Annotated in this window: 43 protein-coding genes (1 of these 43 running past the window's edge); 18 read left to right on the top strand and 25 right to left on the bottom strand. The window is 47.7% G+C overall.

Annotation, left to right across the window (positions count from 1 at the left end; genetic code table 11):
- Nucleotides 1-194: 194 nt before the first annotated feature.
- Nucleotides 195-656, top strand: a complete 462-nt coding sequence (locus KW844_RS18650) for a helix-turn-helix domain-containing protein (RefSeq protein WP_218378288.1) — start codon at nt 195-197, stop codon at nt 654-656.
- Complete coding sequence (locus KW844_RS29440) at nt 656-931, top strand: nucleotidyl transferase AbiEii/AbiGii toxin family protein (RefSeq protein ID WP_218378287.1); 276 nt, start codon at nt 656-658, stop codon at nt 929-931. Before KW844_RS18650 ends, KW844_RS29440 begins: the two co-directional genes overlap by 1 nt.
- Before the next feature lie 145 nt (nt 932-1,076).
- Here KW844_RS29440 and KW844_RS18640 read toward each other — a convergent pair whose 3' ends face one another.
- The 3 genes from KW844_RS18640 to KW844_RS18630 all read right to left on the bottom strand — a co-directional run bounded on the left by KW844_RS18640 (nt 1,077) and on the right by KW844_RS18630 (nt 4,325).
- Entirely contained in the window at nt 1,077-1,997 is a 921-nt protein-coding gene (locus KW844_RS18640; RefSeq protein WP_218378286.1) for a hypothetical protein, read from the bottom strand.
- A gap of 163 nt (nt 1,998-2,160) precedes the next feature.
- A complete protein-coding gene (locus KW844_RS18635) occupies nt 2,161-2,748 on the bottom strand; it encodes a TetR/AcrR family transcriptional regulator (RefSeq protein WP_218378285.1) in 588 nt (195 codons plus the stop codon).
- A complete protein-coding gene (locus KW844_RS18630) occupies nt 2,739-4,325 on the bottom strand; it encodes an ABC-F family ATP-binding cassette domain-containing protein (RefSeq protein WP_218378284.1) in 1,587 nt (528 codons plus the stop codon). Before KW844_RS18630 ends, KW844_RS18635 begins: the two co-directional genes overlap by 10 nt.
- Nucleotides 4,326-4,604: 279 nt before the next feature.
- On the opposite strand from KW844_RS18630, the gene KW844_RS18625 reads away from it, so the two are divergent.
- Nucleotides 4,605-5,300, top strand: a complete 696-nt coding sequence (locus KW844_RS18625) for a hypothetical protein (RefSeq protein ID WP_218378283.1) — start codon at nt 4,605-4,607, stop codon at nt 5,298-5,300.
- A 143-nt stretch (nt 5,301-5,443) separates the two neighbouring features.
- A complete protein-coding gene (locus KW844_RS18620; protein WP_218378282.1) occupies nt 5,444-6,244 on the top strand; it encodes a hypothetical protein in 801 nt (266 codons plus the stop codon).
- Between the two features lie 322 nt (nt 6,245-6,566).
- Here KW844_RS18620 and KW844_RS18615 read toward each other — a convergent pair whose 3' ends face one another.
- Nucleotides 6,567-7,190, bottom strand: a complete 624-nt coding sequence (locus tag KW844_RS18615) for a hypothetical protein (protein WP_218378281.1) — start codon at nt 7,188-7,190, stop codon at nt 6,567-6,569.
- Nucleotides 7,191-7,515: 325 nt separating this feature from the next.
- Between KW844_RS18615 and KW844_RS18610 the strand changes: the two genes are divergently transcribed.
- Nucleotides 7,516-8,319 carry an SDR family NAD(P)-dependent oxidoreductase gene (locus tag KW844_RS18610; RefSeq protein WP_218378280.1) on the top strand — a complete coding sequence of 268 codons (804 nt, stop codon included), beginning with the start codon at nt 7,516-7,518 and terminating at the stop codon, nt 8,317-8,319.
- A 48-nt stretch (nt 8,320-8,367) separates the two neighbouring features.
- Nucleotides 8,368-9,225, top strand: coding sequence for an RNA polymerase sigma factor (locus KW844_RS18605; RefSeq protein WP_218378279.1), 858 nt, complete (start codon nt 8,368-8,370; stop codon nt 9,223-9,225).
- A gap of 84 nt (nt 9,226-9,309) precedes the next feature.
- Here KW844_RS18605 and KW844_RS18600 read toward each other — a convergent pair whose 3' ends face one another.
- Nucleotides 9,310-10,170, bottom strand: coding sequence for an SDR family NAD(P)-dependent oxidoreductase (locus KW844_RS18600; protein WP_218378278.1), 861 nt, complete (start codon nt 10,168-10,170; stop codon nt 9,310-9,312).
- A 95-nt stretch (nt 10,171-10,265) separates the two neighbouring features.
- On the opposite strand from KW844_RS18600, the gene KW844_RS18595 reads away from it, so the two are divergent.
- From KW844_RS18595 to KW844_RS18580, 4 genes are all read left to right on the top strand, one after another.
- On the top strand, nt 10,266-10,616 hold the full coding sequence (locus tag KW844_RS18595; protein WP_218378277.1) for a helix-turn-helix domain-containing protein: 351 nt from the start codon (nt 10,266-10,268) through the stop codon (nt 10,614-10,616).
- 136 nt (nt 10,617-10,752) lie between these two features.
- Nucleotides 10,753-11,229 (top strand): VOC family protein, encoded by a 477-nt coding sequence (locus tag KW844_RS18590; protein WP_255578521.1) that lies wholly within the window; start codon nt 10,753-10,755, stop codon nt 11,227-11,229.
- Nucleotides 11,230-11,400: 171 nt separating this feature from the next.
- On the top strand, nt 11,401-12,126 hold the full coding sequence (locus tag KW844_RS18585; protein ID WP_218378276.1) for an alpha/beta hydrolase: 726 nt from the start codon (nt 11,401-11,403) through the stop codon (nt 12,124-12,126).
- Nucleotides 12,127-12,262: 136 nt separating this feature from the next.
- Nucleotides 12,263-13,186, top strand: coding sequence for an alpha/beta hydrolase (locus KW844_RS18580; RefSeq protein WP_218378275.1), 924 nt, complete (start codon nt 12,263-12,265; stop codon nt 13,184-13,186).
- Nucleotides 13,187-13,246: 60 nt separating this feature from the next.
- Here the strand turns inward: KW844_RS18580 and KW844_RS18575 are convergent, their stop codons facing one another.
- The 4 genes from KW844_RS18575 to KW844_RS18560 form a co-directional block, all read right to left on the bottom strand.
- Nucleotides 13,247-14,989 (bottom strand): RagB/SusD family nutrient uptake outer membrane protein, encoded by a 1,743-nt coding sequence (locus tag KW844_RS18575; RefSeq protein ID WP_218378274.1) that lies wholly within the window; start codon nt 14,987-14,989, stop codon nt 13,247-13,249.
- Between the two features lie 18 nt (nt 14,990-15,007).
- Nucleotides 15,008-18,514 (bottom strand): TonB-dependent receptor, encoded by a 3,507-nt coding sequence (locus KW844_RS18570; RefSeq protein ID WP_218378273.1) that lies wholly within the window; start codon nt 18,512-18,514, stop codon nt 15,008-15,010.
- 127 nt (nt 18,515-18,641) lie between these two features.
- Entirely contained in the window at nt 18,642-19,643 is a 1,002-nt protein-coding gene (locus KW844_RS18565) for a FecR family protein (RefSeq protein ID WP_218378272.1), read from the bottom strand.
- Nucleotides 19,644-19,703: 60 nt separating this feature from the next.
- Nucleotides 19,704-20,297 carry an RNA polymerase sigma factor gene (locus tag KW844_RS18560; protein ID WP_218378271.1) on the bottom strand — a complete coding sequence of 198 codons (594 nt, stop codon included), beginning with the start codon at nt 20,295-20,297 and terminating at the stop codon, nt 19,704-19,706.
- A gap of 210 nt (nt 20,298-20,507) precedes the next feature.
- Here KW844_RS18560 and KW844_RS18555 point away from each other — a divergent pair, with 210 nt between their 5' ends.
- Nucleotides 20,508-21,125: a hypothetical protein gene (locus KW844_RS18555; RefSeq protein ID WP_218378270.1), complete on the top strand. Its 618-nt coding sequence runs from the start codon at nt 20,508-20,510 to the stop codon at nt 21,123-21,125.
- A 621-nt stretch (nt 21,126-21,746) separates the two neighbouring features.
- Nucleotides 21,747-23,861, top strand: a complete 2,115-nt coding sequence (locus tag KW844_RS18550; protein ID WP_218378269.1) for a cellulase family glycosylhydrolase — start codon at nt 21,747-21,749, stop codon at nt 23,859-23,861.
- A 95-nt stretch (nt 23,862-23,956) separates the two neighbouring features.
- On the opposite strand, the gene KW844_RS18545 is transcribed toward KW844_RS18550, so the two are convergent.
- Nucleotides 23,957-24,796, bottom strand: coding sequence for an AraC family transcriptional regulator (locus KW844_RS18545; RefSeq protein WP_218378268.1), 840 nt, complete (start codon nt 24,794-24,796; stop codon nt 23,957-23,959).
- A gap of 77 nt (nt 24,797-24,873) precedes the next feature.
- Between KW844_RS18545 and KW844_RS18540 the strand changes: the two genes are divergently transcribed.
- Together KW844_RS18540 and KW844_RS18535 are read left to right on the top strand one after the other, a co-directional pair.
- A complete protein-coding gene (locus KW844_RS18540) occupies nt 24,874-26,070 on the top strand; it encodes an MFS transporter (protein WP_218378267.1) in 1,197 nt (398 codons plus the stop codon).
- 34 nt (nt 26,071-26,104) lie between these two features.
- Nucleotides 26,105-26,575 (top strand): DUF4126 family protein, encoded by a 471-nt coding sequence (locus KW844_RS18535; protein WP_218378266.1) that lies wholly within the window; start codon nt 26,105-26,107, stop codon nt 26,573-26,575.
- Between the two features lies 1 nt (nt 26,576).
- On the opposite strand, the gene KW844_RS18530 is transcribed toward KW844_RS18535, so the two are convergent.
- The 6 genes from KW844_RS18530 to KW844_RS18505 form a co-directional block, all read right to left on the bottom strand.
- Nucleotides 26,577-27,383 carry an AraC family transcriptional regulator gene (locus KW844_RS18530; protein WP_218378265.1) on the bottom strand — a complete coding sequence of 269 codons (807 nt, stop codon included), beginning with the start codon at nt 27,381-27,383 and terminating at the stop codon, nt 26,577-26,579.
- Nucleotides 27,384-27,458: 75 nt separating this feature from the next.
- Nucleotides 27,459-28,874: an aldehyde dehydrogenase family protein gene (locus KW844_RS18525; protein ID WP_218378264.1), complete on the bottom strand. Its 1,416-nt coding sequence runs from the start codon at nt 28,872-28,874 to the stop codon at nt 27,459-27,461.
- A 68-nt stretch (nt 28,875-28,942) separates the two neighbouring features.
- Nucleotides 28,943-29,320, bottom strand: a complete 378-nt coding sequence (locus tag KW844_RS18520) for a cupin domain-containing protein (protein WP_218378263.1) — start codon at nt 29,318-29,320, stop codon at nt 28,943-28,945.
- A gap of 9 nt (nt 29,321-29,329) precedes the next feature.
- Entirely contained in the window at nt 29,330-29,749 is a 420-nt protein-coding gene (locus KW844_RS18515) for a DoxX protein (RefSeq protein ID WP_218378262.1), read from the bottom strand.
- 83 nt (nt 29,750-29,832) lie between these two features.
- Complete coding sequence (locus tag KW844_RS18510; protein WP_218378261.1) at nt 29,833-30,621, bottom strand: AraC family transcriptional regulator; 789 nt, start codon at nt 30,619-30,621, stop codon at nt 29,833-29,835.
- Between the two features lie 23 nt (nt 30,622-30,644).
- Nucleotides 30,645-31,667, bottom strand: coding sequence for a metallophosphoesterase (locus KW844_RS18505; protein WP_218378260.1), 1,023 nt, complete (start codon nt 31,665-31,667; stop codon nt 30,645-30,647).
- Nucleotides 31,668-31,908: 241 nt separating this feature from the next.
- On the opposite strand from KW844_RS18505, the gene KW844_RS18500 reads away from it, so the two are divergent.
- Together KW844_RS18500 and KW844_RS18495 are read left to right on the top strand one after the other, a co-directional pair.
- Complete coding sequence (locus KW844_RS18500; protein ID WP_218378259.1) at nt 31,909-35,229, top strand: M60 family metallopeptidase; 3,321 nt, start codon at nt 31,909-31,911, stop codon at nt 35,227-35,229.
- A 148-nt stretch (nt 35,230-35,377) separates the two neighbouring features.
- The gene (locus KW844_RS18495) at nt 35,378-36,286 is read left to right on the top strand and encodes a hypothetical protein (RefSeq protein WP_218378258.1); all 909 of its coding nucleotides are present in this window, start codon (nt 35,378-35,380) and stop codon (nt 36,284-36,286) included.
- A gap of 34 nt (nt 36,287-36,320) precedes the next feature.
- Here the strand turns inward: KW844_RS18495 and KW844_RS18490 are convergent, their stop codons facing one another.
- A complete protein-coding gene (locus KW844_RS18490) occupies nt 36,321-36,836 on the bottom strand; it encodes a trans-aconitate 2-methyltransferase (RefSeq protein ID WP_218378257.1) in 516 nt (171 codons plus the stop codon).
- Nucleotides 36,837-37,050: 214 nt separating this feature from the next.
- On the opposite strand from KW844_RS18490, the gene KW844_RS18485 reads away from it, so the two are divergent.
- A complete protein-coding gene (locus tag KW844_RS18485) occupies nt 37,051-38,349 on the top strand; it encodes a hypothetical protein (protein ID WP_218378256.1) in 1,299 nt (432 codons plus the stop codon).
- A gap of 35 nt (nt 38,350-38,384) precedes the next feature.
- Here the strand turns inward: KW844_RS18485 and KW844_RS18480 are convergent, their stop codons facing one another.
- Together KW844_RS18480 and KW844_RS18475 are read right to left on the bottom strand one after the other, a co-directional pair.
- Nucleotides 38,385-39,125 carry a type 1 glutamine amidotransferase domain-containing protein gene (locus tag KW844_RS18480; protein WP_255578520.1) on the bottom strand — a complete coding sequence of 247 codons (741 nt, stop codon included), beginning with the start codon at nt 39,123-39,125 and terminating at the stop codon, nt 38,385-38,387.
- A gap of 118 nt (nt 39,126-39,243) precedes the next feature.
- The gene (locus KW844_RS18475; RefSeq protein WP_218378255.1) at nt 39,244-39,813 is read right to left on the bottom strand and encodes a Crp/Fnr family transcriptional regulator; all 570 of its coding nucleotides are present in this window, start codon (nt 39,811-39,813) and stop codon (nt 39,244-39,246) included.
- 73 nt (nt 39,814-39,886) lie between these two features.
- Between KW844_RS18475 and KW844_RS18470 the strand changes: the two genes are divergently transcribed.
- On the top strand, nt 39,887-40,846 hold the full coding sequence (locus KW844_RS18470; protein WP_218378254.1) for a DUF5996 family protein: 960 nt from the start codon (nt 39,887-39,889) through the stop codon (nt 40,844-40,846).
- A 91-nt stretch (nt 40,847-40,937) separates the two neighbouring features.
- On the opposite strand, the gene KW844_RS18465 is transcribed toward KW844_RS18470, so the two are convergent.
- The 6 genes in view from KW844_RS18465 to KW844_RS18440 are tightly spaced (at most 13 nt apart) and all read right to left on the bottom strand, a layout consistent with a single transcriptional unit that may run on beyond the window.
- The gene (locus tag KW844_RS18465; RefSeq protein WP_218378253.1) at nt 40,938-42,071 is read right to left on the bottom strand and encodes a TlpA disulfide reductase family protein; all 1,134 of its coding nucleotides are present in this window, start codon (nt 42,069-42,071) and stop codon (nt 40,938-40,940) included.
- 3 nt (nt 42,072-42,074) lie between these two features.
- Entirely contained in the window at nt 42,075-43,004 is a 930-nt protein-coding gene (locus KW844_RS18460) for a hypothetical protein (protein ID WP_218378252.1), read from the bottom strand.
- A gap of 13 nt (nt 43,005-43,017) precedes the next feature.
- Nucleotides 43,018-43,950 (bottom strand): hypothetical protein, encoded by a 933-nt coding sequence (locus KW844_RS18455; protein ID WP_218378251.1) that lies wholly within the window; start codon nt 43,948-43,950, stop codon nt 43,018-43,020.
- Nucleotides 43,951-43,961: 11 nt separating this feature from the next.
- A complete protein-coding gene (locus tag KW844_RS18450) occupies nt 43,962-45,374 on the bottom strand; it encodes a PKD-like family lipoprotein (RefSeq protein WP_218378250.1) in 1,413 nt (470 codons plus the stop codon).
- A gap of 10 nt (nt 45,375-45,384) precedes the next feature.
- Nucleotides 45,385-46,218 (bottom strand): DUF4843 domain-containing protein, encoded by an 834-nt coding sequence (locus tag KW844_RS18445; protein WP_218378249.1) that lies wholly within the window; start codon nt 46,216-46,218, stop codon nt 45,385-45,387.
- Between the two features lie 9 nt (nt 46,219-46,227).
- Nucleotides 46,228-46,398, bottom strand: partial view of a RagB/SusD family nutrient uptake outer membrane protein gene (locus tag KW844_RS18440; protein WP_218378248.1) — the 3' end only. Its footprint extends 1,302 nt past the window's final position; only the last 171 of its 1,473 coding nucleotides appear in the window; its start codon lies beyond the right edge, outside the window — the gene reads right to left on this strand; its stop codon occupies nt 46,228-46,230.

Here is a 46,398-nt window from a genome sequence, read left to right as displayed (position 1 = left end):
ACTACTACTATTGGAAAACAACCCACCAAATGAACTTATTCTAACAAACCGCCGTATGCGGAACCGCATGTACGGTGGTGTGAGAGGACAGTGAGGGAAATAATCCCTCACTTCCTACTCGATTTTTGGTGATTTTTCGTTATTTGATATTGTATCAGCAAATTTGTTTCAACAAAATTGTTTATATTCGTTTAATGAAAACTACCCTTGACCTAATAAAAGGAATTCACCCGGGATTAATTCTCGAAAGAGAACTTCAAAAGAGGCATGTGTCTAAGGGGCAATTTGCACTTTCAATTCACGAATATCCTCAGACCCTAAGTGCTATAATTAATGGCAAAAGAAGTATGAATACCGCTCTTGCAATACGTATTGAGGAAGCGCTGGGTATAGAGGAAGGTTTTTTCATGACGTTGCAGGTATTTTTCGATATAAGAGAAGAGAAGAAGAAATTGTCCAGGGAAAAACATCCGGATTTTTCCAAATTCAGGCCTGCTTTATTTTGGGATACCAAAATGGAAATCATTGATTGGAATAAGCAAAAAAGATCCGTTATTGAAAGAGTTTTCGACAGGGGTAATTTTACAGAAAAGAAAGAAATACTCAATTTTTACGGTCATGATGCTGTGAAGGAAATCTTAAACATTAAAAATTAATGTCGGCAAAATTACATTGGAACACAGTTACGCCATTGTTGCAATCCGGGCTGAGACAATTGATGACAGTACCTTTATTTGCCCCTTTCAGATTGGTTGGCGGGACCTCCTTAAGTTTGCAGATTGGACATCGGATGTCAATCGATATAGATCTATTTACAGACGCTGAATATGGCTCAATAGACTTTCTACCCATAGACGAATATCTAAGAGAAACCTATAATTACGTGTCTCCAATAAAGCTGCCGGATAGCGGGAGAGCAGCCAGCGGCTAACATTTCCAGAATTTTTACAGCGCGTCAATAATTTCCATAAGAATATTTTGAAAGAAACAAACAATTTAAATATACAAAAAAAGAAAAAGTTGGCATTAGGAGTTTAGGTATAAACCTGCCTTCCTGGACAACTCAGGCTTCGATTCTATTTCCCCGCCACATACCCCGCCATCTTCGGAATCATATTCCCCAAACATACCCCTATATTAAACGCAGCCGTAAAATTTTGCGCTTCTGTTTTCACATTGCCATTAACATCTTTCCCATTTACATCAGCATCAAAATAACCTTCCCGGTCGGTGATGCCCGACATGAAAACGAATGGTGCGTTACATAGCAAACGAATCACACCATGTGTGGTTTCCACCGAGCCAACCGGTAGTTTATTCCCTGTACCGGCTAGTTTATCCAGGCCGCTTTGGTCGGAGGTTGCGTAATCCTGGTAGTTAGTGATGTTTACAACGCTGACGCCTATATAGTCTTTATCGGCCATCACCTGGATGTTGTCAGCCGGATTATTAAAAGGTTTGAGCAGATGTGCATTTATGGCGTTTGTGGTGGTAGTGTCCAGCAGTTTAAAGAAGTCCGGAGAAATAGTGGAGGTTAATACTTTCTCAAAATCTTTAGGGTCATCCCATTTGCTCTCTGGGTTTTCACCTTTAGGGTGGAAGTTATGGATGAAGATATTACTGCCCATTACTACGCAGCCGTTATTGTTGCTGTTGTTCAGGCCGAGTGCTGCGGTGCCAAGGGCTACCACCAGACTCGGTTGTTCCTGCCTGTAATGCAATATTTTAGGCAAGCAAACATGTTTGCCCTGTGAACTGGAAGGGTTCCATTGTGTGTCCATAATATCCTGTATGCACCACAGTTCAATGGTCACATCCTGAAAAGTATCCCAGATGGCACGTGGCTGCGGGGAGCCCTGAAGGAAGGTCCAGGGATAGTTCAGGTGTGTAGGGTTGGGGAGCTGGGCCGGGCGCATTCTTACATTCAACAAGGCATTCAGAATAGGTTCTACTTCCCAGGATTTGTTGCCAATTAACAAGATTCTTTTAAGACTCATGGTTTGGAGATTTTTTTAAATGGTTTAATGAGAGTGATATGTGCTAATGGAGGGGTTAGCCTTTTATGCACTATTAAAATTTTGCAGACGTTATAACAGAGGTGGCGGGGAAAAAGTTTTTACGGGAGTAACCTATTTTGCATACGAAGTAGGAGTGGGGATTTTATTCAAACAACATTCGCATAATCACCTCCTTTCTCTCCTCCATCAACTTTCGCCAACCTTTCTCCTCTACATGGAACAACTGCTGATATACCGGCGCCATCATCAATGGATATGACAACAGTGAAAATAAATTCATCAAAAAATGGACAGGATTCATTTTCGCAATCGTTCCTTTCTCCATCTCAGCCGCTGCCTCCTTTAGGTATGCCTTTACGGGCTTGGATTGCATGTCGGTGATGAGTTGTTTGCCAATGGTGTTGATCTCTGTTACAAGGAAAGTTTCCTGGTAAGGAAAGGCCATCATATGCTGGAAAAAAAACGCGATCATGTTGGATGTTTTGATTTTAAAGGGTTGTTGGGCCAACATACAGTCGTTTATACGCTGACTCAAATCCTGCATGGCGTCCTGAAATATTGCAGCAATTAACAGGTCCCGGGAGCGGAAGTAATAATGTAAGGCAGTCCTGTTTACACCTGCAGCATCCGCAATTTCCTGGGTAGTGGCGTGGAGCTTCCCTTCCGCAAAAAGCAATCGCTTGGCGGTGTCTTTAATGTGCTGCTCCGTACCGGTGTTTTTTAACGGCATATATTTATTTTATAGTCAATCCCTATTTCGTCAATAAAGTAATTATCATGCGAGATAACCAGTAGTGTGCCCTGGTAGTTTTTAACCGCCAGCGTAACCACTTCCAGACTCTTAATATCCAGGTTGTTGGTTGGCTCATCCAGAATCAGTAAATCCGGCGCCTGGTTACTTGCTAATAAACAACAAAGCGATAATTTCATTCTCTCTCCGCCACTGAGGACCGTCGTCTTCTTATCAAAGTGTTCCGGCTTAAACTGCGCATGAATTAATAGTTCCTGGAGTTCCTGCTCCTCTAACCCGCGCTTATTATAAGCTTGTATCTGTTCATAAACATTTAGTTTCGGGTCCAGCATCGAGTAGTGCTGATCAAGATAAAAGTGGCTAAATGGCATCCTGTTATAGCTGCCAGCAGCCGGTAACAGTTCGCCGGTAATGATTTTAAGCAAAGTAGTTTTGCCACTGCCGTTTTCTCCCTGGATCTGTACACGCTCACCGGATCTCAGCTGAAAGCTAATATTATTCCATAAAAATCTGTCATCATACTTGAAATTAATTCCTTCCATGTCTATCAACAATTGTCCGGGACTAATTTCCGGTGATCTGATATCCAACTTAAGAATTTCATATTCCTGTATCTGCGACTTGATCTCCTCCATATTAAGCAGTAGCGAGGCTATCTTTTCTTCATGCGTATGCAGCATCCGGGCAGTGCTTCGCTCGGCCTTGTTCTTTAAGCCTCCGGCAATGATTCGTGGTATGGAACCACTCATTCCTGCGGATCTGGACTCTTGCTGTGCCCTATGTCCAGCCATATCCGTGGCTTTTTTCTCAGACTCTTTCAGTGCTTTCGCTTGCACATGCAGACGCGCCCTTAAGACATTTACCTGATCCATTTTCTTTTGCTGGTAGAAGTCAAAGTTCCCACCAAATACCTCCACACCTTTTTCACTCAGCTCCAGCGTTTTGTTCATCAGATTCAACAACGCTTTATCATGACTTACAATCAACATGGTTGATTTGCTTTGTTGGATCAGCGTGTATAGTTTCTTTCTGGTCCTGTCATCCATGTGATTGGAAGGCTCATCCAATAAGATGAGTCCCGGGCTGTTCAGTTCCATTGCTGCAAGGAAAGCTTTTGTTTGCTGACCACCACTTAAACTCCCCATCAACCGATTTTCGTTGATATCGCCGAGTTCCCATTTTTCCAGTACCGTCTTCACCCTATTCTCAATATCCCAGTCATCATCCAGGTCGGTAAACTGCTGGGCGTCTGTATCTCCAGCTAAGATGGCCTGTAGCGCTGCCAGCTTTTTATCTGCCCCCAATACTTTAGCAACAGACCATGCGTCATATTCCCCCAGATGCTGCGGTACATACCAGGGTAGCTCCGAATGAATAATGTCTCCGGAGGTCAATTCCAATTTTCCTGACAATATGCGAAGCAAGGTCGACTTACCCACACCATTAATACCCACCAGGGCAGCCTTTTCCCCATCATTTAATATGAAACTCAGGTCATGAAACAACTCCTCGTTATCCGGATGAACATAATGCAATGATCTAATAATTAAACCCACAGGATTGCTGATTTTATGATCCAAAAGACAAAAATGGCATAAAAATTCATTTTTGTTAGACAAAAATGTTAAAAATAAAAAATTGCCGGGACTGAAGTACATGTATTTTATTGAAAATAAAAGGAATGTGCTTTTTTTAAGTAAGGAATCAGGAAGGGGCAGCCGCACCCACTCAATTCCATAAATTCTACGTAAATTTATTACCCAGCGGTTCGGCTGGTCTCCACTGGCCGAATCCCCCCAAAGGAATTCGTTTACTTCACCCCAAATGCTTCGATTATGAAATACGTACTGTTCGTCCTCATCGCGCTATGCGGCAGCACATCCGCCATCGCACAAAATTGTACCGGCTATTACTACCTGCTGAAAAATGCTTCCATTGAAATGACGATCCTCGATGCCAATGGAAAACCTGCCGGCAAAACGATTTACAATATTACCGATGTCCGCAACACAGGAAATACAACCGAATCGGATTTCACCAATACCTTTTATGATAAAAATAATAAAGCCATGAGCGCCAGCACCGGGCACTTCCAATGCGGTAGCAATGGCGTAGCTATTGATATGAAAGTGACCATGCCGGCCATGCCACAAATGAAAGATATGAAAATGACAGGCACCTCCAATGCCGCATTACTCGATTACCCCGCCACCATGCACGTTGGTCAGGAACTGCAGGGGGGCTCCTTTGAGTTAACCGGCAACATGAGCGGAATGGATGTCGGAATTAGTTATACCATCAGTAACCGGAAAGTAGCAGGGCAGGAGAGTGTTACCACCGCCGCCGGTACCTGGAAATGTTTCAAAATTACCTATGATCTTAATTTCCAGATGAAAATGATGGGAAAGGGAGTGCCTATGAAATTTAACGCCATTGAATGGTTCGCTCCGGATTTTGGTGCTGTAAAAACCGCTTCCATGAAAGATGGAAAGAATATGGGAGGGACATTGATTACAGCGGTGAATAAGTAAGCTCAATATGTAGGGAAGGACAGCATATTTAAGTTATGCAGTTGTTAAAGTAGTAGTAATTCAGTTGTGTCTTTTCGTCTTAAGGAAGCATATGTGTGGAACTAAAGAGACTAAGAATCTCTCAGACATCTAAACGTTAGAAGTTGGCACAATTAACTGAAAATGCTATGACCAAGGAAACATTCTATGATTTGGAGTATATAATAAAAATTAATGAAAAGAGAATTGAGGAGTATATTTCTGCCTATCAAAAGGTGCTGGAAAGATTTACTAATATCATCATTATATATTCAGCAATTGCAATTTTTTTAGTCCCAATTTGTCAGGATATATGTTTCGCTGAAGTTAAGCATTGGCTACTACTGAGTTGCTTTATAGTGTTTTGCGGATTATTTTTGATCTCTCTTTATAATACGATTCGTCTGATTATGCCAGTTGAAGTTTCCTATTTAAAATCTCCCAGGTCGTATTATGATACCATGCGTTTGCAATATGAGCAAACCTTAGATATTCAAGATCATGGCAGAGATGGGAAAATAGCCAAGCTATTACAGGCATCCTATATTGATGAATTGGAAGAAGCACTTGAGATGAACATTAGAGTTTTTACCAGAAAGAGTTCTTTTTATTATAATGCGTTAATGTTTGCATTGTTGTCAGCGGTTCCCTTTTTAATTTGTTTATGCTTTCATATAACGAAAAAAGGAGATAAGGTCCAGCAAGTGGAAATCGTAAATTCGGATAAATTTATTAATTTACAACTCAATCAAACCGACAGTAAAATGTCCAGAAATACCAACACAACAACTAACACCACAACAAATCCCAAACCAGCATTGCCTACCGGTACCAGTACAAAGTTGCCGGGAATCGATAATGCGCAAGTCATTAGGTCTTCTCCGAACATTATCAAAGAAAATTCTCAACATATAAAGAAAAAATAATTCTTTCACAAGAATAATGAAACTCCGGCTATAGCAATACAGCCGAGGTTTTTATTATAACCTAAACCCTTTCAAACCCTCTTATACGGCTTCTTCCCATCATTCAATACCTCAATCATATACCTAACCTGCTTATTATCAAGTAGATATATCAGCTACACCCCGATCTTCAAAAGCCGCTGTTCATCGATTTCGGTATCTTTAAAATAAACGCCTCATTATTAACCCCGCTTCAACTGACTGATTACTCAATAGGTCAGGGAGGGAATGGTTTTAAGGTAGATTCCATGGTTACATTTTTGGGGTCAGGTTGAAATTAATACTAAACATGCACATCAAAAATTATAACAGTATACACCATATCCGCGTTATCTATCGCCACCACCTTTTGCCTGAACTGTAGGATCTGCAGCGACCACCGCGAAACGCTGGTATGAACCGCATACGGGGTCTCGGCAGGCATTATCTTATTGGAGTGAATAATGAGTTCATCTATTATTGGTCTGCCGGATAATGGGGTCACCTGCATCTCCTGTAACCAGCGCTCCGCCTCCAATGCCTGTATCCTGTAGAGCGACAAGCCGGGCATACAAGGATAGTTTTCAAAATGTTCCAGGCAATGTTGCAACTCAAAAAGTGAAATGACAGACAAATAATGATACGGATCTGCGAAATCAATCCTCGCCAGCTGTGGAAGTGCGTCCGGACCGACGTTGCCAGCCGTCGTCTCATTCCTGAGCGATGAAAATTTCCGCCTGAACTCCCCCTCACTCCACATAAAATAATCGAATACCAGTTTGTAGACCAAGTCCCCTTTATCGCTCAGGACATTAACGATGCTCTTACGTTTGCGCTTCCGCACCACAATGCTTTCTATTACCGCCTTATATTGCGTAGTCGCTTCAAAAGCTCCGACCCGAAAGGCCTTAAACTTTTCGCCAAGCATATACTGATCCTATTACCAGGTAATTCTTGCCCGAATTTATTCGGACAACTGATGGAAGTTTTGATTCACACAATTCTCAGGTCCTTCAGCTTACTTTTGGGACATCCTTTTTTAATATAGGCGTTTATAGGGCAAACACCGCGTATAGGCGCCACCGTTAATTAGCCGGTAACCCGCCGCGCCACTGTCCTACGGACTGGCAACTACTGTATTGAAGTATTATATCTCTCTCTAAACCAACTAATTAAAATATATCCCAAAAAAACTTTTCCCTATCCCGACCGTTTTGCAACGCTCATTCGTCAAAAACTGAAAGTAAAGCAAAATGGAAATCTTAAAGCACAAAGTGGCTGTGGTATTTGCAGCATCAGGTCAGGTAGCGGGCGCAGTGGCACGCAGTTTTGCACAGCATGGTGCAAGGGTATATGTGACTGCACTGAACCTGGAGGCAGCGGCTGCCCTGGCAGCCGAAATTACAGCTAACGGAGGCTGGGCCCAGGCCGACAGGGTAGACGCCCTCAATGAGGCAGAAATCGATGCTTTCCTGGCATCAGTGGTGGCGGACAATGACCGGCTGGATATGGTGTTTAACGGAATAGGCAGCTACTATAAGGACGCTGGCAGCGGCACACCTACTACCATAGCCACTTTTGAACAGTTTCTACACCCGCTTCAAAGAATTGTGGGTTCCCAGTTTCTTACCTCCAGGGTAGCCGCCAAATATATGATCCAAACTAAATCCCAGGGCACACTCTTGCTGTTTACAGCGTCTATGTCGAGGTCTAAAACCCCCAATATGGCCGGATTTGCATCCGCCTGCGCTGCAATTGAAGGCCTTAACAGGGTAATGGCCGCTGAATTTGGACAGCATGGTATTAAGTCGGTTTGCATCTGTTCCGGAGCACTACTGGAAACGAAAAAGATACAAGGGATGATTACTGATTTTTCCGCCGCTCTGGGTGTACCCAGGGAACAGGTGGCCGCCAACTACACCCGGTTCGATATCCTGAAAACCACGCCTACCTTAATGCAGCTGGGAGAAACGGCTGCCTTCCTGGTGTCAGATAACGGGGTGGTGTTTAACAGCCACATTGTTGATGTTGATTGCGGAAAACTGAATATATTATAATAAGTTTAGGGGGTGGCACTCCTGTTTATTAGCCATAACATACAAATAATGGAAAGAGAAATAACTTTGCAGCAGGCCATGGCCGGGGATATCAACGCATTTCAATCGCTGTTTGCCGAATTTCAGCAACCGCTGAAATCCTACCTGTACCGCCTGCTCACCGACCGTAATGATGTGGACGACCTCACACATGATACTTTCATTCGGGCGTTCGATAAAATCTACTCCTTCAATGCTGAAGCATCGCTTAAAACCTGGGTTTTTCGTATAGCCACTAACCTGGCCTACGATCACCTCAGAAAGCTGCAGCGATGGCCGGTGGACGCTCAGGATAAGGGCGCCGGCCTGGCCATTGGGAATGCTGAAATCGCTTGTAGCTTCCGGACTGTACACCAGCACTGTACCTCCGGCGCCTATGAAATGCGTGAACATATCGATTTCTGCTTTACCTGCATCTCCAAAACCCTGCCGATCGAAAACCAGGTGGCCCTGATCCTGAAAGATATCTACGATTTCCCTGTGAAAGAAATATCTCTGATCCTGGACAAGTCCGAAGGCGTAGTGAAACATCTGCTGAGCGATGCACGCGATACGATGACGCATGTTTTCGATCACCGCTGTGCACTGATCAATAAGAACGGCATATGCGATCAGTGCAGTCAGCTCAACGGGATCTTCAATCCTAAACAGGACCAGCAGGAGCAACGCATGAAACTGGAGCTGGTGAAAGAGTCAAAGCGCTTTAACCGGGCGGAATTGTTTGAACTCAGAACCCAGCTGGTAAAGGCCATTGATCCGTTGCAGAGTAGCGGCACCGACTTACAGGATATTATCATGCGCTGTACCCGTACGGCCATCGGCGATGTAAAAGATTTTTTTAGCCCTCCGCCGGGAAAAGCGCTATAACAGTGGCTATTGCATCTTCATAAAAATTGTATAGTAGGTTCATACTATGGCGGTAGTCACTTGCAGGTGCTACCGCTGCTTTTATTACATCCATTGCTTCACTTTTTGTATACAATAATCCCATAGCAATTGCTCATTGCGCTTGCTGTAATACTTCTCTGCAGGAGCTACGGGTTTGTTTTTTTCAAAATAATTTCCGGTGAGATGTATATCTGCCGTGGCCAGGTAGGTAAGCGTTTGAGCCCCCTGTTCCGGCGTTTTGAAAAATGGCCTGAGCAACTTTACGAATAAATTGAGGAAGCCTCCCAGGTTACTGGTAACGCCGAAGTTAGTGGCTATAGCACCCGGGTGTACGGAGTTGACCGTCACGTTGTGTAATCCTTGTGTTGTCAACAGGCCCGCCAGGTGCCGGGTATTCCAGATCAGAAATAATTTTGCATTGCCATACGCCACCAGCGGATTATATTTTTTGCTCCCCTCCATATCATTAAAATCCGGTTTGGCATTCAACCTATGCGAGTTGGAAGCTACATTGATAATCCTGCCATCCTCACTTTGGCTAAGCAGCGGCAACAGCAGCTCACTGAGTAAAAACGGCGCGAGCACATTTACGGCGAAAGTCGTTTCCACACCTTCGGCAGTAACGGCCCTGTCTTTGTTCATGAGTCCACCTGCGTTATTGATAAGTATATCCAGCCGCTTATATTTACTAAGAAAACTCTCTGCTGCCTTTTTTACATCGCTCATCAAAAAGAAGTCGCCAAGTATATAGCTTACCTTGTTATTACCGGTCATTATCCTGATCTCTTCCGCTGCCAGCGCTGTTCTTCCTTTGTTTCTTCCATGGATCACAACGGTGTATTGCTGTTTCGCTAAGGCTAGCGCTGCTGCCTTGCCTATTCCGCCCGTAGCACCCGTGATTAAAACTACTTTCTCCTGATTCATTTTTTTTGACACAAACTTAGTTATATTTACTAACCATCGGTTAGTACTAACTGTTCGGTTAGCGCTAACTGAGTGGTTAGTATAAATACCCGATAATGGCAAAAAAACATCCTCCCATCACCTGCGATGCCGGCACACTCCGCGCCATCCGCGACGCCATGGAAACGCTGAATGGCAGCTGGAAGCTGCAGATTTTATTATCGCTCAAAGGCGGTCCGAAACGGTTTAGGCAGCTAGCGAAGGAAATAGAAGGCATCAGCGATAAAATGTTGTCAAAGGAGTTGAAAGACCTGGAAACTAATTTATTGGTAAAGCGTACCGTATATGATACTTTTCCGCCGGCAGTGGAGTACGAAATTACACCGTATGCGGATACCTTGCAGGAGGTGATGCTGGCACTGAAAGATTGGGGAATGATGCACCGGAAAGTAATAATGGGGTCGTAAAAGGCGTGAATAGTTATATATGGAACCCGAAGGGTAAATGAGATTTTTTTAGAGGAAATTCAAAGGGAGGGTTTCTCTATTTGTGAGGTACGACATAAATTAGTATTCAAATTTGTTTTCTCCTAAACATTGGCAAATGAGTAAAAAAATCGTAATTTGTTTGGCGCTCCTGATCGCCTTCAGCGCTGGATTTGCATTCGATACAATTTTCCAAATAACTTTCAAAAAAGAACACATGGCCCGCGTAACAGGCATCGGCGGTATTTTCTTTAAATGCAAAGATCCCGAAAAAATAAAAGACTGGTACAAAACACACCTGGGTATTAACACCACACCTTATGGTGCCACTTTTGAATGGAGGGAGGATAATGATTCCACTGCCAAAGGTTCTACCTCCTGGAGCCCTTTTAAAGAAGATACTAAATACTTTGCACCTTCCACAAAGGAATTTATGATTAACTACCGGGTGGATAACCTGGAGGAGATGGTGGCTGCTTTAAAGAAAGAAGGGGTAACCATGCTGGATGAAATAGCTGTTTACGACTACGGTAAGTTTGTACATCTGCTGGACATAGAAGGTAATAAAATAGAGCTGTGGGAGCCAAAGGAATAAAAACAGCAACAGACCATTGGCGCTATAGGTCGATGCGTGCCAGCTGTTAGCAGGATTAATCTGCGTTTGTACGTTCGCGTGATACACTCCTGATAGCAGACCAGCTATCAGTGATGCGGTAAGAATTGTATTTAATTTGAAATCCATATTTAACCCATCATACACAAAAATATGACTGCTATCAAAAACATTGTCCTGGTCCATGGCGCTTTCAGCGATGGCTCCGGATACCGTGGCATTTATGATATCCTAACCAGCCAGGGTTTTAACGTTACCATCGTCCAAAATCCGCTCACCTCCCTGCAAAACGATGCCACCGCTACCACGGTAGTATTGGATAACCAGGACGGCCCTACGATTCTTGCCGGCCACTCCTGGGGAGGCGCCGTGATCACGGAAGCTGGTAACCATCCTAACGTAGCCGGATTGGTATACATCGCGGCTTTTCAGCCGGACACGGCTGAATCCGCCCTGCAGTGGTTCCGTTCCGCTCCTCCGGCGCCTGAAAACGGCATCCAGCCACCCAATGAAAAAGGGATTGTGTACTACGCCAAAGAAACATTTCATGCCGGCTTCTGTGCGGACATCCCAAAGGCTGATGCCGACTTCCTTTATGCTTCCCAGGGCGCCTTCTATGCACAGTGCTTTGTAACGCCCATCACCGCCGCGGCATGGCGACATAAGCCCACCTATGGCATCATCGCTACGGAGGATAAAAGCATACTGCCGGATATTCAGCGAAACATGTATACCCGCTCCAATACTAAAACGATTGAACTCAAAGCCAGTCACGCATTACATATTTCCCAGCCACAGGCAGTGGCGGATTATATCTCCACCGTTGCAGGGGAGCTTGCGGGCAAAAATATCTGGGGAGATGTAAATGCATTGTGTTGAAAGTCGCGCGTGGCCTGCCATGCGCGGCTTTTTACTATGTTCCCTTTCCAGGCAGCAAGGAGACGCGGATTTTAATATCTCTCCTATATAAAAATTAAAATCCAAACACTAGCTTTGTTAGACAAAGCTACACGTTATGATCACGCGAAAAATTATCTTGCCATTAATGGCTACCAGCCTTAGTTTAACAGCTTACGCCCAGCAGGAACATCCTCTGTACCCGGATACGGTTGTCAACAGCCGCAAGGCGCCGAACCACGAAGTAAAGGTCGACAGGCCCGATGGCGGTATCGGCTACTCCCGGGTATCAGTACCCACCGTACAAATATTCAAAGCCCCTGCTGATAAGGCAAACGGCGCCGCCATGGTTGTATGCCCAGGTGGTGGCTACTCCGGTCTTGCCTATACGAAAGAAGGTATCAACTTTGCCAAACGCCTTAATGAAATGGGTGTGACCGCTATCGTTCTCAAATACCGCATGCCTAATGATACCACCATGTGGGATCGCTCTGTTGGCCCACTGCAGGATGCCCAACAAGCCATCCGCCTGGTAAGGCAGCATGCTGCTGAATGGAACGTGGATGTAAACAGGGTAGGACTCATGGGCTCTTCCGCAGGTGGGCACCTGGCATCCACCGCAGGCACGCACTTTAAAAAATCGTATATCCCTAACCGTGATCAGGTGAATCTGCGCCCCGATTTCCTCGTGCTCGTATACCCGGTGATCACCATGGCCGACAGCATCACCCACCGCGGCTCCCGCAATAACCTCATCGGCAATAATCCTACGGCCGCACAAGTACAGGAATTCAGCAACGAATTGCAGGTAACCACGGAAACGCCGCCTACCTTCCTCGTGCACGCCTCGGACGATAAAGCAGTACCGGTAGCCAACAGCATCAATTTCTACTCCGCCCTTATCCGCAACAGCGTGAAGGCTGAGCTGCATGTATACCAGCGCGGCGGCCATGGCTTCGGCATGAACACCAGTAACCCGGATGAACACTGGATGGACCGCCTGGAAAACTGGCTCCGCGATAACGGCTGGCTGAAGAAATAACTTTTGTAGTGAGGCGCTGCGCCCATTCCCCTCGTACAAGGAGGCGGGCGCAGCTCGCCTCTACAGCCCGTCTTTCCAGTTAGGATTCTGCGTCAGGTTCTTGTTCAGATTACGCTCCTGTGTTGGAATAGGATAGAGATAATCACGTGTTTCATCAAACTGTTTGGCGATATTCGGATTCACCACAATAGGACCTCCGGAACTGCCTTTCTCCAGGCTGATCTCCGTGCCAAGTTTCAGATAGGCCGGCCCTTTAGGACCACTCGGTTTGGTACCTTCGTAGATCACCACATCAATAGTGCCGTCGTTGTCCAGATCGTACTGGCCTGCTCCCGGAAAATACATGCCTTTGAATTGTTTTGATAACAACGCACCTTCTTTCCAGCGGGTAAGATCATGCCAGCGGAAATTTTCCATCACCAGCTCAATCCTGCGCTCACGGCGGACTTCCAGGATAGCCCCGCTTAAATTTTTAGTGGTATAACGGGCGGCCTCATAGGCGTCCGGGTTGGCATTGGCTGCTGCCACATCCAACGTAGGCATGCCTACACGATCCCGCAGCAGCTTGATGGATTTATCAATATCTCCCTGGTTAAGCTGCCCCAGCTCAGCCTTCGCCTCTGCATAGTTTAGCAACACCTCCGCATAGCGGAATATGGGCATATCGTTATCGTTTTTCGTATAAGAGTCGTGCGTTTCATCGGTCACATATTTAATCAGCTGATAGCCGGTAACCGATGCTCCAAAATCCGGCACCAGCTTATTGGTATTGCCAATCCTGGTATAGCCCGGTGTGCGTATGGTTTGCGCCAAACGTGGATCGCGGTTCTGACACTCCTGGAAAAACTGCATTTTATCGTAATTCGGCTGGTCGGTAAAGCGGCTGCCATCTTTCATCAGGTAGCTGTTGACAAAACTTTTTTCCAGTCCCGGCTGACCATATGACGCCGTAATCGTATAGTAGTTCGCGTTATGATAGAGTTGTAAAATACTGCTGAATCGTCTCGTTAAAATGATCTCATCTCCGTTCGCATCCTTGCTGGTGAACAGCTCCCGGTAAGCGTTTGCGGGGGTGCTGGTAAAAATCCGGTAAGGCCCGCGGGTGATGAGTGTGTCGGCTGCATCCGCCGCCAGTTGCAGAAATTTACTGGCATCCGGCAAATTGAATTCGGGGTGGTACTTTCTGAAGGTACCTTCAAACAGGCAAATCCGTGATTTCAATGCCAGTGCTGTCCACTTGTTTACCTGCTCAGGATTTTTAGTGCCATCGAGGTTTGCAATGGCTGTATCAATATCTGCGAGTATGGAGTCCATGATCAGCGTACGTGGATCGCGGGCCTTCTGCAATTCCGGATCATTGGTTTCCATCGGCTTATTGTACCAGGGTACATCACCAAATTTTTTCACCATCTCATAATAGAACCAGGCGCGGAAAAATCTGGCTGCGCCTACATATTTACGGGTCACATTATAAGGCAGTACGCGGTTATAATTCACCATAAAGTAGTTGATCTTACGGAGTTCGGTCCAGGTCCAGCCACCACCGGTTACAGGTATCTGCCGGCGGCCGGTAAGAAACTCTGATGTACTTGATTTTACCACATTATCCAGGTCTTCATTATACACGCCCTCGGCATCAGGTACCATCGTGTACATGGAGTTGACATACAATTGCAGGTCTTTTTCTGTTTTAAAATAACTATCGGGAGATATTTTTGCGAGAGGGTCGCGGTCCATGAATTTTTTACATGCACCCAGCGACAAGGCCAGCAGCGCGATTATCACTATTTTGAATGTTTTCATTTTCTGTGCTTTGACTGATTAGAAAGAAATATCCACACCTACTGCATATGTTTTACTGAACGGATATACGCGACCGTTAGCATCGGTTCTTACCAGGTTAGGATCGCTGGAAAGCTGCTCCGGATCGAGGTATTTGCTTTTCAGTTTGGTAAGGGTGAGCAAATTTTCACCACTGAAGTAGATCCTGCAACGGGTCAGCTTCAGGTGCTGCAATAGCGATGCCGGCAGGGAATATCCCAGGATAAGGCTTTTCAGGCGGATGTAAGCCAGGTCTTGCAGGTAGCGGTCGTTATTTTCTTTCAGGGAGCCGTTATCATTGAGGGCAATGTACCCTCTGAGTCTTGGGAAGTACGCGTTCGGGTTTTCTTCGCTCCAGAGTTTTTCCGGGAAGTCCTGCGGTATAAACGACATATAAGGGCGGGAGAAAGGTCCCCAGAATTTATCGGCGTTATTGCCCGGATACCAGTGCTGGCGGCCTATGCCCTGGAAAAACAGGCTGAAGTCGAAGCCATTCCAGTCCGCACCACCTCTGATACCAAATGTATATCGTGGTAGGGAATTACCTATCACGCGCTGGTCACCAGGTTTGTCCACCGTGTTCTGTCCTTTGTTGATGGCGCCATTATTATCCAGGTCAGCGAATTTCAGGTCACCGGCGCGTAGCTTACCCCATTCGCCCGGTGCGGAAAAGATGTTGTTGCCTACCTGCGTCTGGTCTACTTTCCAGTCGGCGGCCTCTTTATCATCCGCAAAATATCCCAGAATGCTATAGCCCCAGATTTCCCCCAGCTGCTTGCCTACGTAGTAGTCGCTCAGGATTCTGTTAGGGTTATCAAATTTGGTGATTTCGGCTTTGAAATCACCCACGTTAACGCCTATATTATAATTCAGTGCCTTGCGACCTACGGTCACGCTGTTTCTCCAGTCGAGATTGATTTCCCAGCCAGTGGAGCGTAAATCCGCCGCGTTCATTTTAGGCTCGGTAGCGCCATATGCCGCAGGCAGGGTCATGCCTTTGGTAAGCATGTCTTTAGTGTTGCGGATGTACCAGTCGAAGGTTACATTCAGTTTATTGCGCAGGAAAGCGAGGTCCACACCAAAGTTGGTGGAATTCACCTTTTCCCAGGTGAGGTCCGCGGTGATAGGTGTGGGCAAACTCACATACTGCGTACGTTTACCGCTGGTAACATAGGTATTGGTGCCAATGCTCATCAGCGGGATGTAAGGGTAGTAGTTGTTTTTTACATCCTGGTTACCGAGTGCACCATAGGAAGCGCGCCATTTGATATCGCTGATTACATTTTTTACCGGTGCGAAAAATGCTTCTTCCGACATACGCCAGCCGGTGGATACTGAAGGGAAGAATCCAAAGCGGCTACTGGAAGGGAACCTGGAGGAGCCATCATATCTCCCGTTAAATTCTACCAGGTATTTATCAGCATAGCTATAGGCGGCGCGGCCAAAAGCCCCCAGCAGCGCCAGTTCTTCGTTGTTACTGTTTACGGTAGCATCGCCGGAACCGAGGGCTACCTCGTTCAGGTCTTCCGACAAAATATCATTACGTTGGGAGTACAGCATTCTTAATTGCTGCAGCTCCTGGTTTACACCGGCTGTGAAAGAGAGATTATGTTTGCCCACCCGCTTGTTATAGTTGCCGTATATGTTTACCACGTTGGTGGTTTTGTTGTTGTTTTGCTGCCAGAGGTTATCGTTATATACGTAGCTGATCACGCCCGGGTATATACTCCATGGCGCAGCGGTTTGGCGATGGAAGCTGCTGCCATTGGCCACTGTAAGGGTGTAATTACCGATGATATTGATATCAGGAGTAATTTTGAAAGTGGCAGCAATACTGTTCACCAGCTCCAGTTGCTTCATCCCCCCTTTGCTTTTTCCATGCAGCAGGTCCGCATAAATACCATCGCCAATAGTGTAGTTATTCAGTTCTGTGCGATAAGTAGCGGTACCATCAGGGTTTACCGGCACATAAGAAGGTAGGGCATGTACGCTCACGGATACGAAGTTATCGTTTACACCGAGGCCGGGATACGTATATTCGTACGCGTTAAGCTGGGTGTTGCTGCTCAGTACCAGCCAGGGTTTTACTTCCGCCTCTACCTTGGCGCGGAAGTTATAGGAGTTGTATTTATCCTGTTGAATACGCATCATACCTTTTTTCTGGTAGGCGCGACCGGACACCATATAGTTAATTTTATCGTTGCCGCCGCTGATATTGAGGCTATGCTCCATGGATGGCATCACGTCACGGAACATGGTTTTCCACCAGTCGGTGTTACCATAGTATACGTACATGTCTTTACCCTTGCGGTTCTGGATGACTACTGACGGCAGGGTAGGGTCAGTTTTTCTCTTGAGCAGTTCTTCATAGTCTTCATCGGTATAACCGGTATAGGTTTTACCCAGGGAGATTTTAAAGGCCTCGTCGTTCAGCATGGCGGCGTCGTATCCGCTGGTGATGAAGTCGGTGCGGGTGGTTTGTTTGCTCCAACTATAGTTGCTGCCGTAGCTGATCTGCATTTTTCCTGCCTTACCTTTTTTGGTGGTGAGCAGTACTACGCCAAAGGCGCCGCGTGCCCCGTAGATGGCGGCGGAGGCGGCATCTTTGAGTACGGTAATCGATTCAATATCGCGTGGGTTCACGGTGTTGATATCACCTGGAATGCCATCGATGAGGATGAGCGGGCCACCGCCGGAGATGGAAGTGAAGCCGCGGATATTCAGGGTGGCAGTGCTTCCCGGGCGGCCGTCACCGAAGTTGACGTTGAGGTTGGGCACCGCTCCCTGCAGGGCCTGGCCTACGTTGGCCACCGGGCGACTCTCAATGACGCTCGCGTCCACCTGTGCCACGGCGCCGGTGAGATTGACTTTCTTCTGCACGCCATAACCAACCACCACCACATCTTTAATTTTTGAGCGGCTGCTCCCGAGGGGGATGGTGAGAAAGCTGTTGCCGGAGATCACTACCTCTTTGTTTTCGTAGCCGATGTAGGATACCACGAGGATATCGCCGGGCTTAACGGAGGCAATGGAAAAGCCGCCGTCTGGCGCGGTGACTACTCCCTTGCGGGTCCCCTTGATGGCGATGGTCACGCCAAGCAGTGGCTCTTTTGTGTCCCCGTCTATTACCTTTCCTTTCAGTCCAAATTCCTGTTCGTCTTTCTTATATACAATCAGCAAGTCATTTTTTTCGCGGTAGCCAAGGGTGGTGTTGGCAAGAAGGGAATCGAGCAGGTTTTCTGCCGTGCCGTAGGATTCCAGTGACGTGTATTGGTACCTGTTAGTGGCCGACTCGTCAAACACTAACCGGTAGTGCGTTTGCCGGGCCAGCTGTTTAAGTACTGTGGTGAGCGTGGAGCTGCCCGTCTTAACAGCCACCGTTTTTTGCAGCGATTGTCCTTCCAGGTTTTTTGCCCAGACCGACAAGCTGATAACTGCCATGCATGATGTCAGGAAACTAAGACGCATAAGGTAACGGATTGTAGAATTACTTACTACATTTTTCATACATTTGAAAGGTTTTTATGAAATATTAAAAACTGGCTGCCATATCCGGTAAGTCGAATTACGGATGGATGTGTCAGCATCAAGAGAACCGGTTAAGTTGGCGCTTGACCGGTTTTATTTTTTTATGTTAATAGATGAAATAAGTGTTGTTACTTTTTTTATATGTTAACTGATGAACCAGGCATATTGCCTGAAGGATGCTTTCGGCATTGTGGTGACTGTTGAAATCTCCCGAAATCCTGTACTGTTGTGCTGTTGCAGTCATAAGGCGAATCTGAATATTATAGCGGTTTTCCAGCGTTGCAGCTACGTGCTCCATCGAGCTTTGGCGAAACACCAGTTCCTCTGCACACCATGCCGTGGAAATGGTTGCAGGCTGCCGGAATTGTTGCTGTGCGTTGGTGATGGTATTGATTTCCAAACCTTCATTTGGCGACAGCAGGGTAGCTGTATTCATTTTTGTGGAATCAGCGGAGACTTTTACTTTCCCGGTTTTTACTACAATGCTCACTGTGTTTTTATCATTATCAATTTTCAGGTTAAAAGAGGTGCCAAGTACAGTTGTGATCGTGTTGCCGGCAACCACTTTAAAAGGTTTTTCAGGTTGTTGTTTTACATCAATAAATATTTCTCCCTTTTCCAGGATCAGCTCGCGGCTATGGCTATTAAAGGTGTTTTCAAATTTGAAACTTGCGCCACTATTCATTACTACTACGGAGCTATCCGGCAGTCTTTTCCGGGTAACACCTTTATCGTTGCTAACGGTGATGTATGTACGATAAATGATGCCGGCAGATGATTTCACGGCCATTTTATTCATGGTGGCGGGCCTTAGCAGCCAGGCCATGGTACCTGCACCCAAAGCGATGATCACGATAGCGGCTATACGACGTATCATGCGCCAGCCTTGCTGCGGCCTTTCATTCAGCTCAGGAGGGGAGTAGCCGGCCTCCTGGCGGATATGTTCCAGCATATCCCCTTTTATTTCCCGCAACTCTTCGGCGGTGAGGTTAGCGGGCATTTCGTCTGCCTGTGCAAACCACGTTTCGAGCTGTTGTAGTTCCTCCGGTGTCGCTTCCCCTTTCAGGTATCTGGCGGCAATGTTTTTCAGTTGCTGGTTGTTCATCATATTGGATCTGCTACATAGTAGCGTCAAAAAATGAACGGTAGTACCATGTTGATATGTTAACTAATTGTTAAAGAAGAAAATGATGCCCGGCACAAGGGCGAGTATCAGGGTGGCTTCGCGCAGCTCTGCACGCAGGCGGGCCAGGGCTTTAGATAACTGGTTTTTTACGGTTTGTTCAGATAGAGATAGTTCTCTGGCTATTTCGGATATGGTTTTATGTTGATGGCGGCTCAGCGTATATACCTGTTTCATTTTGAAGGGCAGGCGTTCCACTGCGGTGGCCAGCAGTTGTTTCAATTCTTTTTCATGGAGGCGGTCAGTTGTATCCGCCGGGGCGGAGAGGTGCATGGTCGCCTGGGCGTCGTGCAGCGGTGTGAGTGCCGGTTCGGCGATGTTGCTGAGTACTTCATATCTCACCGCGGCAAATAAATACGAACGGAGTGAACCACTGAGTTCGAGGCTGCCACGTCTTTTCCATAGTCCAATGAATACGTCCTGCACGGCATCCTTGGCGGGAGCGTTTAGCCGTAAGCATTTGTAGGCATACAGGAATAATGATTCCCAATAGCGGTTGTACAATATCTCATAGGCCGCTGCATCATCGTTTGCAACACGTTGAAACAGTTCATTGTCGGTAAGATATTTATACTTCATGGAGTGGTAGAATAAGATATGGCACGCAAGATAAAAATAGGTAAATAGAATTGATTTTACCATATTGTTAACAAGCATATTTCACCGGGTGATTAAAATCAATCAACAGGCCTATACCGCTGAACTGATGGCACAATAATCCCGGGGCCGTGCGTCCGCAGCCATGTTGCCGGCGTACGGCCTTGATAATTCTTTTACTACCTTCGTTCCATGGAATGGAATCAAATACCCTCCTTTGATGTGTTCATGGAAAAATTTGCAAACCTCTACAAAGCAGGAGAAGATTTGCAGCAGGGTTATTCGCAATTTGTTTTACGTAGGGAGATGGAAATCCAGGCTGCTGGTCATTTCCATCGGGTGGGCAGCAATTACCTCCATAAAGGCAGTGTACCATTTCATCATCAGTATTTCGGCATTGCCGGGTTGGCGCCTGGCCAGGTATACTGTATGATTCGCCCTGACAACGCCGATCCGGTGATGCTTACCATCTCCCCGGAAAAAAATAATTATAGTTTGTTAGTGAGATATATGCGGCTGCTGGATAATACCTACACGGCTACTATCAGGGAGCAGCTGGGCGCGGCGTGCTATCAGCAGTTGCTGCAAGCTATCCGGGACTCGGTAGTGATTGAGGCTGGCCTCAAACGTACTACCGGTACGCGTTATGAACTCGGCAGCTATGACGGCGCCTCGCTGGAAATAGCGGTACAACGCAATCCCGTAGAAGGTTCGCCGGTGGAGCGTATAGCGGATATGGTGAGTGCCCTGATTAACTATTGTGTAACAAAGGAGGATGACTTACTGGACCGGATACACGAAATTGGGTAGATCGCGAATAGCAGCAAGTGTTGCTGATTAACTTGATCGGATACACGAAAATCGGAAGGTGCTGCGCGATGCTGCTCTACTTAATTTGGTTATAGGCGAATAGCCTCAGACATTTCCGCGCTGCAAGTTGCCAGCACGAAGATGGATTGGCTTAGCATTACAGGTTTACGGGATAGCCTACACGAAAAAAATATGCCAGGCATACTGCCCACACATTAGCCACTTACGGCGTTGGCTACACGAAATTAATATGCCAGACATACTGCCCACACATTAGCCACTTACGGCGTTAGCTACGCGAAATTAATATGCCAGCCATACTGCCCGCACATTAGCCACTAACGGCGTTAGCTACACGAAAATGCATATATCGGAATTATTTAGCCCCGGCATTACGGGTTTACAGGCCTCACTGCTACGACCTCGCAGCCAGCACAAGAAAATTTTACGCCCACGTTTTTTGTTTTCACCTTTTTAATTATCTTCATGCAAACGATTGCAATTTTAATAATCTACCCCTGTCCGGAAAGGGGAGATGCTTTGTGATTCCCGATATGTAGCATTTTGATGTAGCCTTTTTTCAACCAAACAGCATTGCTGTAACCCACTAAAAATTGTACTATGAAACAATTCCACATTCATCGGTGGCTTTGCATGGCCATCCTGTTATTGTCTGCCCTTAACCTTTCTGCCCAAACACCTGTAGCAAAAAATGGTCAGCTAAGCGTAATCGGCCTAAAACTCTGTAACCAATATGGTAACCCTATTCAGCTGCGTGGCATGAGTACCCACGGCATACAATGGTATGGCTGGGGAAGCTGTCTCACAGAAGCCTCGCTCGACGCGCTGGCGTACGACTGGGGAGCGGATGTACTTCGTATATCCCTGTACGTGCAGGAGGGGGGCTACGCCTCCGATCCTGCAGGTTTTACCACACAGGTAAACCGCCTGATAGAAGAAGCCACGGAAAGAGGGATGTATGCCCTGGTGGACTGGCACCAGCTCACACCCGGTGACCCTAACGCAAACCTGGCACTGGCTAAAACATTCTTTACCGCCATCGCCAACCAGCACAAAAACAAAAACAACATTATCTATGATGTTTGTAATGAGCCCAACGGCGTTACCTGGGCAACTATTAAAACTTACGCCAACCAGATTATTCCCGTAATCCGCGCCATTGATAATGATGCGGTAATCCTGGTAGGTACGCACGCCTGGGGCTCCATGGGAATTTCCGATGGCCGCTCCGCACAGGATATCGTGAGCAACCCGCTCACGTTTTCCAATATCATGTATACCTTCCACTTCTACGCCGCCGATCATGGCACGGAGTACCTCAATGAGCTGGACTGGGCATCGGACCGGCTGCCGGTATTTGTGACCGAATTTGGCTCGCAGGAAGCCAGTGGCGACGGTCCCAACGACTTCACCATGACGCAGCAGTATATCGACCTGATGGCCAGAAAAAAGATCAGCTGGACTAACTGGAACTTCTCCGATGACTTCCGCAGCGGCGCCGTATGGATCACCGGCACCTGCTCCGCAGGCCCATGGACCACCGCCCGCCTGAAACCCGCCGGTACCTGGATTCGCCAGCGCATGTTATCTCCGGCAGACGATTTCCCCGGAGGTACTACCACACCCACCTGCACCCCCGTTACCGCCAGCTCCGATGATGGCAACGTAGCCGCCAATGTCCTGGATAACAACCTGAACACCCGCTGGTCCGCCTCCGGAGATGGCCAATACCTCCAGTTCTGCCTCAACGATACCGCCAGCGTAAGCGGCGTCAAAATCGCCTTCTATAACGGTAACACCCGTACGTCGTCTTTTGATGTACAGGTATCGCTCAACGGCAGCACCTGGACCAACGCCGCCACCAACAGAACCAGCAGCGGAACCAGCACCGCCCTCGAAACCTTCTCCTTTACCGCGCTAACGGCAAAGTATGTACGAATTGTGGGTCATGGCAATAATGTGAATGCCTGGAACAGCTACACGGAAGTGCAGATCGTCCAACAACCCATCACCACTCCCGCCTGTACGCCCGTTACCGCCAGCAGCGACGATGGCAACGTAGCCGCCAACACCCAGGATAATGACCTCAATACCCGCTGGTCAGCAACTGGTGATGGCCAATGGATTCAGTTCTGCCTCGGTACCGTGAAAACCGTTACCGGTGTGCAAATCGCATTCTATAACGGCAACGTACGTTCGTCGTATTTCGATATTGCCTTGTCGCAGGATGGCAGCAGCTGGACCACCGCCGCCACCGGACTACAAAGCAGCGGTACCAGCACCGCCCTGCAAACCTTCAATATCACCGCCACCGCAGCTAAGTACGTCCGCATTATCGGACACGGCAACAGCGTGAATGCGTGGAACAGCTATACGGAAGTAAAAATAAATACCGCCGCTACGCTGCAATCGCCTAGCCAGCAAACACTGGCTATCTCCCCAAAAACAACCCTGCCAACAGCAGATAAAATGGTGGTAAGCCCTAACCCGGTAGGTGCCTCCATGAACGTCCGGCTGGAACTGAAGAAACCAGGAAGAGTGGCCCTGCTGCTATTTGATATGAATGGAAAACCAGTCAGCACGTTTATTAATACCACAATGCCTGCCGGCGTGCATAATGTCCCCGTGAAAACAGGGCAACTAACACCAGGTAGCTATATCATACAATTGAATAGTAATGGTGGGAAAGTAACAGAGAAGATTCAGAAGTTATAATAATATTTCCAAACAGCTCAGGGCCTGCAGGCCCTGAGCTGTTTGGAAATCCCCGTGCCTCAGGCACGGGGATTCCTAAATACAAACATTGCCCATCAACTTTTTTCAAGGCTTCGTATATCCTTCGGGTTTAGCCCCGACTGCCCCTTCACAAACTTATTAAAATGACTCACATCTGTAAACCCAAAATCAGCACTGATCCCCTTTAACAAATCCTGGCTGTATTTGAGTCGCGCCGCTATAAGCTGATATTTATATTTAGAGATATACTCCTTCACGGATATACCCACTTCTCTCCTGAACAACATCCGCAGGTAGCTGGCCGACAAATGAAACGTATCCGCCATGTGTTCAATGGTGAGCAGGGACGGCTGTTGAATGTTGGCATGTATATGCTGCATCACCTGCATGGCTACACTTTCCTGCTGCTGCACATTTGCGGGGGTATCGCGGAAAATATGCCGCTTCAGGAGCACCAGGATCGTGCGCAACAAATGCACCATGAGTTCATTCGGCTGCTCAGCTGCATCTTCCCATTCCTTTACCATCATGCGGATCAGCTGTTCCGTCTTTTTCAGATCCCGTTTATGATGAATGATTTCACTAAGCTGCTCCCTGTTTACAATCAGCTCATCCATTAGCAGGTTCCAGTTTTTCTTTTCTTTGGAGTCAGCCCCGCTGAGATAGATGGGTAAAAAGCGGATCACGCTGAACTCCGTTTTTTCCCTGATATTTATTTTATGATGATCCGGTGGTGCCAGCAGGAACAAGGCTTTCCGTTCATATTTAGTACGCACATTGTTGAGGATATGTGTGCCACTGCCCGAATGAAAAAATATCAGTTCATAGTAATTGTGGTTATGCTGCGGGAAAGGCCACTGCGTAACGGTAAAGTGACGAATAAAAATCGGTTCAAATTGTACAAAACGTTTCATAATCGATTTTTACAAATTTACAATCTGAAAGTACAAATTTAATCATTTGCTGCCTGCTAGCTTTGCAAATAAAAAAGATGAATCTGAGTCAAAGCACCCGGCAGGCCTGGGGAATCCCTGTGATGGCGGTGTCGGGAGGGATCATTGTGGCTAATCTTTATTATAATCAACCTATCCTGCATAATATCGCGGAATCATTGCGGGTGCCGGATAGCAGCATCGGTCGCATGTCCATGACCGCACAAATGGGCTATGGCCTGGGAATGTTACTGCTGGTACCTCTGGGGGATATGCTGCACCGCAAACGCCTGATTGTTACCATGTGTTTGTTACTCTGTACAACATTGTTGTTAACGGCAGCATCGCATACGATCTCCATGCTGCTGCTCCTCAGCTTTTTTACAGGTTTGTTTTCCACGCCGGCGCAGATTATTTTACCTATGGCAGCGGCGCTGGGCAAAGAAAACCGTGGGAAAACAGTCGGGAAAGTATACAGTGGGATCTTATGCGGCATGCTGGGATCAAGAGTGCTGAGCGGGCTGATTACTGCGTGGCTGGGCTGGGAGTACGTATTCCTGTTTTCCGCAATCCTGGTGTGCGTCGCTATTGTGCTGCTGTGGATGTTTTTACCGGAGATACCACCTAAATATACGGGTAGCTATGGAGGGCTGCTGAAATCTACGCTCTCCCTGATAAAAGAATATCCTGTACTTCGACAGTCGGCACTGCTGGGCGCATTTACCTTTGGTGCATTTTGCTCTTTCTGGACTACGGTTACCTTTCACCTCAGCAGTGCCCCTTTTCATTACAGCACCGCACAGATTGGCCTGTTTGGCATCATTGCCATTGGTGGAGCGCTGGTAGCGCCGGTATTTGGCAAGGCTGCGGACAAAGGGAATGTTATCAGAGGGTTGTACCTATCGGTAGGTATGATGACCGCCAGCATTGTACTGTTGAAAATGTTTCCCTATTCGACGACCATCCTCATCGCTGGTATCTTCTTCCTTGACATTGGCGTGCAGGCCACGCAGATCACCAATTTTACCCGCATCTATGCGTTAAATGAACATGCACACAGCCGGCTGAATACCGTGTATATGACCACCTATTTTATTGGGGCCGCCATAGGCACTGGTTTCGGGCTGCTCAGCTGGAAACTGGGCGGGTGGAACATGGCCACCTGGCAGATGCTGATATGGGGCATAATCGCATTGACCATAGTGGCGGTATCACAGCGCAAAAGCGCCGCCACCGGATTACTACATAAGGCATAATGCTTGTGATGGGTTTGATAATAAATCACTGTCTATGAAAAATCAAACCCTTCTTCAAACATTGGCCCTGGGCGTTATCTCCGGTATGCGTAGCTCGCTTGGCCCGGCCTTTAGTTGTTTGTATGCCGGCAAACGTTCAAAAAACAAATTGTCCAGGCTCAACTTCATGGGTAAAAGCAACACCGGCAAAGTACTAGGAGTTATGGCAGTTGGGGAGCTAATAGTGGATAAACTGCCTGGAATTGGCAATCGTACGGCTGCTGCCGGCGTGATAGGACGTGGATTGGCTGGCGCGCTTGCAGGAGCCACCTTGTATGAATGCCAGGGTAAGCAAAGCTGGAAAGGCGCCGCTATAGGTGCAGCAGCAGCCATCGTGGCCACGTATGCCTTCTTCCACCTGCGGCAGACTGCTGTCAGAAAAGGGAAAATGAATGACCGTGTAGTAGCCCTGGCAGAAGATACGCTGGCCATCGGCATTGGTAGTTTGGCTACCCGTTTGAAATAAACTAACGCAACGCCGAAGGATTTACAGCATACTTATTTTTAAATGCATACGAAAAGTGAGAGAGGTCCTCAAAGCCCACTTCCAGGTACACATCCGAAGGGGTACGGCCTTTGTTGGCAATCTGGAAATGTGCTTCTTCCAATCGCTTATCCAGCAACCATTTGCTGGGAGTAGTGTGGAACACCTTTTCAAAATCCCGCTTAAAGGTGCTGAGACTGCGGCCGGTCAGGTATGCGAATCTGCCCATGCTCACATTAAAGCGAAAATTTTTTGCCATAAAATTCTCCAGGTCTATTTTGCCTGGTTCGGAAAAATCGAACAGCATTTCTTTCACTTCGGGGTTTACCTGTAGCAGCAGCAGCACGGCTTCGCGGACTTTCAGGTCCATGATGGCCTGTTGCTCCTGCGGCGGCATCTGCAAATATACCAGCAGTGAGTCCATGTAGCTTTTATAAAGCGGGTTGTCTTTCAAAACGATCACCGCATCCGTAACAGGGGAGGGGTGTATATGCGTAAATCCTTTTTCCTGGCTGATCTTACGCAACAATTCCTGATCCAGGTATACGGAAATACTGCGGAAGTCGCCCGCAGGCCCCATATCCTTTACGAATTTGGCCAGTTTGTTTCGGCGACTTAGCCGGAAATCTCCTTCCTTCATGACAAAGGTTTTCTTACCATCGTTGATGGTAAGCGTGCCGCTCACCTGCATGGTAAACACATGTTCCTGTATGAATTGCTCACCCTCCGTGCTTCTGTTGAAGTAACAGTTGTACAGGATTTTTCCTTTATTTTCTGATTTGTCTGCCATTGTTAATTTATTTAGTTCCATCTTCCGGCGCCTTTGGCGTCGGAAGATGGAACAGATACTTCCGCATGGATAAAGTTAACTCAAAATCGTTTTAGGTTCCAGGTATGCTTCCAGTCCGTATACCCCAAACTCACGACCCAGCCCGGATTGTTTGAATCCGCCGAACGGGGCCATAGGATCATGTTTAAAGCCATTGATCGCTACCCGGCCTGCTTCCAGTTTGGCCGCCACTTTCTTAGCTTTGGCAATATCGGTGCCCTGCACATAGGCTGCCAATCCATATGTAGTGTCGTTGGCAATGTCGATGGCTTCCTCCAGGGTATGGTAAGGAATCACTGACAACACGGGTCCAAAAATCTCTTCCCGGGCAATACGCATGTTATTATTGACATCCACAAATACGGTAGGCTGCACAAAGTTACCTTTTTCCAGGCCTGCCGGTTGTCCGGGACCGCCAATGAGCAAGGTAGCACCTTCGGCTATCCCTAATTGGATATAACCCTGCACCCGCTCAAATTGTTTTTTGCTGATCATGGGACCTACCTGTGTAGCCGGATCTGAAGGATCGCCCACTTTCACATTCGCCACCGCGGTACGCAGGAGGGATTTAACTTCTTCCATTTTGCTTGCTGGTACCAGCAGGCGGGTAGCGGCAATACATGCCTGGCCGTTATTCATGAAAGCGGCTGCAACAGAGAGAGGAATGGCTTCCGCTAAGTTGGCGTCTTCCATAATAATGTTAGGGGATTTACCGCCCAGTTCCAGTGTGATGCGTTTTACGGTATCAGCACCATCCCGCGCAATAGATTTTCCTACGGCGGTGGAGCCGGTGAAGGAGATTTTGGAAATAGCTGTATTTCGCGTTATTTCCGCGCCTACCACGGCTCCCAGGCCGTTTACAATATTGAATACACCTGCTGGCAGCCCGGCTTCATGCAAAGCTTCCATCATTAACTGTGTTTGCATGGCGCTCATTTCGCTGGGCTTGATCACAGCCGTACATCCTGCTGCTATGGCGGTGGACAGCTTATTGGCAATAAAACTGTTGCTGGCATTCCATGGTGTAATAATGCCTACTACCCCTACTGGCTCAAGCAACACGGTAGCGCTGCCCAATGTTTGTTCGAATGGGAAATCCCTGAGCACCGCAATGTTGGAGGAAATGCTGGACAGGGTGTAGGCAAAGCTACCACTGGCAAACTGCTGTGTGCCACCATATTCCCTGATCATGGTAGCGATCATTTCCTCTTTGCGTTTTTCAATGGCCGCATACATTTTTTCGAGGTAGGCGATTCGTTCTTCCCTGGAAGTCTGCGAAAAGGTTTTGAACGCTGCTTTAGCGGCGGCAATGGCATTTATAGTATCTGTTTCATCACCCAGGGTAACGCGGCCCAGCAGTTCCTGGTTTACAGGGCTGATGAGGTCAAAGGTTTCAGAACCGTGTGGTGTTACAAATTGTCCGTTGATGTAGATTTTATCGATGATTTTCATGACTGTTTGTGTTTTTGTTACGATACAAAGGTCACTACAAATCACCCCTCACAGGTTTGTTCCAGAGGTCAATCTGCTTTGTTCAGCGGTTCATCCAGTAACTCCACTTCTTCAGGTATCACAAAAAATAAGGTACAGCCTGTTTTGCTGAATACGCTGTGTTTGAAGCCTGGCGGGGTATACAGGTAATCACCTGGCTGGAGGGTGGTACCTTCTACGGTGGCTTCACCGGTTAAAACGAATATTTCTTCCCCGGCCGGATGGTTATGGTAGGGATACTTCGCACCTGGTTCAAATTTCAGCAAAATCGTTTTGGACCGGCCACTTGCTGCATCGTAGCGAAGGGATTTAACAAAGATTCCCTGGTAGTGAATGCCTTTTTCAATAAGGGGCGCCCATTCCCGGGCAGCACTGTTGGTAATGTAATCCTGCATGTTTGTGTTCATAACAAAAAGTTATTGAGTTAATAATTGGTCCACACTCCAGGCGTAGTGGCCTATAGTGCCTAATAATAATGCGCCGGCGCTAACCGCAAACACGGAGTAGTCCAGTGGCTCTTTGACCCCGGATGATATGGCCATAGCCAGGGCAAAGAGCAGGGTGAGCAGGCAGCTGCCATAGGCAGCTGCGCTGGTCTTAAAGCCAATCAGCAGTAGTATGGCCAGGCCGCTTTCCAGCAGCGTGGCGATGATTGCCAGCGTTCGGGCAAAGGAAGCGGGGGCAAATGCATTGACCTGCGCCGTATAGGCGACGAAGTTAGTCCACCCGGAACTGCGCTGCCCCCATAGGTCCAGCCGACTGGCTACTGCCGATAAAAAGCCTGCTGCAAGCGCGAAACGAAGTAATAATGTTGCAATGTTTTGTGTAATAGTCATAACCTGAATGGTGATTTCAGGTACAAAATTGATGCATTTGAGCAGGCAGGAAAATAGAGAATCCTTAGAAAAAGATGTAAGATTTAGCGGCCGTGTTGTTCCTTGAACAATTTGGGACTTACCTGGGTCTGTTTCTTAAAAAAGTTGGAGAAATAATAGGGATCGTTAAAGCCCAGTGCATAGGCAGCCTCTTTAATGCTCATGTCGGTATAAATCAGCAGGCGCTTGGCTTCAGAGGTGATTAGTCCATACACTACATTCTGAGCAGTTTTGCCCGCATGCAGTTTTGCGAGTTCATTGAGCTTGATTTCAGTAGTGCCCAGCATTTCCGCGAAAGTGGCAATGGGATAGTTGTGTGCGAAGTTATGCCGCACCGCTTCCAGGAATTTCAGAAACAGGGCGTCGGGTTTCCATATTTCATCGCCGCGTTGCACTTTGCTGCGGTTGATCGATACCAGTATCAGCGTAATGCGACTATGGACGGATATCAGGTACTGATAGGGCTGTGTGGCCAGTTCTTCCTGAATGAGTGCCAGCTGGGCAGCCACCAGGGTTGCATCCACTGCTATTACCTCGTTTTGGTCGAAGTGGCAAAACAGCCCATTATGAAATATCAGTTCAATGTCATTGTCGTCTTTACAAAAAAAGTCCAGAGAAAACTCCAGCACGTACCCTTCCGCGTCTTCCGTAGTGGAATAATGGTGGATTTGCCCTGAGGTAATGGTGATCACCTCGCCGGGACAGAGTTTCAGCGCCTTACCATCTACATAAAAATCCACCAGCCCGCTGCTACAATAGATAAGTACATATCGCATGATGCGGCGGGGCTGATGACTATCAGCGATTTCCCGGATGTGGTGGAGCTGGATCATATCACTAAGTTAGTGTAAACTCCTCAGAGTGGGAATGCGGGTAGTTCCAGTTCAAGGCGCTGAGCCAGCTCCAGCACTTTCACCGGGGTATTCAGTGAGCTTTCCAGGTCGTGCAGCCGCAGGTAATCCTTGGCGCTTTTAAACAGGAAACTTTTGTATGGGTATTCCTGTATCGCTTCCACAAAGTCGTCCGGATGCGCTGCCTTTATCTCAGCAGTTACCGTATCCAGGCGCTGTTTGAGTAGCTCCAGGAAATGCGGATAATCGCCTGACCATCGGGCAATAGCCTCCACAATTGCTTTTACCTTTGGCTCATTTGCGAAATCGAGCTTTTTGAGCTGATGACGAATGGTTTTCATTTCCATTTGCCGCCACCTGCGGGACTCCAGCACCGGCAGCTGCCAGCGTATGATTTCACTTTTCCAGTGGTTGCTGAGCGCCTGCACCTGGTGGAGCTGCATATCCGGCAGGGTGATAGCGGTCAGCTGCTGCCCATGGCAACAACCGGTATCCAGCGCCCAGGTATTATTGATGCGCAGCGGCTTTTCCACCACCCGGTGGCCAAAAACCACGGCACGGTCGCCGGTATAATGCGCCGGCCAGGCAGCCGCATCTTCGTATAGGCGTTCCAGGTATTTCTCACCGGAAATAGTGCCGCAGAGCACCTCTTCTTTTTGCTCCTCCATTGGCAAACCATTTTCCAACGCCGCATGTACGATAATTGCCTCCGGCGTGATATAGTAATACGGCAGTGTTTTCAGCCAGCTGATAAAACCGGGATACTCCTCGCCAAATTGCAGTCGCACAATTTCCTGAGAATAGCTCAGGATGCCATTCAGGTGCTTTCTTTCGTGGTTGCCCATCAATACAACTGTATTGGGGCGATTGCGCAGGTAATGGTATACCTCCAAGGATTTGTTGCCGCGGTCAACAATGTCGCCAACGGAAATCAGTAAATCTTCAGGGGTGAGGTTAACCTGTTCAAGTAGTTGCATGAGTTCATCGTAACATCCGTGGATGTCGCCTACGATAATTGTTCTGTTCATAGGTATCAAATTTTAATAAAGGGAGAACTGGTTGAATAACTGTTAGTTGTAGTATGGATTAACAAACATGACTATATCGGGGTCCAGATTTCTCGACCGCAAATATCTGAAAAATATTTAAGATTTCACCCCGTGAAACATTTTTCCTGTGTAAATGATGATTTTGACCTGCCTCTGTTTACCGCTCCTATGGTACTTTTAAAGTAACAGTGAACCAAAATCAACGCTGAAAACTATTGTTATGAAAAAAACCTTTACCCTCCTGGTTGCCCTGCTATGCATAATTGCCGGCAGAACAACCGCTGCCGGTACCATTGTACCGCTTGGCAGCGACAGCACCTTTCGTATGGTAGCCCGCAATATCTGGGAAATCACCCAGGTACCCAGTATCGCCCGGGAAACCAGGCGTATCAAAACTTCCTTGCAGGTGGCCGACTTCCAACCCGTCGGCCTACGGGCCGCAAACACCGGTCCGCTGGTGATCAATGTGGAGCAGCTGAGTGGCACCGACCTGCCTAAGCTGATCATAGGCACGTACGACCGGCAAACAGTGACCACCGTATCTCTTACAGCTGGCGTGAACACGATCACCACGGCTACTGGCCGCGATCTTTACCTGCAGTATTCCTCCGATACGCCATCGGTCGCAAACCAGGTGAGAGTGACCTTTCAAAGCGGCTATGAACAAATGCCGTTTTATATTTTAGGTTACAGCACCCATAACGACTGGCTGAACATGCTGGCAGCCGATACCGTGTCGCCCAATGTGACGCTGTCCGCAAATCGTGTATTCATCGTCGTTAGTCGCGTTAAAGCCGTAGAATATAAAAACGAAAACCAGGATACCCTGCTTACCCTCATGGACCGGGTGATGCAGGCGGAGGGCGATATCTCCGGGCTCGACAACAGCACACCCACGCATGCTCCTTTTCTGAAGAACAAGCTGATGTTGCTGGAAAAGGCCAGCGGCAACCCGGATGCCACCTCCCTGGGGCGGGTGCGAATCCCTACCGGCAGCATCAACTGGCTGCTCACGCCTTCGTATATCCTTAACAGTGGGGGATGGGGTGTATTCCACGAAATAGGACATCACCACCAGCATTCCAGCTGGACCTGGTCCACCTGCATCGAAGTATGCGTGAATATTTATAGTCTGGCCGCCAAACGGGCGATTCATCCCGATCAGCCGGGTATAGGCGCGAGCGACTGGAACAACATTTTTGCTTACCTCGCACAGCCACAGTCCGCAAAGAATTTTAATGCCAGCAGCACGGCGCTGTTTGTGCGCCTGGGGATGTTCCACCAGTTGTGGCTGGCTTACGGCGATAGCTTCTATCACACGCTGCATAAACGTAACCGCGATGAAGCGCCCGCACCCAGCGGTGACGAAGCGGAGATGCGGTTATTTATGACCTATGCCAGCCAGATCAGCGGCTATAACCTCGGCAGCTTCTTCAAAAACTGGGGGCTGAATGTGAGCCAGTCGGTATACGACGAGCTGGATGCCCTTGGCCTTCCGCAGCCACCGGTAGATCCGGCCACCCTCCGGGATGACCTGGTAGCCAGCATTACCACGCCCGTTGCCAATGCCACCTATGGCGCCGGTGATACCGTGTTTGTAAACGCTACCGCCAACGGACCTGCGAAGGTGACCCATGTGGAGTTTTATGCCGGTAATAATAAATTGGGAGAAGATAGTGTAGCACCGTACACTTTCGCGTGGGCGAACGTTCCTCCCGGTAACTATACCCTCACCGTCAAAGCCACTACTGCTAATGCTACCGTCGTTTCTGAACCGGTAAACATCAGTATGAAGGCGATTAGTATTACCAGTCCTGCCGATGGTGCTGCATTTGCTACCGGTGCTACGGTGCCGGTTACAGTAAACATCGCCGGCACCACCGGTATTCAGCGCGTGGAGTATTATGCTGATAGTATTAAAGCCGGTGAAGCCACCACTGCACCGTACAACTATAACTGGCAACCTACCGCGGGCACGCACAACCTTTACGCAAAACTGATCTATAGCAATGGGGATACGGCGGTATCGGCTGCTGTGGCCACTGTTGCCGGTGGTACCTTTGCTATTGCCGATGCTTATGTGCGCGATGGCAGCTATGCCGCCAATAACTACGGTAACGCCACTACGCTGGTGGTGAAAAAAGATGGTAACGCCAGCTTCAGCAGGATCAGTTTTGTAAAATTTGATCTCAGTCAACTCACAAATGTAAGTACGGCTAAGCTGCGTTTAAACATCGTGGGCGCCGGCACCGCCGCCACTGGCACACAATGGCAGATCTGGAAATTAGGCAACGATGGCTGGACAGAATCCGCTATCACCTGGAACAACCGTCCTGCAGCGGATTCCCTGCTGGCAAGTGTACAAGGCAAGCGTTCCGGCTATGCAGAGTGGGACCTCAGTGATCCGCTGTTGCAGGAGCTTTCGGGTGATAAAGTACTTTCGTTAGCGATCCAGTCCTCCGTATCAGGCCAAACCAACGACGGAACTTTTAGCGCCCGCGAGGTAACGGATGCGCACCTACGCCCGGTGTTGTTGGTATACCCGGATACAACAGCGCCTGCAATTGCAACCCCAGACAGTATTTATGTACTCAATGATACCGGTGTGGCTACCGCCAGGGTGCAGCTCACCACCCCTGTGGCTACCGACAGAAGCGGTATTACTTCCGTTGTAAACGACGCCCCTTCAGCATTTCCACTCGGAAAAACGGTTGTAGTATGGACCGCCACCGACAGCGCCGGTAATACCGCCACCGCGCAGCAACTGGTGGAGGTAGGTCTTCGTAAAAGCAAGATAGGTAACGTAACCGTGTATGCCGGTACTAGCAACAATTCCTCCATTGGGCGTATGGCTGATCTCGAGGCGGAGTTGTACCTCAACGGTAACCTCGTAGGTACCGGTACTCTGTTACAGCAACAGCTGAAAGGTAAAACGTTGGCAAGTGCACAGCCGTTTGTGATCCCGATCCAGAGCGACAGTATCGCTTATACGCCCGAAGATCAGCTACAGCTGAAACTTTCCGCACGTAAGGCAGGTGGCAACGGTACCTATGGCATCCAGGTGTGGTACAATGGTACTAACGGTAACGGCTATAGTACCTTGGAGAAATATACGCCTGCGGCTTCAGGTGCGCCGGTATTCTCACTAGGTACACCATTTGCACTGCGTGATACCGCAGGAGTCGCAGCACAGTCAGTAGCTATTACCTTGTCGGATGAGTTTAGGGAGATAGCTACCTGGTCTACGATAGCGGTACCGTGTAACTACGGTGAACAGGCGGAACAGGCGGGTGACAAAGCACCGCAGCTGATAGTTTCCGCTTACCCCAACCCAACCACGACGGAGTTTGTGCTGAATATGACCACAGGCAATAAGTCGGTACTGATCCAGGTCACGGACTTTTACGGCCGGCCGGTGAAGCAGCTGCAATTTGCAGCTGGTCAGCAGATCAGGTTTGGAGGTGATTTGCCTAAAGGTATTTATTTTGCCTGGGTGAATCAGGAAGGGAAAATGGCGTTTGTGAAGTTGGTGAAATTGTAATCTGGTTACAGATAATTAGCGAGAGGCCGTCTCATAAATATGGAGGCGGCCTTTTCGATTGTGCCAGGTTTGCCAGGGAAATCACCAGCTGGTCTTAGACAGTGGTAAGTGGGCTATGAGATAACCGCCGGATTGCTTAATTTGTAATATGAAAAAATTTATCATAAAACAGGTGTTGATTTCGCTGCTTTTCTTAACAGCAAAAGCTTCAAATGTTGATTCATTACGGCCAGTTTTGAGTATTTCTATTGCTGCAAATTCCTTATTGAAGGACTTAAGTCTACTACAACCTGCTATCATTCATGATACATTGTTTATTCTTAATCATAATAAGCTTGTACTAATTGATCTTATGAAGAAAAATATCACGACAAATGAAAAAGTGAATACTTCGCTTGCAGGATTAGCTGCAAAAAAACAGTATCCAATTTCTTTGTCAGTGGCGCCAGAAGGTTTTTATATTGGATGCTGGGATGGTATTCGCTTGATTTCCACGTATGGAAAGATCCTTTCTTTTACCAAGACGGAAGGGCCTGTGAATTACATCCATGCAACAAGCCAAAAGATCTGGGCGAATTTTGAGACCAAAGTAATAACCATAGATAAGGTATCTGGCGTCATTTCTCAGAAAGTAGATGCAAACATGTTCACATCGGTTGGGGGATATATTACTGTCCCGGAGGATATAGGTGTTTGCAGATCAGAAGTTGATGTGGTAAAGGAGTTTACAATGGACACAAATCAACAGCTGAATGAAAAGGAATATGAAATGCCTGAATCTTATACTTTCTGCCAGGATCCTTATTATGCATTCACCGATCAGCAATACTTTATCATATACGATATGACAAAGCGCGATGCACTGTATTTTTTGGATAAAAACAATCTGAAGAAGCCTCCGGTTAGAAACATCAGCATGGCTAAACATCAGCTCTTGAGGACAATTGCACTGAGAAATATTGAAGAAGATGATCCTAAATTGAAAATAGGTTACGCTGATGGAAAGTACTATTTGATATCTTGGAAGAATGGAAACTTCCAGGTATTCACATTCTAGAACAAGTAATAAAACTGGATAGAGCCTTTTCTTTTTATCTGCTGACCAGTGCAGCATACATCTTTCCAGACCTGTACACAGAATTTATTTCTCCTAATTTAGTTGTATTGGAAAATCCCGCATTCCTGAATAGTGTGGCGAGGGCTTGAAACGTAATAGGGTAGGGTACCCAGGGATTCGCCTGCGTAGTTTCATATTCTACCATAATAAAAACACCATCGGCCGTAAGGCATTGTGCGAGCCGATTGATGAGCACAGGTTTATCTGCGATGTAGTGCAGGGAATTAGCCATCAGTATACCTTGTAGTTCGGGTAGTTGAAAATCCTCCAATGAAAAATCGGCTTGTTGCCGGGTGATGCTGATGCCGGCCGGAATACTGTAGGGTAGTGGTTTTACGGGCTGTCGGTCAATGGCGAGTATAGCGGCGCCCGACGGCAGTAAATGCGCGAGGGCTGCTGAAAATAGGCCTTCACCACAGCCAAGGTCCGCCCAGGTGCCGGCTTGAAGCCCTTCCGTGTATATGAGCGCAATCGCTTTTTCTATCTCCATAGTTTTAAGTTAATGTATTTTTTACTATGTTTGGGCTCAACGGAAACGGGAGTACATGTTAACCTTGCTGTAACCCGGTGTACTGTCAGTCATGTTTTTTCTGGCCTACAGGTGAGCGCCCACACCAGCCTACCTTCGCCTTGAAATTTTGCAATGCCAAAGGTAATATTGAAACAATCGATGGACTGGTATCAGTCAAAAATAAGCACCGCCCATGAATAAATACGAATTCCGATTCCAAAGCAACAAAGGGAATCCCTATATCTTCCTGATGATCTTGTCACCTTTTGTGACGATACCACTCCTCGTGCTGATGGATAATCTGAATGTACCTGTTTTCTTTATAGTAATACTGACACCCATCCTGTTCGGTGGCTACATGGTGTACAAAAAGGGAAAGGCCAGGGACGAAATTACGCTGGATAACCGAGGCTTTACTTCCACCTGCTACGGTAGAATAGATTTCAATGACATTGCTGAAATTGTGCCGTTACCATGGTACCGCCGTAACCCACCCACTATGGCGATCAGACTGAAATCCGGAAAGAAGATTGGCTGGAACTTAACGTACAGAGGCAGCATTTTCAATACTACAGCAGATGCGCATACATTCGATGCATTTACAACCGCGCTGGCGGACAAGCTGGAATCCAAAGTGCAGCGTAAAAATCCTTTCGTGGAACACAAGCCAGCTGAACAATCTCCACTGGCCAGCCAGTTGCAGGAGGAGAAAAAGCGAAATAATGGTGTTTACTGGACCCTCCCTTTAGGCTTCATCGTAGCGCTGACAGGCTTAATCCGCACCTGTGGCAAGGACTGGCTTCCCAATAAAAATCCTGATTTTGGAAAAATAGCCGCCCGCCAGGAAATACTGTACCAGCAGAATGTTGAAACGGCGATGCGTATTACAGACTCATTGGCCTTGCTGAACGGTGCGGCGTATCTCTACACCAACGATACCGCTGCTACCCTGAAACAAGCGCCGGACCTGAACATAGAAGAAGTTACCGGCATCCGCGTGTTTCAGCAAACCGCTGCTAATAAGGAGCTGGGCAGGTATATCGAGTATCCGGACTCGTTTCCGCCACAGCTATACGTAATTGGATCCGACAGCGTGTTCAAAAAAATGACGAAGAGCATCCTGAATATGGATGATAGTGCAAAGCGGTATTTATATCTCCGTGTTTATGATACCGCACAACACATAAAGCCACCGCAGTTTCAGGGCAGCACCATGGATACCACAAAATATAAAGTGTTTGATGTTACTACTGCCATTCCGTTATATGATACTACTACCATAGGTGCAGCCATAGAAAACGCTTTTCCGGGCATGCGGATTATGTTGGCGCAGGTACGTCACCGGTCTACATTTAAAGTGTATTTAACAGGGAGAGTGAGTGAAGGAATACCGGAAGAGTTATTTCAAAAAGCTATCCGTGAAATGAATAAGCAATTTGCGGAGGTAGAAGTGGATACTACGTTGTTTGTAACAAAAGAGTTTTTCAAGTAATAGCATAGCGGGACCACAGGCCCCGCTATTTAAATTTATTTACTGATCGCTGCCATCAGCTTTTCCGCCACACCAATAGATGATGCCGGATTCTGACCAGTAATCAGCAGCCCATCCTGCACAGAAAAAGGATGCCAGTTTTCCGTTTTTTCGTAAATACCACCATTGGCTTTCAGCATATCTTCCAGCAGGAAAGGCACTACCTTGGTGAGTTGTACGCCTTCTTCCTCGGTATTACTAAAGCCCGTTACTTTTTTACCTTTTACGAGTGGCTCGCCATTAGCGGTTTTTACATGTTTTAGGGCCGCTGGCGCGTGGCATACCAAAGCCGCTGGCTTATAATGGTCCACGAAGCTGGCAATCAGCGCTGCGCTGGTCTTATCTTCTGCCAGATCCCACATAGGGCCGTGGCCACCGGGATAAAACACCGCATCATAGTCATCCTGTTTTACATCCGCCAGTTTAACGGTATGCGCCAGTTTATCTTCGGTAGCTTTATCGCTGTAAAATCTTTTGGTAGCTTCGGTTTGAGCGCCCGGATCGGTGCTCTTGGGATCAATAGGTGCCTGCCCGCCCTTCGGAGAAGCGATGGTCACCTGCACGCCTTTGTCAGTCAGGAAATAATACGGTGCGGCAAACTCCTCGATCCAGATGCCTGTCTTTTCGCCGGTATTGCCCAGGTCCGCGTGGGAAGTCACTACAAACAATACCTTTTTGGGTTGGGTGTTATGGTTGCTCATTTGTGAAAAACCTTTAAGTGTGGTTAAAATGATCATTGTACTTAACAGTAACTTTACCATGAAGTTCATTTGCTATGTTTTTTTGATAAGGCAAAGTTCCCTACTTACCGTATCACCACACAGGAGGTATGTCACAAAATCGTTGTGATATAGATCACATTTTCTTTGAATAAAGCCGGCTGAGCGTTTCACGGCTAACCCCCAAAAATGCCGCCAGGTCCTGTTTGGGCACCACCTGGAACAGGGCAGGGTATTGTTGCAGCAGTTGCTCGTAACGGTCTTTGGCGTTATGGGTCAGCATCGATAAAATCCTGCGTTGCAGCCCCACGTAGCCCATCGCATTTTTTTTACGCCAGAAATGCTCCACTTTATGCATTTCTGCACAGAGGCGCTCCTTATCTTCCTGGGCAATATAATAGATTTCAGTAGGCACCACCGCTTCCAGGAACATGCTGGAGGGAGTATGGGTATACAGGGCCTGGTAGTCGCTGGTCCACCAGTCGGCCAGCGCAAAAGAAAGGATATGCGTTTTGTCCTCACTGTCGAGCACATAGGCTTTCAGGCAACCTTTTACCACAAAATATTCATGCGATACGGGATCACCTTCCTGCAGCAGGAACTGTTTCTTCATCACCTTTCTGTGCTTAAAAAAGCTGCTGATGTAGGCAAATTCGGTGTCTGTCAGTGAAATTATTTTCTCGAAATGATCGCGTAATACCTGCATGGCGTAAAGATAGGAGTTAGGGAGATATAAACCCTTCCCTGCTCCAGGTTGTTAGTCTTAAAAAAAGTTGACTATGAATAAAGCAAATAATGCATGGCCTATATTGAGTTATGCCGCCTGGAAAGATACGCTGGCAACGGTTCACCTCTGGACGCAGATAGTAGGGAAGATACGCCTCCGCAAGATGCCCTGGCTCAATCACTCCTGGCATGTTACCCTCTACATTTCCCCTGACGGACTCGGAACGGGTAGTATGCCTTACCAGCACGGCATTTTTGACATCAACTTTGATTTTATCCGCCACCGCCTCCGCATCTCCACCAGTAATGGCGCCAGTGAGGAAATTCCCCTGGAAGCTGTTACCGTAGCCGATTTTTACCGTACCCTTTTCGGGAAACTGGCCCAGCTGGACATTGACGTCTCCATACATGATATGCCGGCAGAACTACCCAATGCGATCCCGTTCACGGAAGATACCATCCACGCTTCCTATGATAAGGCCCGCATGGCCGAATTCTGGCAGGCGATGGTGAAAATATACGATGTGTTTACCCGCTTCCGCACCCGGTTTACCGGCAAGTGCAGTCCTGTGCATTTCTTCTGGGGAGCATTTGATCTGGCGGTTACCCGGTTTTCCGGGAGAGACGCACCGCTGCATCAGGGCGAGGCCCCGAATATGCCACAGGCCGTGATGCAGGAAGCCTATTCCAAGGAAGTGAGTTCCTGTGGCTTCTGGCCTGGCAACGACCAGTATCCCCACGCGGCATTCTACGCTTACGCCTATCCGGCACCTGCCGGCTTTGCCGATCAGCCGGTGAAACCCGGCGCCGCATTTTTCAGCAAGGACCTGGGGGAGTTCCTCCTCAATTATGACGATGTACAGCAGTCCGCTGATCCGGCCGCCAGCCTGATGGACTTCCTGCAAACCACCTACGAAGCCGCCGCAAATACGGCCAACTGGGATCGTAAACACCTGGAGTGCGATCTGTCGCACTACGAAAATGAATACGGCTGCTTCCGCCAGGATTCCTGAGCTCTCAAACAAAAAAAAAGCCCGGCCATCAACATGGCCGGGATCATATTCTCATACTAAAATGCAACGCTTACGGGGTCATTCGGTTTCATCAGTTACCGAAGACCTCCGTAAGTTTCTTGTTGAGCTCTTCACCGCGCAGATTCACCGCAATGATGTTTCTGTTCTCGTCCAGCAGGAAGTTTGCCGGCACCGCACGAATGCCATAGAGACGACCCACCTCGTTGTTCCAGCCCTTCAGATCTGATACATGCATCCATGGCAACCCATCTTTGGCGATAGCTTCGATCCATTTGTCTTTATGATCATCGAGGGAAACAGCAATGATCTCGAAACCTTTTTCCTTATATTTTTTGTATTGCCCGGTCAGATTCGGATTCTCGGCCCTGCAAGGTCCGCACCAGCTGGCCCAGAACTCCAGCAAAACATATTTTCCCTTCACATCATCCAGCTGCACGGTTTTGTCGTTTACATCTTTCTGAACAAACTTAGGTGCAGGCGCTCCCACGCGGATGGTTTTGGCAGCGGTAATACGCTGACCCATTTCACGCCCCTGATCACTGTTGCGCAGTGCGGCACTCATGGCATTGTAAATCGGTTCTACCTTTTTCACATCCACGGGTGAGCCGGTACCTTCAGATAGTGCTACCATCCCGAAGTAGGCTTTAGGGTTGGCTTTGGCAAAGTCCAGCTGTTTATCCGCACGCGCTTTCATACGACGGCGGTACTCGATGTTGAGATTGTTCATGAAGTTCGTGTCCTTACGCTGCTCCGGTGTAGCTCCAGCCACCTGGCCATTGGCCCATTTGTTCAGATCCATGATAGTGCCACCAATGAATTTGTTGTAAGCCTGAAATTCATTGTAAGTTTTAGAACCCGTGATCTTCGCATTGGACAGGGAATCCGCAGAAGTGATCTTTACCTGCTCTTTACCATAGTAGAAGTAAATCACATCGCCGGTGTACACCGCTTTCATTTTGCCTGAACCATCATGGCTGAGTGCCAGTCTTGCATGTGCGTAGTCCTCACATTTACCACTAAATGAAAACTTACCGTTGATCACCACTGCACTGTCTTCTTTGCTAACCCCGTTGGACATATAATCGATATAAGCCATAGCCGGGCTATTCAGCTTACCGATATTGCCCGTAATGGTGAAGGGACCCTGTTGTGCCTGCACTGCTAATGGCAGTACGATGGCAGCTGTTAATATTATCTTCTTCATTTATTATTGCTTGTTATATTTTACGTTTGGATAATCTTCCTGGGCATTGAGGAGCTGCTGCTCATATTCCATCGTCCAGCCGAAAGCGATCTTAGCCTGTTCTTTCAGGTTTACACCGGCAGCGCCACTCATAAAGTGTACAAATTCTCCCATGTTTACATCCTGAGTAAACTCCTGGAATCCGTTGCCGTTAGGCTTATGCTCCAGGTTTTCGGAAAGGAGTTTGAAATAGCTGGTGAGTACTTTCGTCTGACCATATTTGGAATAGATAGGATACCACCAGTCACGGAACCAGTAAGTTTTTGCCAGCGGATAAGTCGCAAAGTTGGTCTGGTACTCGGCCAGCCATTTTTCGGCCAGCACTGTCATGCCGGTGTTTGCATAGCAATCGTAAATAAAGATATCCTGGAACTTACTGTCTCCCCATAACCTGGCAGTGGGAGAGTGCTTCACGTTCAAACTACCACCTTCTACGATATGGCTGATTTCATGGGTAAACACGGCCGTCATCACGGTGGTATCTTTCCACATGGATGAACTCACTACCACGGCATTCTTATAGTCACAGATGTTATCCATGTAGTTAGCCAGCGTGGCACTTAGTCCGGGGGCACTCAGGTATTCTTTATCGTGGAGATACAGCCGTAGTCGTGGGTCAGCACCAAACTCACCATAAGTGGCTTTTGTGTATTTCCAGATTTTTGATACCACCGGATTAAAATATTTCAGGGTGGTATCCATATCTGGCGCCAGGTAGGTAGCAATCTGGTCATCGGAATAACTCAGTCGCATGAACGACTGGTAACCGAACCAGTGTTCATTCACAGTGGCCGGCAGCTGGCTGTAATCCGGTGCTGCGGCTTCGTCGTCTGTTTTAGTACAGGAAGACAGCAGTGCCGCTCCGAGTACCATCAGCTTATAAAAAGATTTCATGGCGATTTAATTGTTAGTCCTTGTAAGTCACACCCGGAAAGTCAATGCGGGCCTGTTTAAATTGAGCATCGCAGGTTTCCGTCCAGCCAAAGGCAGTAGTGGCCTGCTTTTGCAGGTTCACGCCTGCTGCGCCGCTCATAAAGTGAATGTATTCACCCAGGTTCATCCGGCGGGTATACTCCGGAAATCCTAATTCCGCTGTATTGGCTTTAGGAAAGTTTTTGGACAGCAATACAAAAAACTGGCTTAGCACTTTCTGTTCGCCATACTGGGTGTAGATGGGTAACCACCAGTCGCGGAACCAGTGACTGCCCTTTTCAGGATAGTCCACCTGATCGTCCAGGTAATACATATGCCAGGCATCGGCTTTGGCTTTCATGCCCAGCTTGCGGTATACATCGTATACGAAGATATCCTGCCATTTGCTGTCGCCCCATACGGTAAAGGCAGGGGAGCCTTTTACGCCGTTGGTGGTGCTTTCTACGATATGGCATATTTCATGGATCAGCCCCGGTTCCGGAAACACGAAGTTGTCCCAGTTGGTGGTGCTGAAGTCCACGATGTTTTTGTTATCGCCACTTGAGTCAGGATAGTATTGCGGCTGGCCTACGTTGCCGTATACGCCGCCATGCAACACTACGTACAGGCGTGGGTCAGGGCCCATCTCTCCATATACTTCCCTGGCATATTTCCAGGTTTTGGACATCAGTTCGTACGGCCAGGTAACTGTTGGCGATACAGAAGGGTCCTTGTATACGGCCACCTGTTCGTCGTAATAGGCGAGTGTAAGCCGTTGGTTATGTTCCAGCCAATGCTCCTGCCATACGCTGTCGGGCTTCGGACCTTTATTGGCGATGCTTTCGTTGTTGTCGGATTTGCTGCACGACAGCAGGAACAGCCCCAGCAGTCCGGCTATCGCGCAGTGGATATATTTAGAAGTTATCATAGGGATCAGTTTTATTTTCTGGTAATAGTGCCTACCGGTGAGCCAGGGATACCGTCTATCTGGCTGATGATCACGCCGTTTTTACCAACGCTTACATCCAGTGTAATCACGCTGCCTTCCACGCCTACGGTGAGTTTATCACCTTCGGGGTTGAGTTGAAGCATGGTCACTTTTTTACCGTTGAAGTTGGCATCCAGCGGGCGTACTTCTTCATTCAACGGGTTGTAGCGGTAAATTTTATCATCGGAGGTGAAGTAGAATACATCCACGGCGGTGCGCTGCCAGCGGCTGTCAGGGCGCAACAGGGAAGCACCGGCAAACACCCGTTTACGGGTAGGCTTGATCGTACGGAGGTCGTAATTACTCATCTCTACCGTAAACGTGTATTCGTATACGTTGCCATCGGTGGATTTGTAAAACGCATAGGACACGCTGGGCACCGCATGCATGAACAGCAGTTCTCCCGTACCTAGGTTGGTAGGGTTAAACGCATTGCCTACCACCTGGTAGTCGCTGCCCATGAAGTTACCGCTGTTGTCAAAGGTCACAAAACCATGACGGATGGTATCAAATGCAAAGAAGAAATTGTAGCGATTGTAAAACGGTGCTAAATAATAGTTGCCTACCTGCATGCTGGAAAACTTTCCAAAGTCAGGAGCAAATGGCGCCGTAGAAGTAATGCTCAGGTATAACTTCCCATTAATAATACCGGTAGGAACGCCGATGGCGCCGCTAAACGCCTGTGTTTCCAGCGGTGAAGGCGGATTAAAAAACTGCTCGTTAAAGAAGCGTTTGCGCAGCATGGTACTACCGTCAATGATTACACTCGGTTTTGCCGGATCTTTACAAATAACCCAGTAATCCTCCACGCTTCCTTCCTGGTAGGCCAGCGGCTTGGCGAACAGCTGTACCGGATTTGCCGGCAGGTCTTCGTTGTGCAGCGCATGGTACAGATCAGCGTTCACGGTGCTGTCCGGGCGGATGAACGACAGGCGGGTTACACCTTTGTCGTTACTCAGCACTACGGTACCTTTGGAAAAGCGGGTACCGCCGTTGATCTTGAACTTATAGAAATATTTCATCCCGTTGCGATTATCCGTTACCGTTAGTTTGGCGGAACGTTCCATCGGTTTCAGGTTGTAAACCATCTTCAGCGGGTAGCCGGTGTAAATATCGGCTCTTGCTTCTTCCGCTACCATTATTTCCCAGGTGAAACTGAGGTCCTTTGCGGGATCTCCATCTTCCAGAAAAACATAGGGACGGATGATCAGTGAATCGCCTACAATGGCGTTCACGGTACTGTTGTTGAGATCAGCCACCTGCGGCTCGCTGGGTGCATGATAGTCGTAGTTACCAAGGTCTTTTTTGCAGGCAGCAAACCAGAGGGCTCCCAGCAACAGCAATCCTGTTATCCTGTATTGCATAATAATATTTTTAGAAGAGGACCTGTCCTCCGTTTTCATCAATAAACACATACTTGTTGGCAGTTGGGAAGTACTGCAGTCTGAAACGCTTGGTAGGAGCCGATTTGCTGTAGAAATCGTAATCACCGGTGTTATCGTTTCGTTTTTCAAGCATATAGCCGGACTCCGGATGCTCCTTTATCCATTCAAACGGATAGTTGAGCAGATAGCTGGTGTTGGCGATGTAATACAAACTCCTTGGTACTTCCATGTACCAATCAGGATAAGAACCCTGGATGACCATATCCGTAGTACCGGAGCTAATCAGGAATAACTGGTGTTTTACCCTGGAGTATTTGCCCATCTGTGGCCAGGACGACCACCAGGCTGGCTCTTCCAGTCGGGATGAAAACAGAATACGCTTGGTACGTATTCCTCCCGGCAGGTTACTGGCGAAATCTTTTCCTCCGCTAACCTGTAAGGTCAGGTCTACGGATTTATTGATCAGTGCCGTATCCAGGTTCAGCAATACAATAGGAATGCTGATGGTACCTGAGTCGGCCGGCATGGTATAGGAAGACTTCAGCTGCTCGTAATGCAGGTCCCGCACAGCGGTTGACGATCGGTCCACCGCGGTAATGGAAAACTCACGGTCGTGGTTTTCCGCTTTTCCGGAAATGATGATAGGTAGCCAGATAGTGTCTCTTTCGAGGTCCGGATGGTACGCGAACGAATACACGAGACTATCAGTATTTTTATAATTCAGGTAGATATTATCCCTGCTAAGGTCATAAGGAGCTATCTCTTCTTTGGTACAGCTATATAACAGGCAGGCAAGAATAGCGATGATGGATAATCTTTTCATGGGTTGCTGTTAATTGTTTCTGTAAGCGTTTTCGTCGTCAGGCAGCGGGAATACAAAGATGCTGTTAGACGCTGGTTTGGAGCTGGTGGAGTTGATCGTCACCGCATGATGGAGGCGCTTGTACATATAGAACATTTGGCTCTCCCCATAAAACTCTTTTCTTGCTTCTTTGATCAGCAG

It is taken from the genome of Chitinophaga sp. sic0106, assembly GCF_019219075.1.
Lineage (GTDB): Bacteria > Bacteroidota > Bacteroidia > Chitinophagales > Chitinophagaceae > Chitinophaga.
This window is presented reverse-complemented; position numbering and strand designations above follow the sequence as displayed.

Bases quoted from the DNA above. Each gene is read 5' to 3' on its own strand.
- KW844_RS18650 (WP_218378288.1), top strand. From the start codon at position 195: ATGAAAACTACCCTTGACCTAATAAAAGGAATTCACCCGGGATTAATT.
- KW844_RS29440 (WP_218378287.1), top strand. From the start codon at position 656: ATGTCGGCAAAATTACATTGGAACACAGTTACGCCATTGTTGCAATCC.
- KW844_RS18640 (WP_218378286.1), bottom strand. From the start codon at position 1,997: ATGAGTCTTAAAAGAATCTTGTTAATTGGCAACAAATCCTGGGAAGTA.
- KW844_RS18635 (WP_218378285.1), bottom strand. From the start codon at position 2,748: ATGCCGTTAAAAAACACCGGTACGGAGCAGCACATTAAAGACACCGCC.
- KW844_RS18625 (WP_218378283.1), top strand. From the start codon at position 4,605: ATGAAATACGTACTGTTCGTCCTCATCGCGCTATGCGGCAGCACATCC.
- KW844_RS18615 (WP_218378281.1), bottom strand. From the start codon at position 7,190: ATGCTTGGCGAAAAGTTTAAGGCCTTTCGGGTCGGAGCTTTTGAAGCG.
- KW844_RS18610 (WP_218378280.1), top strand. From the start codon at position 7,516: ATGGAAATCTTAAAGCACAAAGTGGCTGTGGTATTTGCAGCATCAGGT.
- KW844_RS18605 (WP_218378279.1), top strand. From the start codon at position 8,368: ATGGAAAGAGAAATAACTTTGCAGCAGGCCATGGCCGGGGATATCAAC.
- KW844_RS18600 (WP_218378278.1), bottom strand. From the start codon at position 10,170: ATGAATCAGGAGAAAGTAGTTTTAATCACGGGTGCTACGGGCGGAATA.
- KW844_RS18595 (WP_218378277.1), top strand. From the start codon at position 10,266: ATGGCAAAAAAACATCCTCCCATCACCTGCGATGCCGGCACACTCCGC.
- KW844_RS18590 (WP_255578521.1), top strand. From the start codon at position 10,753: ATGAGTAAAAAAATCGTAATTTGTTTGGCGCTCCTGATCGCCTTCAGC.
- KW844_RS18585 (WP_218378276.1), top strand. From the start codon at position 11,401: ATGACTGCTATCAAAAACATTGTCCTGGTCCATGGCGCTTTCAGCGAT.
- KW844_RS18580 (WP_218378275.1), top strand. From the start codon at position 12,263: ATGATCACGCGAAAAATTATCTTGCCATTAATGGCTACCAGCCTTAGT.
- KW844_RS18575 (WP_218378274.1), bottom strand. From the start codon at position 14,989: ATGAAAACATTCAAAATAGTGATAATCGCGCTGCTGGCCTTGTCGCTG.
- KW844_RS18570 (WP_218378273.1), bottom strand. From the start codon at position 18,514: ATGAAAAATGTAGTAAGTAATTCTACAATCCGTTACCTTATGCGTCTT.
- KW844_RS18565 (WP_218378272.1), bottom strand. From the start codon at position 19,643: ATGATGAACAACCAGCAACTGAAAAACATTGCCGCCAGATACCTGAAA.
- KW844_RS18560 (WP_218378271.1), bottom strand. From the start codon at position 20,297: ATGAAGTATAAATATCTTACCGACAATGAACTGTTTCAACGTGTTGCA.
- KW844_RS18555 (WP_218378270.1), top strand. From the start codon at position 20,508: ATGGAATGGAATCAAATACCCTCCTTTGATGTGTTCATGGAAAAATTT.
- KW844_RS18550 (WP_218378269.1), top strand. From the start codon at position 21,747: ATGAAACAATTCCACATTCATCGGTGGCTTTGCATGGCCATCCTGTTA.
- KW844_RS18545 (WP_218378268.1), bottom strand. From the start codon at position 24,796: ATGAAACGTTTTGTACAATTTGAACCGATTTTTATTCGTCACTTTACC.
- KW844_RS18540 (WP_218378267.1), top strand. From the start codon at position 24,874: ATGAATCTGAGTCAAAGCACCCGGCAGGCCTGGGGAATCCCTGTGATG.
- KW844_RS18535 (WP_218378266.1), top strand. From the start codon at position 26,105: ATGAAAAATCAAACCCTTCTTCAAACATTGGCCCTGGGCGTTATCTCC.
- KW844_RS18530 (WP_218378265.1), bottom strand. From the start codon at position 27,383: ATGGCAGACAAATCAGAAAATAAAGGAAAAATCCTGTACAACTGTTAC.
- KW844_RS18525 (WP_218378264.1), bottom strand. From the start codon at position 28,874: ATGAAAATCATCGATAAAATCTACATCAACGGACAATTTGTAACACCA.
- KW844_RS18520 (WP_218378263.1), bottom strand. From the start codon at position 29,320: ATGAACACAAACATGCAGGATTACATTACCAACAGTGCTGCCCGGGAA.
- KW844_RS18515 (WP_218378262.1), bottom strand. From the start codon at position 29,749: ATGACTATTACACAAAACATTGCAACATTATTACTTCGTTTCGCGCTT.
- KW844_RS18510 (WP_218378261.1), bottom strand. From the start codon at position 30,621: ATGATCCAGCTCCACCACATCCGGGAAATCGCTGATAGTCATCAGCCC.
- KW844_RS18505 (WP_218378260.1), bottom strand. From the start codon at position 31,667: ATGAACAGAACAATTATCGTAGGCGACATCCACGGATGTTACGATGAA.
- KW844_RS18500 (WP_218378259.1), top strand. From the start codon at position 31,909: ATGAAAAAAACCTTTACCCTCCTGGTTGCCCTGCTATGCATAATTGCC.
- KW844_RS18495 (WP_218378258.1), top strand. From the start codon at position 35,378: ATGAAAAAATTTATCATAAAACAGGTGTTGATTTCGCTGCTTTTCTTA.
- KW844_RS18490 (WP_218378257.1), bottom strand. From the start codon at position 36,836: ATGGAGATAGAAAAAGCGATTGCGCTCATATACACGGAAGGGCTTCAA.
- KW844_RS18485 (WP_218378256.1), top strand. From the start codon at position 37,051: ATGAATAAATACGAATTCCGATTCCAAAGCAACAAAGGGAATCCCTAT.
- KW844_RS18480 (WP_255578520.1), bottom strand. From the start codon at position 39,125: ATGATCATTTTAACCACACTTAAAGGTTTTTCACAAATGAGCAACCAT.
- KW844_RS18475 (WP_218378255.1), bottom strand. From the start codon at position 39,813: ATGCAGGTATTACGCGATCATTTCGAGAAAATAATTTCACTGACAGAC.
- KW844_RS18470 (WP_218378254.1), top strand. From the start codon at position 39,887: ATGAATAAAGCAAATAATGCATGGCCTATATTGAGTTATGCCGCCTGG.
- KW844_RS18465 (WP_218378253.1), bottom strand. From the start codon at position 42,071: ATGAAGAAGATAATATTAACAGCTGCCATCGTACTGCCATTAGCAGTG.
- KW844_RS18460 (WP_218378252.1), bottom strand. From the start codon at position 43,004: ATGAAATCTTTTTATAAGCTGATGGTACTCGGAGCGGCACTGCTGTCT.
- KW844_RS18455 (WP_218378251.1), bottom strand. From the start codon at position 43,950: ATGATAACTTCTAAATATATCCACTGCGCGATAGCCGGACTGCTGGGG.
- KW844_RS18450 (WP_218378250.1), bottom strand. From the start codon at position 45,374: ATGCAATACAGGATAACAGGATTGCTGTTGCTGGGAGCCCTCTGGTTT.
- KW844_RS18445 (WP_218378249.1), bottom strand. From the start codon at position 46,218: ATGAAAAGATTATCCATCATCGCTATTCTTGCCTGCCTGTTATATAGC.